The sequence below is a fragment of the Clostridium oceanicum genome (genome assembly GCF_039521385.1).
In the GTDB taxonomy this organism is placed as follows: domain Bacteria; phylum Bacillota; class Clostridia; order Clostridiales; family Clostridiaceae; genus Clostridium_F; species Clostridium_F oceanicum.
This window is the reverse complement of the sequence record NZ_BAAACG010000008.1, coordinates 576,716-634,386: the sequence shown is the minus strand read 5'-3', so window position 1 is coordinate 634,386 and position 57,671 is coordinate 576,716. Positions and strand designations below refer to the sequence as shown.

The following is a 57,671-nucleotide window of genomic DNA, read 5'->3' as shown; positions in this document are numbered from 1 at the left end:
AGAAAGTTTGCATGTATATTTAAATAAGTTAAATAAAAGGTTTTTAATCTATAAACTATTGTGTTGACATATAATGTTATAGATATTATAATTTTAAGATAAAGTGTATAATTAAATATAAATATAAACTGTGAAGAGAAAAAGTAAGTATAATAAATATTTTATAGCGAGTGGATTACGGTGAAAGTTCCATAAATAAATTATACCGAAAAACATCTTGGAGTTTCTAGTTGAAAAATAGAGTAAGCTAAGAGGTTTTCAAAGCCTTAATTTGATTGTAGAGTTTTAAGTTATATTAAAATATTATTTAGTATTTGTTATTTAATATTTGATACTTAAAAAGGCCATTAGGCAATTGGGGTGGCACCGCGGAATATAATAACCTTTCGTCCCTACTTATTTAGGGAGGTAAGGTTTTTTGTTATATAATAAAATACTCATAGGAGGATTTAGAATGGATAAACTAACAATTAAGTCTTTGTACAGAAAAACAGAAGAATATTCTGGAAAAGAAGTAGTTATAAGTGGTTGGGTAAGAACAGTAAGAGCATCTAAGGCTTTTGGATTTGTAGAAATTAATGATGGAAGCTTTTTTAAAAACCTTCAAGTTGTAATTGAAGATTCTTTAGAAAATTTTAAAGAAGTTTCTAAAATGGCTATAAGTACAACTATAAAAGTGGAAGGAATTTTAGAGATTACACCAAATTCAAAGCAACCTTTTGAAATAAAAGCTAAAAAAGTAGTTATAGAAGGTAAATCAAATTCTGATTATCCACTTCAAAAGAAAAGACATACTCTTGAATATTTAAGAAGTATAGCTCATTTAAGACCAAGAAGTAATACATTTTCAGCAGTATTTAGAGTACGTTCTTTAGCTGCATATGCTGTACATAAATTTTTTCAAGATAGAGGATTTGTTTATGTTAATACTCCAATAATAACAGGTAGTGATTGTGAAGGTGCAGGAGAGATGTTTCAACTTACTACTATGGATTTAAACAATATTCCTAAAACTAATGAAGGAAAAGTAGATTTTTCAAAAGATTTCTTTGGAAGACCTACAAATCTTACTGTAAGTGGACAGCTATCAGCAGAAACATATGCTTTAGCTTTTAGAGATGTGTATACTTTTGGACCTACATTTAGAGCAGAAAATTCAAATACAGGAAGACACGCATCAGAATTTTGGATGATAGAACCTGAAATGGCATTTGCAGATCTTACAGATTATTTAGATGTTGCAGAAGATATGGTTAAATACATAATTAATTATGTTATGGAAAATGCTCCAGAAGAAATGGAATTTTTCAATAGATTCATAGACAAAGGATTATTTGATAGATTAAATAATGTAGTAAACTCAGATTTCAAGAGAATATCTTATACAGAAGCTGTAGAAGTACTACAAAAATCTGGTGCTAAATTTGATTATGATGTTGAATGGGGAATAGATCTTCAAACAGAGCATGAAAGATATTTAACAGAAAAAATATACAAGAAACCAGTTTTTGTAACTGATTATCCAAAAGATATAAAAGCATTTTATATGAGAATGAACGAAGATGGAAAAACTGTAGCAGCAGCAGATTTACTTGTTCCAGGCGTTGGAGAAATAATAGGTGGAAGCCAAAGAGAAGAAAGATTAGATGTTTTAGAGAAAAGAATGGAAGAATTAAACTTAAACAAAGAAGATTACTGGTGGTATTTAGAACTTAGAAAATATGGAGAAACTAAACACTCAGGATTTGGACTTGGATTTGAAAGAATATTAATGTACATGACAGGAATGGCTAATATAAGAGATGTGATACCATTCCCAAGAACACCAGGTTCAGCTGAATTTTAAAATATAATTTTAAAAAATTTAAAGTAACAGAGTAGGTAGTTATGCGTTAAGGATTAGGAGACGGGAAGTTGCTTCTAATGGAAAAGCTTATGCTTGCGACGTAACACCGCATTCCGCTGTTGCATTAAGGGCTATTTATATAGATTATTAAAAGATTTCCCTCTTAGTGTAACTTAGAGGGAAGTCTTATTTTTATGGGGGTAAAAAAATGTCAAGAAAAATTGGATTAAAAGCGTTAGTTGTAACTAGTTTGTTTGTAGCTTTAGCAGTTGTTTTAAGGTTTTTTAGTATTATGGTTCCAATAGGCGGTGCTGGAGCTATGAGGGTTAGTTTAGATGGGATTCCGATGAAAATGCCATCTATAATATTTGGACCTTTTATAGGAGGAATCTCTGGTGCAATGACAGATTTATTAGCTTATATAGTTAAGCCTATGGGTGGATATATACCACTTTTAACTGTAACTAGTGTGTTAGGATGTATTTTTACAGGATTCATATGGAATAAAATAGGTGATATATCTGTACATAAAGTAGAAAAATTATATTTTATTTTTTCTATATCATTAGGGGGAATAGGTTTTATAAGTCATTTATTCTTAAAAGTGTTTACTAATACATATATTTATCAATTATTAAGTATGCTAGGTAAAAAAGCTTTATTTGTGGCAGTTGCTCTAGAAACTATATCTATCTTAAGTTTAATTATATTAAGTATAAATAAGATTTTAAAAAATAAGAATTTTAAAGGGCATATTTATGATAACTATATAAAAATGTTATTATCAGTTGGAATACCATCTTTGATAGTTACTACACTAAATACTTATATACTCATAATGTTTATACCTGCATTAGCAGGAAAGGGATTTATGATTTTTTGGATACCTAGAATAACTGAAGCTTTTATGATGATAGTGATTCAATCTTATATGATGTCTAGTATATTATGTTTATATAAAGAGTTTCAGTATAGATTTAATAACTGATATTTATGAAATTTAACTTATTATTTATTTTCATAGGCCTTATGTTATAATTTAAAGGTATTTGAATCTAACTTTTAAACTTATATCATTTATAAAAGAGGGGGGATATGAATGAGAAATATTATAGTTATTGGTCCAAAGGGAAAAATGGGAAGGCTTGTAGTTAAATCTTGTTATGAAAATAAAAATATTAATATTGTTGGTGCATTGGCTCCAAAAGAAAGAGAATATATAGGACAGGATATAGGACAAGTTTCTAACTTAGGAGTTCATATTAACGAAGTAGTTTCAGATGATTTAGAAAAAATAATACATAAATGTGATTGTATAATAGATTTTACCACTCCTAAAGTATCTATGGAAGTTTTTGAAGTGGCATTTAAGAATAAAAAATCAGTAGTTTGTGGTACTACAGGATTTTCACAAGATGAGATAAAAAGGATAAAAGAAATTTCAAAAGAAATACCAATTGTTTTAGCTGCTAATACTTCTATGGTAGTGAATTTAATGTATAACTTAGTTGAGATAGCATCAAAAGCTATAGGAAATATGTCTGATATAGAAATACTAGAAATGCATGATAAAAATAAAAAAGATGCTCCAAGTGGAACCTCTCTTGAAATAGGTAATATACTTGCAGAAAGTTTAAATAAAAAACTTAATGATATAGCTGTATTTGGAAGACATGGAGAAAAAGAAAGAGAAGAAGGAACTATAGGGTATCATTCTTTAAGGGCAGGAGATATTTCAAGTAGTCATACTGTTATGTTTGGACTTATGGGAGAAAGATTAGAAATAACACATCATGCGTATAACTTTCAATGTTTTGCTAATGGGGCTTCTATAGCTTCAGTATATTTAAAAGATAAAAAACCAGGAGTTTATAGCATGAAGGAAGTTATAGGTTTAAAATAAAATAATATTATTAAATAAAAATCCATCTACAATAAAAAGTAGATGGATTTTTATAAGAATAATCTATATATAATTTTATAAGGATAGATTATTATAATTTCTATTTAAATTATAAAAAAAATAGTGTTAAAAAAATAGTTAATTTATATAAATTGAAATGTAAACGTTACATTTTAACAAAAAAATTATTTGGAGTGAATTTTAATGATATTTATTAAAAATGCTAATATACATACAATGGCTGGCAAAAAGTATAAAAAAGGCTGTATACTAATTAACAATGATACAATAAATGAAGTTGGTGAAAATATAAAAATACCAAAAGATACTAAAGTTGATATTATAGATGCAAAAGGAGCTTTTGTGTTACCAGGTATGATAGATGCCCATTGTCATATAGGATTAAAAGAACAAGGAGAAGGGAAAGAAGGGATGGATTTAAATGAAACATCTAATCCAATAACACCATATATAAGAGCCATAGATGGAATAAATCCCTTTGATGAAGCTTTTAAAGCAGCTATAAAGACTGGAATTACTACAGTTATGACTGGACCTGGAAGTTCCAATCCAATAGGAGGACAATTTACTATAATGAAAACATATGGAAAGTGTGTAGATAATATGATAGTTAAAAAATGTGCTGCTATAAAGGCTTCTTTAGGAGAAAATCCTAAAAGAATATATGGTAATAAATCTAATATGCCTATAACTAGAATGGGTACAGCAGCTTTAATAAGGCAAACTTTATTTGAAACAAAGAATTATATTATGAAAAAAGAAAATTCAATTAAAGAGAAAAAAACCTTTGAAGAAAATTTTAAATTAGAACCACTTATTCCTCTTTTGAAAAGAGAAATACCGATGAAATTCCATGTTCATAGAGCAGATGATATAATTACGGCTATTAGAATTGCTAAAGAATTTAATATATTAATAACTTTAGATCATTGTACAGAAGGAAATAAGGTTTTAGAATATATAAAACAATATGATATTCCCATAATTTTAGGTCCTAACATTAGTTTTAGTGGAAAAGTTGAAACTAGAAATAAAAATCATGAAACCCCAAAAATATTAAAAGATAACAATATGGATTTTGCTATAATTACAGACCATCCAGTTATATCTATAGAATATTTACCTCTATGTGCTGGAATTGCTGTAAAGTATGGACTTGATAAAGAAGAAGCATTGAAATCAATAACTATTAATGCAGCTAAAATATTAGGGTTAGCAGATATTTTAGGAAGTATAGAAAGAGGAAAGAAAGCAGATATACTGATTTATAGTGGGAATCCTATAGATATAAGTTCTAAAAATTTATGTACTATATTAAATGGTGAAATAGTTTATAAATGTATTTAAATATACAATTATATAGATAAAAGAAATATTTCATTCATTTTAGTAGTGGCTTTTTAAGATGAGAATGTTTAAATTTTAACAAAGTACAGGAAGTGGTTAACGGATGGTGTGATTTTAGAATGAATTATTGAAATATTTTGAAAATTTTCAATTGATAAAAAATACTTCCAAAACATTGACATATGTGTAACAAAGTACCTTATTATGCAAAGCATATATCAGAAATTCGGAATTATATTGAATATGTGTATTCTATTGTTATTTAATTAAGGGATAAGACGAAAATTTCTGAATATATTAAATTTTGAATTTAGAGATAATGTGATATAATTACAATACCGAAATTGACATACATTTACAAAAATTGAGGGGGGCTAAAATGAAAAAATCATCAACGAAAGACTTTGTAGTTATCGGTTTTGCTTTGTTTGCAATGTTCTTTGGGGCAGGGAACATGATTTTTCCACCGTATATTGGAAGAGCGGTAGGAGATCAAAGTATTAAAGCATTGCTAGGTTTTTTACTTACAGGGGTAGGACTTCCACTAAGTGGAATTATAGCTTGTGCAAAAATTAATGGTACTTTTGCAGACATTTCAGGTAGAGTAGGGAAAATATTTTCAATCATTGTGACATCAGCTCTTATAATTGCAATAGGACCTATGTTAGCAGTTCCAAGAACAGCAGCAACTACTTTTGAACTTACAATACATCCATTATTTCCGTCAGTTAGTCCGGTTATTGTTTCAATAGTTTATTTTATAATAGCATTATCTTTTATATTAAGACCATCAGGTATAGTTGATAGCATAGGTAAGATACTAACACCTGGTCTTTTAATTATGTTATCTATAATTATTGTAAAGGGTTTAATAGATCCAATTGGAACAATTGAGACTACTAATTTTCAAGGAGCCTTTTCAAAATCTATTTTGGAAGGATATCAAACTATGGATGCCATGACATCTGTAATGTTTGCCACTATAATTATAGCTGCAGTAAGAGCTAAAGGATATACAAATAAAAAAGATATTATTAGCTTAACAACAAAGGCAGGAGTTATTGCAGCAGTTGGATTAGCTTTTGTTTATGGTGGACTTATGGTTTTAGGTAGTCAAACATCAGGTATGGCACTTGGAAACATTGGAAGATCAGAATTAGTTATAGAAATAGTAAAAAGAGATTTAGGACATATGGGAACTATTATACTTGGAATTGCAGTAGCTTTAGCATGTCTTACAACTGCAATAGGTATAATATCAACTGGTGCTAAATATTTTAGTGGAATTTGTAAAGATAAGATTTCATATAATAAATTTGCTATTTTAATAAGTGTAATAAGTGCAGCTTTAGCAACTGGGGGAGTTGAAAAAATAGTAGGACTTGCAGAACCAATACTTCAAGTTTTATATCCTATAATTATAGTTTTAATCTTGCTTACACTTATGGGCAGTCTAGTTAAAAATGATAAAATAGTTAAAGTTACAGTATATGTTACTTTAGCAATAAGTATTTTAGATACAGTAAATACGATTTCGGGACAAAGTATATCAGTTATAAAATCAATAATGGCAGCTATACCATTAAGTGATGTTGGTTTTTGCTGGATAGTACCATCAATGATTACATTTTTATTAACATCAGTATTTTACACTTATAAAGAAAAGAATTCACAAAATATTACAGAAGAAAATGCAATGTAATAAAAATTTTATAAAAAAGATGAAATGTATAAAAGTAAAATATGAATATATTGAATTATAATTGAATATACATGATATAAATAATTCAATATATAGAAAATATCATAAATTTTTAGTAAACGGTTTCAAAGGATAAGTTAGGTTTTAAGTGGATTAAAGTTAAGTTAGAGTTAAAAATATAAAGAAAATGTGAATAATTGAAATGTAATTCAATTCATTTTAGAGATAATATAGGAATTTCAGAAAATATAAAATTAAAAATTTTTACAAATTATGATATAATCATAAAAAGTGTTAAATATAAATAAGCTTATCATCTAAATTATCCCAAGAAACGACTTTAAAATTTGACTTTTTAGTTATTTTGATTTAATGTTTTTTAATACTTAAATTTTAATTATTTAGTATTTCAAATCATTGTTTTTTTCAGTATTTTATAAATTATAAATAAAAAGGAATTATAAATTTTATTTAATTTTTTAATAGCAATTATAAGTTTAATAAAGATTATTTGTTTACTGATTGAAAAGAATAGTGGTTATAACAATTTAATATATGAGAGTAATTTAAGGGGGAAAAATAATGGAAAAAAAATCATCAAAGGATTTTATCATCATTGGTTTTGCGCTATTTGCTATGTTCTTTGGTGCAGGTAATTTAATATTCCCGCCGTATCTTGGAAATATGGTTGGAACAAAGACGCCGGCATCAATGATAGGATTTCTAATTACAGGAGTTGGATTACCACTTAGTGGAATTATAGCCTGTGCAAAAATTAATGGTACTTTTACAGATATTTCAAACAGAGTAGGAAAGGTATTTTCTGTAATATCTACTACAGCTTTAATCATAGCAATAGGACCTATGTTAGCAGTTCCAAGAACAGCTGCAACAACATATGAATTAGCTGTACATCCTATTTTCCCATCTGTTAGTCCCGTTGTAGCTGTAATAATATATTTTGCTATTGCTTTAGCATTTATATTAAGACCTTCAGGAATTGTAGACAATATAGGAAAAATTTTAACTCCAGCACTTTTAGTCATGCTTGCTATAATTATAATAAAAGGTATAGTAAGTCCTATAGGACCTATAATAAATACTAACTTTGAAGGAGCTTTTTCAAAGGCATTATTAGAAGGATATCAAACAATGGATGCTATGGCATCAGTTATATTTGCATCTATAATTTTAGCTTCAGTAAGAGCTAAAGGGTATAAAAAGGATTCGGAAGTTATCGGTGTTACAATAAAATCTGGAATAGTTGCAATACTTGGTTTAGGGTTTGTATACGGTGGACTTATGGTTTTAGGTGCTCAAACATCTGGAATAATAACTAAAGATATTGGAAGATCTGCTTTAGTTGTTGAAATAGTAAATAGAGATTTAGGAAGTATGGGAACAATAATATTAGGTGTAGCTGTTGGACTTGCATGTTTAACAACAGCAATAGGTCTTATATCAACAGGAGCTCAATACTTTAGCAAGTTATCAAAGGGAAAGATTTCTTACAATGCTTTTGCAATAGTAATAAGTGTAATAAGTGCAGCCCTTGGAACTGGTGGAGTTGAAAAAATAGTAGTTCTTGCAGCTCCAATACTTCAAATATTATATCCTATAGTTATTGTATTGATAGCTATAACTTTAGCAGGAAAATTCGTTAAAAATAATAAGATAGTTAAAATAACTGTTTATGTTACTCTAATTATTAGTATATTAGATACTATAAATAGTTTAACTGGTGGAAGTGTAGCTGTTTTAAAATCAGCAATTGGTTTTATACCATTAGCTAGTGCAGGATTTTCATGGCTTGTACCAGCAGTTATAGCATTTATAATTTCTTCAATTGTATGTAGTAAACAAACTGAAGAAGAATTAGAAACAAACAGTATATAATAATTAGTTCTAGTTAACGTTATTGAATGTATGTAGAAATAGCTATAGTAATTAATACTATAGCTATTTTTTTATAATAATAGCGTTAAAGTTTATTTAAATAATTAATTAAATACACTTAATAATCTTTTATTAGTTTTTATATAAAATGTAGAATTAATAGGTGTTATATTATAATGCTGTATTATTCTTAAAAAATATATTAAATAACATTCAGTATTATAAAAGAAAACATTCATAAAGATTATAACTTATAGTTTAACTTTCATTATTCTGAAAATATAAAAGCGGGACTGAAAATGCTTAAATACTTGATATAATGGTAAAAATAAGGAATTTATAAAAATAAAAATAGTAGCAATTTATATTATTATTGAATAATAATGAAGTATAGAAAGTTAATTTTGGTATTTTATAGAAAATTCAGAAATAACTTCAGATTAATTTAACTTTGCTGTGATATAATTACATTATTATAAATATGTTCCTTAATAAAAGGAGGCGAATATATGGAAAAAAGGTCAGCATCTAAAGATTATGTTATTATTGGTTTTGCTTTGTTTGCAATGTTTTTTGGTGCAGGAAATTTAATATTTCCACCTTACCTTGGTAAAATGGCAGGTTCTAAAGTATTTCCTGCTATGTTAGGATTTTTGATTAGTGGAGTTGGATTACCTCTTGCTGGAATTATAGCCTGTGCAAAAATTAATGGTACTTTTACAGACATTGCAGGAAGGGTAGGAAAGAAATTTGCTATATTTGCAAATACTGCAATTATAATATGTATAGGGCCTATGTTAGCTGTTCCAAGAACTGCAGCAACTACCCATGAACTTGCTATACAACCTAATCTTCCAAATGTTAGTCCAGTAATTACAGTAGTAATATTTTTTGTTATCGCTTTGTCTTTTGTTTTAAGACCCTCTAGAATAGTTGATTATATAGGTAAATTCTTGACACCGGCATTATTAATATTATTATGTATAATTATAGTAAAAGGTATTATAAGTCCTTTAGGACCTATAATACACACTAATATAGAAGGGGCATTTTCAAAATCTTTATTAGAAGGATATCAAACTATGGATGGAATGGGATCAGCAGTTATGGCTACTATTGTAATAATGGATGTAAGATCTAGAGGGTATAAAAGTAATAAGGCAGTTGTGAAAGTTGCATCAAAAGCTGCAATAATTGCTGCTCTTGGTTTAGGTCTTGTATATGGAGGACTTATGTTTTTAGGAAGCCAAACAGCAGCTATACTACCAAAGGATATGCCTAGAACAGCATTGGTTATTGAAATAGTAAGAAGAGATTTAGGAAATATAGGACCAATAATATTAGGTATAGCTGTTGGCCTTGCATGTTTAACAACAGCAATAGCTCTAATAACAACTGCTGCTAACTATTTTTCAGATTTATCAGAAGGAAAGGTATCTTATAATGCTGTAGCAATCATAGTAACTGTAATTAGTGCTGTCTTTGGAACCTTCGGAGTTGAAAAGATAATACAAATAGCAGTACCAATACTTCAAATATTATATCCTATATCTATAATACTAGTAGTGATAACTTTAGCTGGAAAAGTTGTTAAAAGTAACAAAGTTGTTAGAGTTACAATATATGCAACATTAATTGTTAGTATATTGGATACTATTAATAGTATAAGTTCTGGAAGTATAGAATTTATAAAATCAATTATAGAATTTATGCCATTAGCAAGTTCAGGATTTTCATGGCTTGTTCCTTCCGTTATAGTATTTTTAATTTCATCGATTATATATCGCAAAGATGTAACAGAATTAGAAGTTGAAAATATATAGTATTTTATTATAAATATAATTAAAATATATAGTATATAGAAAAATAATAGCTATCTTTAAAGTAGCTATTATTTTTCTTATATTAAAGTTTATTTTTTAATACATCTTCAAAAGCAAAAGATCCTAAAGGACTTATTTTAAAACCAAGTATATTTTTCTTATAAGCTAGGCCTACTTTAGGGTGATACAAAGGTACCCAAGGTATATCATTTACTATTATCTTTTGAATTTCTTTATACATAGTATATCTTTTTTTAGGGTTTATTGTTTTTTTAGCTAAAGAAAGTTTTTCATTTATTAAAGGATTATTATATCTTGAAATATTTGATACATTCTTTATATTAAATAATGGTTCAAGAAAATTATCAGGATCTCCAGAATCAGCAAACCATCTACTTATAGCTATATCACATTTTTCAATATTTTTAATATCAAGATATTTGTTAGGAGAAACTTTTACAATTGAATATTTTATTCCTATATCTTTTAAATCTTCTAATATGTACTCTGTAATCTTATTAAATAAATTGCTTGAATCATCTTCTCTTACAAGTATACTTAAAGTATTATTAGAATTAAAATAGTCATTTTGTTTTAACAGTTCTTTAGCCTTAGCTTTATTATGTGAAAATCCTTTTAAACTAGGATCTTTTATCATACTAGGAGGAAAGGGTCCAATAGCTTCTACTCCGAGACCTCCTAATAGATTAGTTATTATTTTATTTTTATCAATTCCTAAACTTATAGCTTTTCTTATATTTTTATTTTTAGATGATATAGAATTAGAATTCATATTAAAACTTAAATAATAAGTAGCCATAATATCTTTTAAATTAATCAAAACAGATTCATCTTTTTTGATTTTTTCAAAACCCTCTTTACTATCTATAAGTATAAAATCTAAATTACTCTTAGAAAAATTTGAATAAGGATCTTTACTGTTATATTTTATATTAACTTTGTTTATGTAAGGTTCTCCATTAAAGTGTTCCTTGAAGGCTTCAAGAGTACATTCACTATTACTATTATTTTTTACTTTATAAGAGCCACAGCCTACAATGTTTCCTTTTAACATTTCTTTTTTGTTTATTATAGAACAAAAATCTAATCCTAGATTTAATAAAAAACCACTATATTCGTAATAAAGTTTAATAGATACTCTATATCTGTCTAATATTTTTATACCTTTAACTTCTTTAGAGATACCTTCTTTAAACTCTTTTGAACCATAAACAGAATCTAGTACCCATGAATTAGGGGAATCTATTTTAGGATCTAATATTCTTTCTAAAGAATATTTAACATCTTCTGAAGTTATTTCATTGCCATTGTGAAATTTACAGCCTTTTCTTAAATTAAACACCCAAGTTAGATTATCCCCTTCAACATACCAGCTCTTAGCTATTCCAGGAGATATTTCTCCATATGAATTAATTAATAATAAAGAAGAGTTAATATTTTTAAGTAGTAGTCCATTAAAAAAATCATAGGATATAGCAGGATCTAAATTATTTATTATATTACATAAAGCTGTATTTAAAGTAATAGAGTTTTCTTCTTTTGAAGATATAGTTAACTCACCTAATAATTCTTTGTTTACAGTTTGTAAAGTATTAAAAACCTCAGAAAGAGATTTTAAAGAAGTTTTTGTATATTGAACATTTAAAGAAGCAAGTTCATTTACAAACATGAGTTTTTCAGAGTTAGAATTCATTTCATCAGTAGAGGATAAAACATTTTCTAAGTGTTTTATTTGATTATTTGTAGCTTCATTAATTTCTTCTACAACATTAGTACTAGTTTCTACAGAGGTTATAATATCATTAAATACTCCAAGGGTTACATTAGATGTATTTGCCCCTTCTTTTACTTTCTCCATAGTAGTATCTATGGAATTTGTAGTTTTATAAAGACTTTTATTAATTTCTTCTATAGTTTCAGATATGTAGTTTATTGATTCTATACTTCTTTGAGAAAGTTTTTTGATTTCTTGAGCTACAACTGAAAAACCTCTTCCAGATTCTCCAGCTCTTGCAGCTTCAATTGAAGCATTTAAAGATAAAAGATTTGTACTATTAGAAATTTCTTTTATAATAGTTATTAAATCATTTATTTTTGAACATTTATTACCCAAGTCTCCTACTATTTCCTTAGAATCATACATTGATTTTTCTATTTCTTTCATTGAATTTATAGAATCTTTAACAGCTATATTACCTTTTTTTGCTATATTCATAGTTTTTTCAGAAATTTGTTTAGAGTTCTCTGTACTAGAAAATACTTCTTCTGCAACAGCTGAGTAATTATTAAGTTCGTTCATAACTTTTTTTATAGACAGCATTTGAACTCCTACATAATTTGAAATATTCTCTGTTATGCTTATTAAAGTTTCAGTTACAGAGTCTGTTTCTCCTATTTTTTTATCAATTTTAGTTACTATTTTTTCTTGATTGCTAGTTAGTAAGGTAAGTCTATTATTTTCTTTTTCATTATATATAGATCCTTTATCTTTAGAAATATTTTTATCATAAGATAAAGGATCCTTTGTATTGTATTTTTTATTTTTTGACTTAAGATTAAAATTAAACATTAAACTAGTAACCTCCTTCCCAGATAATATCCATATTTCTACATAGCTACTTAAATATCCTTTTTAATAAATAAAATCATGATGTTTTATGTTTTCTTATAGAGAAAAATATCAAAATATATTTAAATAAGAAGCTAAAATCCTAATAGAGTTAATTATTTTTTTGTTTTAATGGAGAGAAATAAAGGAGTTAGTAGGTAACATAAGGAGATTTTTATTCATAACATAAAACATGAGAAAATTTATAAGGAGAGTTATAAATTGAAAAAAATAACAACATTAAATGAAGTGAAAGTAGGATGCAAATGTAAAGTACTAGGTATAAAAAGTGAAGGATTATTAAAACAAAGGTTATTAGATTTAGGAGTAGTTCCTAGTACTATTATATCAGTTTTAAGAAAGAGTCCCTTTGGAGATCCTACAGCATATTTTATTAGAGAAACTTGTATTGCTTTAAGAAAAGAAGAAGCTAAAGATATAATAGTATCTTTATTATGATATGTTACAAATTATTTAATATATAAGTTGTGTTTAAATTAAAATTTATAAAAGAAAATTATGTTATGAAAAACTACTAGAGAGTATAAGATACTTTAGAAGGAGTGAAAAATATGGGACTAACATATGAATCTACGCAAAAATCTTCATTAAAAGATTTATTTAATGTAGAAAAACAAAATGAAGAAGATTTTGTTATAGCCCTTGCAGGAAATCCTAATACTGGGAAGAGTACAGTGTTTAATTCTTTGACTGGACTACATCAACATACCGGTAATTGGCCTGGTAAAACTGTAACTAATGCACAAGGTTTTTATAATTATAAAAATAAGGGGTTTGTAGTTGTAGATTTACCAGGAACCTATTCATTGCTAGCAAGTTCAGCAGAAGAGATAGTTGCTAGAGACTTTATTTGTTTTGGCAGGCCAGATGCTGTAGTTGTTGTATTGGATGCTACTTGTATGGAAAGAAATTTAAATTTACTTCTTCAAATACAAGAAATCACAAGTAAAGTTATTGTATGTTTAAATCTTATGGATGAAGCAAAACGAAAAAATATAAAAATTGATACAAATAAACTTTCAAAATATTTAGGTGTACCAGTAATACCAGCAGTTGCAAGAGAGAATAAAGGTATAAAAAAATTAAAGGATGATATTTTAAAAATGTGTTTAAATTATATAGATACAAAGCAAATAGAAATAAAATATAGCCAAGATATAGAGGATATATTATCAAATATAGTACCTAAATTAGAAAAAATATTTAAAAATAAGATTCCAAGCAGGTGGCTTGCTTTAAGAATGTTAGATGGTGATAAATCTATAATAGAATCTATAAGTAAATATCTACATTATGATTTAGTGAATATGATGGAAGAAAAAAATAAAATAAGTTAGAAGGTGAGGTGATTAGATGAATATTTCAAAAGATTATAATATGGAGGAAATTATCAGTGAAATATCTGTTTTTAGAAAAGATAGTAAAGAAAAAATAAGAGATAAAATAGTATCAGATATTTACAAAAATGCAGAAGATATTGCTTCTAATTGTGTAAACAAAGATTCAAAAAAAATATTATATCAACAAAAATTGGATAATATAGTAACATCAAAAATAACTGGTATACCAATAATGCTTTTAATGCTTTGTATGGTTTTATGGATTACTATACAAGGAGCTAATGTACCCTCTGAAGCTATTGGAAAATTTTTATTTTGGATAGAAGATAAGCTAACAGCGTTTTTTGTATATATGAATGCACCAAAATGGCTTCATGGAATACTAATACTTGGAATGTATAGAACCTTAGCTTGGGTTGTATCTGTAATGCTTCCACCGATGGCAATATTCTTTCCTATATTTACTTTACTTGAAGATGCAGGATATCTTCCAAGAATAGCTTTCAATTTAGATCATGCTTTTAAAAAAGCAGGAGCTCATGGAAAACAAGCATTAACTATGTGTATGGGATTTGGATGTAATGCTGCAGGGGTTATAGCATCTAGAATAATAGAGTCTCCAAGAGAAAGACTTATAGCTATAATAACTAATAACTTTGTTCCCTGTAACGGAAGATTTCCAACACTTATAGCTTTATCTATGATTTTTATGGGTATGAAGTTTTCTGCTAAAAATAGTTTAGGAGCGGCCCTTTTGATAGTACTTTTAATTTTGATTGGTATAGTAGTGACTTTATTAGTTTCAAAAGGTCTTTCAAAGACTTTATTAAAAGGTGTACCATCTTCATTTACCTTAGAATTACCACCTTATAGGAAACCTCAAATAGGAAGAGTAATATATACATCCATTATAGATAGAACTATATTTGTTCTTATGAGAGCTATAGTAATTGCAGTCCCAGCAGGAGCTATAACTTATATACTAGGTAATTTAACTATAGGGGATACTACAGTTTTAAATCATATGGCTATGTTTTTAAATCCTTTTGCTCAGGCTATAGGTCTTGATGGATATATTCTATTAGCCTTTATATTAGGTCTTCCAGCAAATGAAATTGTTTTACCTATATTGATGATGGCATATTTATCTAAAGGGTATATGATAGATTTTCAAAGTTTAGATCAATTAAGAGATATATTAATTAGTAATGGATGGACATATATAACTTTATTAAATACTATGTTGTTTTCACTTTTACATTTTCCTTGTGCAACCACCATATTAACTATAAAAAAAGAGACAGGAAGTAGAAAATGGACTTTAATATCAGTATTACTTCCTACGGTTATAGCAATAGGGGTATGTTTTATTACTAAACAATTTTCCAATTTGATACAAGTTATTGTATAATATTTTATGTGAAGCTCAGTGATATAGTATAATCATTGAGCTTTGTTATTAAAAAAATTAAGACCCTTGTTTTAGTAAAATTAATTTAAATTTTACTAAAACAAAGGTCTTGTTCCAAGATACTTGTATAAAACCGGGTTTATAAAAACCAGTATGTCGATTTTATAGACAAAGCTATTAAAACTTTGTGAACTACTCCCCTTTATTTTAAAGATAGAAGTTATATATTAATATAGTATTATAGATAAAATAAAGTGTTACTATTATATTTAAAATTTATTTGATTATTTCTAAAGTTTGGTTTTTTATATATTGTCTTTACCTTTCAAATTATTTAATTAATTTATATGAGATTTTAGGAGGATGTTATGAACATATATTTATTACGCCATGGTGAGACGAAGGAGAATAAGGAAAAAAAATATTATGGAAAGCTTGATTCTAGGCTAAATAGTATAGGAATAAATCAAGCTAAAAAAGCAGGTAAATATTTAAAAAACATAAAATTTAGTAAAGTATATATTAGTGAAAGAGAAAGATGCAAAGAGACATTAAAAATAGCCTTTGAAAATAAAGGTAATGAAGAATTTGAAATAATAAAAGATGCTAGAATAAATGAGTTAGATTTTGGAGAATTTGAAGGCAAAAGTTATAAGGAAATAAAAAAAAGTTTTCCTAAAGAATGCACTCAGTGGGAAGATGATTGGAAAGGATTTACCCCTCCTAAAGGAGAAAGTGCTGTTAATTTTTTTAATAGAGTTAAAAGCTTTATGAAAGATATAGAAAAATTAGATGAGGAAAACATACTTATAGTAACTCATGGTGGAGTTATAAAAATGATATACTGTTATATGTTAGATAGAAATTTAGATTTGTATTGGAAATTCTCAACAAAAAACGGAAGGGTAAGTTTAATAAAATATGAATATAGTAATTGGTTTATTGATTATATTTCTTAATAAGACTAAGTATTTTTCTAGAAATATTTTCTTTATTATTTAAGCTTGAAAATAAAAATTATAATGTTATAACAGTTGTTTGGAGATGTATTTATGAAGACTATTTTAAATGATTTTTTATTAATGATTCAGTTTTTTACAAGAATACCTGTGAATTTAGAACTAAAATGTGAAAAAAGCAATTTTAAAAGGGCAGCATTCTTTCTTCCTATAGTAGGTATTTTAATAGGAGGAATACAATTTTTAGTTTCAATTATTTTTAAAGGTTATATACCAATAAGAGTCAATGTAGTAATAGTTTTAAGTTTAGGAATAATTATAACAGGAGCTTTGCATTTAGATGGATTTGCTGATGTTTTTGATGGCTTTTTTTCATTAAAAGACAAACTTAAAATTATAGAAGTAATGAAGGATAGCAGGGTAGGTACATTTGGTGCAGCAGCAATAATTTTAAATTTATTTTTAAAATTAGAAGGATTAAGTTATTTATTTAAATACGATTTTTATTTTCCATTAATTTTAATACCTATGCTTGGTAAAAATAGCATTCTTTTTTTATGTCTTTCTAATAAAACAGCTAAGAAAAATGGTTCTGGTAATATATTTATAGGAAATATGAGTAAAATTTTAGTGATTTTAAGTACAGCAATTAGTATTATCATATGTACATATTTTATAGGAATTATAAAGGCAATATCTTTAATAGGTATAATATTAATAGCAATGTATTTTTACTATTTACTTTGTGTAAAAAAAATAGATGGATTTACAGGAGATACTTTAGGAGCAGCAAATGAAATAACAGAATTAGTAGTTATAATTGCTCTTTGTGTAATGGTAAAATTAGCGGTATAAACTAGTGACATTTTTACTATAAAAGTTAGAGATTTAAGTAACTTATAATTAATATATTATTACAGGAAAAATTAGATCAGTTGATCCAATATAACTATCAGGATGAAGAGGTGTTAGAGATGAGTATAGAAAAAATAAGAGATTTAACTTTAGTTAGTTTAGATTCTGAAAAAAGTTTAGTTATTTCTTGTGATAGTTCAGGAAGTATAGGAATGAAAGAAAAAGATGTATTAAAAATACCACCATTTTATGTAGGAAAATTTACAGCTAGGGTAGCAATTATGGAAGTTATGTGTGCAGGAGGAAATATTGTTACTTTAACTAATGTACTTTCTTGTGAAATGAAGCCTACTGGTGTAGAGATTATAAAAGGAATTAAAGAAGAATTAAAATCTGCTAAAATAGATGATATTAGTCTTACAGGAAGTACAGAGGAAAACTTTAAAACTTATTCTACAGGAGTAGGGGTTACCGTTATAGGAGTAGGCAAAAGAAATGAATTAAAAATTAATAATATAAAAGATAAAGAGGGGTGTATTATTATATCTATAGGAATTCCTAAAGTAGGAGATGAAATAGATATAAAAAATGATAAAGAGATAGTTTCTTATGATTCTATAAAATGGATTTTAGAAAATGATTTATCATATGAAATGGTTCCAGTAGGTTCTAAAGGAATTTTATATGAAGCCAAACTTTTATGTAAAAATAACAATAGTAGATTAAAAACAAATAAGGATGTAAGGGTTGATATATATAAGTCATCTGGACCATCTACTTGTATAATAGCAGCTGTAAAAAAGAAAGATTTAAAAAGTATAACTTCTCATATAGATTATATAAATATCATAGGAGAGTTAGAAAATTTAAGGAAATAAAAATATATTTAATTTAAGTATATTGAAATAAATAACTAATTATATTGTAGTTTTTCTATAATTACTTTTTTATTAGAATTTACTAATATTAAAGTTATTAATAAAATATAAGTTATTGTATTTTATTAAATAAAACTAGAGTTTTTAACTAGTTATTTATTTCTATAGGTCTAATATGTTTTTTAAATATAGAATAGTTTTATTTATATCATTAATATATATAATTTTAATAAGTGATTTTAAAGTGGAAATTCTATAGTAAATATTGTACCTTTGTTAATTTTACTTTCAACTTTAATACTTCCATTATGGGCTTCAACTAATTTTTTAGTTATGGTAAGTCCTATACCAGATCCACCAGTTTTTTTATTACGGGAAAAATCACTTCTATAAAATCTTTCAAATATATAAGGCAAATCTTTTGAGGGTATTCCACAACCGTTATCTTTTATTTTTAATATTATTTTATTACACTCTTTTTTTAGTGATATATTAACTTCTCCATTTATAGGTAAATATTTATATGAATTAGAAAAAAGATTATAGACTATTTGATTAAATTTATCTTTATCCATAAAAACTATAATGTTTGAATCTATATTTTTTAAAATTTTAAAACCTTTTTTATGATATAAAGCTTCAAAAGAATTTGTTATTTTTATAGTTTCTTTAGAAATATTAAAGTTAGATTTATTTAAATTAAGTTCTGATTCATCTAGACGAGAAAGATTTCTTAAATTTTCTACTAGATTAATTAAACGTTCAATTTCTTCATAAAAGCTTTCAAGATTTTCTTCAGTAGGTTTTATTATTCCATCTAACAGTCCTTCTATATGAGTTTTTAAAATTGTTAAAGGAGTTCTAAGTTCATGAGCTATATCAGAAGTCATTCTTTTTCTTATGTTTTCTTGTTTTTCTAAAGTGACAGCTAAATAATTTATAGAATTACGGAGTTCGTAAACTTCTTTGGTAGAGGTTTTTAAATTAGCTCTAGCCTTTAGGTTTCCATTTCTTATTTTATTTGCAGCATTAGTTATTTTCAAAAGGGGGGAAGTTAATCCTTTAGACATAATTATTCCGATGATTAATCCTATAACTAAAGCTATAAAAGCAGATATTAAAAAAGAATTATTAAGTGCAGATTTGAATTTTAAAGAACCTTCATTTAAATAGGAATTACTAAAAAACCCTATAGTTATAGTTCCTACTTTTTTATTACCTTTAGATATTGGATAGTCCTTTTCTATATATTCGTAATTAGAAGAATATTTGTTAATCATATGATTATGCATCATAGATTTCATATTAGAATTCATCATTCCGTCTTTATGTGAATCTGATTCAGAGGAAGAAAAGACTACTTTGTCTTTTATATTTTTTACTTCAATAAATATGTTTTCAGATTTAGAATATCTTTTAAGCTGAGATTTAGCATTACTATCATAGCAAGAAGATGAATCTGAATAATTTTCATCATATAAATCTATAGCCGATTTCTTTACTTTTTCTATTTCATTTTTACGTTGAGCAATTAAGTATGTATCAAATTTTTTAGATACCATGTAGTTAGAAATTAGATTAGTTATAAGAATTGATCCTAAAACAGTTATTAAAAAAGCTAAAGATAGTTTTTTTAATAAAGAGATTTTCAAATTAATTACCTCCAAATTTATAACCTACCCCATAGACTGTTAGTATATATTGAGGTTTTCTAGGGTTATCTTCTATTTTATGTCTTAAATTTTTTATATGAGAATCTATAGATCTATCAAATCCAGTATAATCTATACCAAAGGTTTTTTCTATTAATTGTTCTCTAGTAAAAACTTGGCCAGGATTTGTAAGAAAGGACAGAAGAATTTTAAATTCGTTATGTGTTAAGTTAACTTCAATATCTTTTTTTTTCACAACCATTTTGTTTATATCCACTTTTAAATCTCCCTCATTAAAAGTTAAATATTCAGCTAAAGTAGAGTTATTTCTATAACTTCTTCTTATAAGGACTTTAATTCTTGTAACTAGTTCTCTTATGCTAAAAGGTTTGGTTAAATAATCGTCAGCACCTATAGTTAAACCTTCTATTTTGTTATCTTCTTCTATTTTAGCCGTTAACATTATTATAGGTATATCAGATTTACTTCTTATTTTTTTACAAACATCTTCACCAGAAAGTTTAGGAAGCATCAAATCTAAGACAACTAAATGTATTTTTTTATTATTAAAAATTTCTAAAGCTTCTAAACCATTAAAAGCAGTAAATACATTGAAGTTATTTTTTAATAAGTAATCTTTTATTATACTTACTATTTTTTTTTCATCATCAACTATTAATATATTTTTCTTGTTTTCCAATTTTAAAGCTCCTTTAAATTTATTTTTAATGAATTTAAGTTTAAAAAAAAAGTAGAAATTGTTACTACTATCACTTATAATATATATCATTTATAATATATAATTCATAAAAATTATATGTTAACATATTTAAATAAGGTATATTTTTAAAATAGTATTAATCCCTCTTACTTTTATATTATATAGGAGTAAGAGGGATTGATTTAAATTTAATTTATATTATTTATTATTTTTTATAAAATCTTTTCTTCGTAAATATTCTTCTTCATCGATTTCACCATTTACATATTTATCATCTAAAGATTTTAATGAGAAATGATTGCTAAAGAAATATTTTTTAACTAATTTTGCAATAAAGAAAGCTATACCTATAAATATTAAGACTTTTATTATAAAAAAACCGAAAAACCATAGGTTTGACCCAGTTCCACCTGCAAAACTACTATAATTACCATATCCTCCACAAAACATTGTTTTTCCTCCTTTTGTTTTAGCTTTATCTTTGAGTTTATTATAAAAATAAATTGTGGAGAAATTATGAAGTTATAAAATTTAAATTTATAAGTACTAAAAATATAGAATATTTACTTCATTATAAAGAAAACTAAAAACTAGAAGTATAAAATAGAATTTAACTAGATTTAAAAAGAAATTTATTATATTATATATTATAAAGTTTTAAAATGAGGAGTTTTAAATATGATATTAATAAAAGAATTTGAATTTGATGCAGCACATAATTTAATTAATTACCATGGAAAATGCGAAAATCTTCATGGTCATACATATAAACTAGTAGTGAAACTTAAAGGTACTAGAGATAAGGAAGACATGATAATAGATTTTATTGAACTTAAAAATATAGTAAAAGAAAATGTAGTAAATGAATTAGACCACCATTATATAAATAATATTATAAAACAGCCTACAGCAGAAAATATAGCAGTTTGGATTTGGAATAAACTTTTTGATAAATTAAAAAGAGATAATTGTAAACTTTGTGAAATAGAAGTTTGGGAAACTAAAACTAGTGGAATTGTGTATCAAGGTGATTAGGAGGAATTATATAATGAAAGATGTACAAAAGGAAAAAGATTTAAGAAATATACCACTTAAAAATGTGGGGATAGAAGATTTGAAATGGCCTATAGTTGTTTCAGATAAAAAAAATGGAAATCAACATACAATAGCAGATATATCAGTATCTGTAGATTTACCACACCATACTAGAGGAACTCATATGAGTAGATTTGTTGAATGTCTTCAAGGACTTGATGTTATTAATTATAAAAATTTAGAAATTATATTGGATGAATTAAAAGAGAAACTTGAAGCTGAAACCTCTAATTTAAATATGAAATTTACTTATTTTATAAATAAAAAAGCACCAGTTAGTGAAATTGAAGCACCTATTAGTATGGAATGTAGTATAAAGGCTAAAAAATCAGAAAATTTAGATTTGAAATTAAAAGTTAAGGTACCTGTTCATACCTTGTGTCCTTGTTCTAAAGAAATTAGTGAAAATGGTGCTCATAATCAGAGAGCTATAATAACTATGGAAGTAGATGCTAATAAAAAAATATGGATAGAAGATTTAGTTTATATTGCAGAAAAAAGTTCTAGTGTTCCTATATATTCACTGCTTAAAAGAGTAGATGAAAAATGGGTAACTGAAAAAGCATATGAAAATCCAAGATTTGTTGAAGATGTTGCTAGAGAAGTGGCAGTAAGGCTTGAAAAAAACGATATGATAAATTGGTATAAAGTTCAAGTCAAAAGTATAGAAAGTATACATAATCATAATGCTTTCGCTACTGTAGAGAAAGGATGGTAATTTTGATTATAGGGTTGTCAAATAATAATTTATTATCAGAGCTTAATAATATAGGGGTTCATCCTTTAAGCATAAATATATTTTTAAATAAGAGTAGTATTGTTCCTATAAAAATATTTAATGTAAAATCACCTGCTTGTAATATAATAAAGCAAGAAATGTTAAGTTTAGGTGGTGATTGTGCAGTAAATAAATATTGTATAAATTGCAAAATAGATAAGTCAGATATAATACTTTTAGGAACTTATAAACAGTATAGTAGATTAATAAATAAATTAGCTATTATGGACTTCTTTGGTATAAAAGAAGTTTCAAAAGAAATAAAAAATTACATAGATAAAAAAGAAATAAAAACAGTTTTAAAAGATGGAAGATCTATTGATTATAAGACCATGAAAGTAATGGGGATAATAAATTGTACTCCAGATTCATTTTATGAAGGATCTAGAAAAAACACTGTAGAAGAGGCTTTGAAAACTGCTGAAAGAATGATTAAAGAGGGAGCTGAAATTTTAGATATTGGAGGAGAATCTACAAGACCAGGATCAGATCCAGTATCTTTAGAAGAAGAAATTAGTAGAGTAGTTCCTGTTATAGAAGCAATAAAAAATAAGTTTAAAGATATTATAATATCAATAGATACATATAGAGCTAAGACAGCAAAAATGGCTATAGAAGCTGGAGCGGATATTGTAAATGATATAAGTGGAATGACTTTCGATTCTAATATGGTGAAAGTTATAAAAGAATATAATGTGCCAGTTATAATAATGCATATAAAAGGTACACCTAAAAATATGCAAGCTAATCCAGAGTATGAAGATTTAATGAAAGAAGTTTCTTTATATTTTAAAGAAAGAATAGATTATGCTAAGGAAAATGGTATAGGGGAAGATAAAATAATACTAGATCCTGGTATAGGATTTGGAAAGACTATGGAGCATAATTTAACATTAATGAATAGAATAGAAGAGATTAAAAGCTTTAATATGCCTATACTTTTAGCAGCATCTAGAAAGTCAACTATAGGAAAAGTTTTAGGAGGACTTAAAACAGAAGATAGATTAGAAGGCACTATAGCAATATCTTGTTTGGCAGTAGAAAAAGGACTTCAAATGGTTAGAGTACATGATGTAAAAGAAAATGTTAGAGCGATTAAAATGCTGGAGGCGATTAAATGCATGTAGCTTATATTGCTTTTGGTACAAATATGGGAGATAAAAGAAGATATATAAGAGAGGCTTTAAAAAAGATAAAAGATAAAGGTATTAATATAATAAAAGTTTCTAGTATATACGAAACTGAGCCCTATGGAGTGTTAGAACAAGATAATTTTTTAAATGGTGTAGTTCAAGTGGAAACGGATTTATCTCCTGAAATGCTCTTAGAAAGTCTTATGAGTATAGAAAAAGAACTAGATAGAGTAAGAATAAAAAAATGGGGACCTAGAACTATAGATTTAGATATTATTTTTTATGAGGATTTTATAATAAATAAAGAAAATTTAGTAGTTCCACATAAAGATATGGAGAATAGAGATTTTGTTTTAAAACCTTTATGTGAATTAGATGAAAATTTTATTCATCCTACTTTAAAAAAATCTGTAAAAAAGTTGTACGAAGATTTACAGAATAAAAAGTTATAAAAAATATTTTTTGAAATTTATACTTAAATATATGACAAAAATCTTTAAATATAAGGGGGATTATGGTGAAAAAGATTATAAGACTTATTTTATTTTCCTTTGCTTTTATGTTTTTGTTTACTTTTAAGGTAAAGGCTGATGATGATATTATAATAAAAAATTGGAAAGTAAATTGTAGTGTACTTCAAAATGGAAGTTTATATATAGATGAAGATATTACTTTTGGATTTGATGATGATTTTAATGGAGTATATAGAAATATAAGTAAAAAAGGTATGGATAACATAAAAGATATTAAAATATCAGAGAAGGCTTATGGGAAAGACAAAAGATTTGAAAAAGTTTTAGAAGGAAAGAAAGGTCAGGATGGAGTATATGACATTAATGATTCTAAAGATAGTTTAGACATAAAAATATATTCTCCTTCTAGAGAAGATACTCAAAAAACTTTTAATATAAGATATACATTAAAAAATGTTTGTACTAAGTATAATGATATAGGAGAATTATTTTATAATTTAGTAGGTAAGGAAAATAAAACTAAGATAGATAACTTTGAAGCTAATATAAAGTTCCCCTATGCTTTTGATAAAGATGAGGTTAAAATATTTGCCCATGGACCTTTAAATGGTAAAATAAAGTTTTTAAATAGTGATACAGTAAATTTAAAAGCAAAGGATGTTTCCCAAAATAAATTTATAGCTGCAAGAATTTTATTTCCTAAGGAATATATAAAAGATTCTTATAAAGTTATAAATAAAGATGCTTATAAGAATATAATGAATGAAGAATTAAAATATAAAAAAGATACTGAAAACAAGATAAAAAGAAATGCAAAGCTAAAAGAAATAAGTAAATATGTATCTATAGTTATTATAGGTATTGCAGTTTTACTTATAATAATTATAGTTTTAAATTTAAAAACAAAGAAAAAGTTTAATGCTAAATATAGTATTTATCCAGATGAATGTACTCCAGCTGTATTAAGTTTAGTATATGGCTTAAATTTAACTTCTAGTGCTATAATAGCTACAATATTAGATTTAGATAGAAAAGGTTACTTTAAAATTAAAGAAAATGAGGATCTAAATTATAAAAATAAAAAAAGAAAAGATAAAGTATATACTATAGAAAAGTTAAAAGAGGCAGATGAAGTATTATTAAAGCATGAAAAGTTTTTTATAAATTGGCTTATTAATAAAATAGGAAATGGATTTAAAGTTACAACAGAAGAAATAAAAAAATATAGTAAATCTAATAGAACAGACTTTAATCATAGTTATAAAAAATGGAAAATACTAATACAACAGGAAGTTAAAAATAAAAAGTATTTTGATTTAGAAACTAAAAATAAATTTAAACCAGTTTTATTTTATAGCTTTCTTAGTGTGATTTTAACAATAGTAACTTTAATTTTTAATCCAACATATGGAGTACTAGCTTTTTTTACTAGCATATTATTAGTTATATTCTCTGCCTGTATTATGTACAAAAAAACATATTATGGTAAAGATCAAATGGATAAATGGAAAAAATTTAAGAAAACTATAGATAAAGAGGAAATAGTAGATATTGATAAAAGCTATTCTATAGATAAATATTTAGTTTATGCTATAGTGTTAGGCTTAACAAGCAAGACTGTTAAAAAATTAAAAAAATATATGGGCTTAAATGGTTATAATGATAAGAGATATTATGGTAGTTATGCATATTGGTATATTCATTCCTATGGTTCTAATAACAAAAACAGTTTTGCTAAAAGTATAGATTCTTCCTTTGTATCTGTAACACCATCATCTGGAGGAGGGGGAGGTTTTTCTTCTGGAGGTGCAGGTAGTTCTGGTGGCGGAGGCGCTGGAGGATTTTAAAATGTTTTTAAACTTATTTATATGTATATTACAGAATATATTTTATGGTTATTATATGTAAAAAAGTAAATAATAAATATTATAGTGCTATTTATTATTTATAGTTGATTTTTAATAGGTATAATTATGATAATAAAGGTTAAAAAATGAATAATTTTTTAACCTTTATAAAAACACTTGCACCTTACCTAACGTAATGGGATAAAATAATTTATGTAGAGGTGATAAAGTGAATAAACTTAAAAAAGATTTATTTACTATAGGTCAATTTGCAAAAAAAGCAGGAGTTACACTAAGAACATTAAGATATTATGATAAGATAGGACTTCTTAAACCAAGTGATCATAATGAATTAGGCCATAGGCTTTACACGTTAGAAGATTTTGGGAAATTGCAAAAGATATTAACCCTTAAATTTATAGGACTTTCTTTAGAAGATATAGACAATATAATTAAGTATGATTTTGATGATAAAGACTTAAAGAAATCCTTAGAAATTCAAAAGGATATAATAAAAGAGAAAGTAAAGCATATGAAAAGTGTAATAAAAGCTATAGAAGAAGCAGAAAACATGTTAGATTATAAAAATCAAATGAATTGGGATAAATTTTTAAATATAATTAATGTAATAAATTCAGATAAAAGCTGGATAGATCAATATGAAAATGCTTCAAATTTAAGAGCTAGAATAAAGATACATGAAAATTTTAGTACAAATAAAGAAGGATGGATGAATTGGTTCTTTAACAATTTACATATACCAAAAGAATGCAATATCTTAGAACTTGGATGTGGAGATGGAAGCCTTTGGGTGAAAAATTATAAAAAAATTCCAGATAAATGGAACATAACTTTAACTGATTTTTCAGAAGGAATGTTAAAGGATGCTAAAAGAAATCTAGGTAAAGATAGTGCTAGATTTAAATTTAAAATAGTAGATGCTCAAAATATTTCTTTTGAAGATTTTAAATTTGATGTAGTGATTGCAAATCATATGCTATATCACGTTAAAGATATAAAAAAAGCTTTAAAAGAAATAAAAAGAGTTTTAAAACCAAAAGGATATTTTTTTGCTTCTACAATAGGGAAAAACCATATGAAAGAAATGAGAAATATTATATCTAAATTTTCTAAGGATGGACTTACTTCTAAAAGCTGGAATAATACAGAAGGTTTCCAATTAGAAAATGGATTTAAAAAGGTTTCCAATTTATTTAAAGAAGTTCAGCTTAAAAGATATAATGATAATTTATTTGTTACAGATTCAGTAGCTATAATGGATTATATATTTTCTATGCCAGGAAATAATAGAAAAAAAGTATCAATCTCAAATTTAAGAGATATAAAAAACTATTTAGATTATGAAATTGAAAATAACAAAGGAATTTATATAACAAAAGATACTGGATTTTTTAAAGGAAGAAAGTAATAAATGTATTAGTAAATATAATAACCTGTTTAAATTTTAAATTAAAATCTTATTTGATTGAGATTTTTAAATTATTAAGCTTATACCTTATATGATTAAAATTTATCTATATTAATTTATTATTATAGAGATAAATTTATATCATATATTAAAAAATATATAAAGACCCTAATATTAATTTAATTTTGAATTGAAAGGATGAAAATAATGAAAAAAATACCTTTTTCACCACCGGATATAACTCAAGCAGAAATAGATGCAGTAGTAGAAGTTTTAAAATCTGGGTGGATAACATCTGGACCTAAGACTAAAGAATTTGAGGAGAAAATAGCAGATTTTTGTGAAACTGAAAAAGCTCTAACTCTTTCAAGTGCAACAGCAGGATTAGAACTTGTATTAAAAGCTTTTGACATAAAAGAAGGAGATGAAATAATAACAACTCCATACACTTATACAGCTACTTCAAGTGTTTCTTTACATAGAGGCATAAAACCTAAATATGTAGACGTAAAAAAAGATACTTTTTTAATAGATATAGATAAATTAAAAGAAGCAATTACACCAAAAACTAAAGCAATATATACTGTGGATTTTGCAGGAGTACCAGTTGACTATGATGCTGTACGTAAAGTTTTAAAAGACTTAAATCGTGAAGATATAATATTTGTATCAGATTCTGCTCATTCTTTTGGAGCAAAATACAAAGGAAGAAGAGTAGGAAGTCAAGCAGATTTTCATATATTCTCATTTCATGCAGTAAAAAATCTTACAACTGCTGAAGGTGGAGCTATAACTTTTAATGATAACAATTTTAAAGGAAGAGAAGATTTATATAAAAGTTTAAAATTAGAAACTTTACATGGTCAATCTAAAGATGCTTTATCAAAAATGAAAGCAGGAGCATGGAGATATGATGTAGTTACAGATGGAAACAAGTGTAATATGACAGATATAATGTCTGCAATGGGACTTGTTCAATTAGAGAGATATGAAGGAATGCTAAAAAAACGTGAAGAAATATTTGATACTTATACAGAAGCATTAAAAGAAAAAGATTGGGCTATAATACCATTTAAAAAAGAAGAAAATACAGAAACTTCATATCATTTATATCCACTTCGTATAAAAGGATTTACTGAAGATCAAAGAAATAAAGTTATTGAAATTTTAGCAGAAAAAGAGATTGCAACTAATGTTCATTTTATTCCATTACCACTTTTAAGTGTTTATAAAAATTTAGGATATAAAATAGAAGATTATCCAAATGCATATGCAGAGTATTCTAATGAAATATCTGTACCAGTATATTCTAAGTTATCCGTGGAAGATGCTAAATATGTAGTTTCAGAACTTATAAAAGCTGTAGAAAGTGTGATAAAATAATATAAGTATTAACAAACACTACTTATAGTTGATTACCTAGAATTATTTGGTTATAAAATAATATAAAATGTATAATGGAGGTTAATTAGATGAAAGTTGATTTTTATACATCTAAAAGAGAATATGCTGAAAAGCAAGCAGAAATTGATAAAGCCATATTAGAAGTAGCTAGAGGTGGAAAATTTATATTAGGACCTGAAGTTACTAAATTAGAAGAAGAAGTGAAAAAATATACAGGAGCTAAACATGCTATAGGAGTTGCTTCAGGAACAGATGCATTAGTTTTAACTTCTCATGTTTTAGGATTTGAAGATGGTGCAGAAGTTATAACTTCACCTTTTACTTTTTTAGCATCAACTTCATGTATAGCAAAACATAGAGCTAAACCAGTATTTGTAGATATTGATGAAAAAACATTTAATATAGATGCAAATAAAATTGAAGAAAAAATAACTGATAAAACTAAAGGAATACTTCCTATACATCTTTTTTCACAAATGGCAGACATGGATAAGATAATGGAAATAGCTAATAAACATGATTTAAGAGTTTTAGAAGATGCAGCAGAAGCTTTTGGAATGAAGTATAAAGGAAAAGGAGATACTTATAGACATTCAGGATCTATTGGAGATTTTGGAATATTTTCTTTCTTTCCAACAAAAACATTAGGAGCTTATGGTGATGCTGGTATGGTTATAACTAATGATGACGATCTAGCTAAAAAAGCTAAAATGTTTAGAGTACATGGTGCTTCTAGAAAATATCATTATGATTATATAGGATATAATTCAAGACTTGATACAATGCAAGCTGCTGTACTTTTAGTTAAATTAAAGTATATAGATGAAGCAATAGCTAAAAGAGCACAAGTTGCTAAATGGTACAAAGAAAGATTAGAAGATTGTAGAAATATAAGAATACCAGAAATAGTAGAAGATCAAAAACAAGTTTATTACGTATTTAATATATTAGCAGAAAAAAGAGATGAGCTTGCAGCTTATTTAAAAGAAAATGGTGTTGGAAACAGTATATACTATCCAGTTCCATTACATTTACAAAAATGTTTTAGTTATTTAGGACATAAAAAAGGTGATTTCCCAGTAGCAGAAAAGGTTGCAAACGAAATAATAGCTCTTCCTATTTATCCTGAAATAAAGGAAGAAGAAGTAGATTATGTATGTGAAACAATAAAGAAATTTTATACAAAATAATATAGTATAATTTATTTAAATTTATATGATAAAGGTATTCTAAAAATTAGGATGCCTTTTGAATTTTGTAATATATGAAAAAAATAAAAGTCACTAATTTATAAATTAGTGACTTTTATTTTTAAAGTTAGATGAAATTTAAAGAATATTATTCTTAACTTGTTTTAAATTCAATGCTTCAGATGGAATTTAAAGAATATTTTGAAATAAACTTAAATTGACATTGATTTAAAGTGATACATCATATTATATATTTTAATATATATACATATTAACAACAAGTAAATTTCACCTTTATTTTGTTAAAATTAAGTTAAATATGATGAGGAGTATTATTAATCTATGCTAAAGCAGCTTTTTGTTTTCTTCTTCTATTAAAATATTTCTTTAAACCTATTGAAATAAATGCTGTTACTACTGAACCAATTGCCATAGCAAGTAAAGCAAGTGCTGGTTTATTAATTGCTCCAAGAAGTACAACTATAGGACCTCCATGAGCAACACTATCTCTTATTCCAAATAAGAAACCTAATATACAAGCTACAGCACTACCTATCATGTTTGCAGGTATTATTGCTAATGGATCACTAGCTGCAAAGGGTATGGCACCTTCTGATATACCAACAAGACCCATGGCTAAAGCAGCCTTACCATTTGCTCTTTCTTCTTTAGTAAATAATTTAGTTTTTGAACCAATTAAAGTTGCAAGGCCCATTCCAAGAGGTGCAACTGGGATAGCACAAGCTTGAGCTCCCATAAATTGAGTTTGACCATTTGCTATAAGTCCAACACTAAACATAAATGCAACTTTTCCAAAAGGTCCACCCATATCAAAACCTTGCATTAAACCTATAACAAGACCTAATACTACTAAACTTCCAGAAGATAAAGATTGAAGTAAAGTAACCAATGATGCCATTAAAGATGATATTGGAGCACCAATTACAAATATAAATAAAAATGCTATGATTAAAGAACCTAATATAGGAATAATCATTATAGGAACTAAAGGTTGTAAAGCTTTTGGGAATTTCCAGGATTTAATCCATTTTACAATGTAACCAACTATAAATCCTGCTATAATTGCTCCTATAAATCCAGTTCCAGCTTTTGCACCATAAAATGAACCTTCATTTGCAATCCAACCACCTATCATACCAGGAGCTAATGCTGGTCTATCACCTATTGCATAAGCTATATAACCTGCTAGTATTGGAATCATAAGTTTAAAACCAACAGCACCTACTTCTAAAATTTTATTCCAGTAACTTCCTTCAGGAATTTGAAGACCAGCAGGAGTAGGCTTACCACCTATGGCTAATGATAGAGCAATTAAAATACCACCTATAACAACAAAAGGTATCATAAAGGATACACCATTCATTAGGTATTTATATAATCCTACTTTTTCTTTAGAAGAGTTACTTAAGTTTTCATTTCTATTTCCTTTAGATGAGTATACAGGAACGTCATCTTTAAGAGATCTTTCTATTAAGGATTTAGGACTATCTATAGCTTCTTTAGTACCAGTAATTATAACTTTTTTGCCGCTGAATCTGTCTAAATCAACTTGTTTATCACAAGCTACAATTATAGCATCAGCTTTTTTTATTTCTTCTTCTGTTGGAATGTTTTCTACACCTACAGAGCCATTAGTTTCAACTTTTATTCCTATACCCATTTCTTTAGCAGTTTTCTTTAGTGAACTTTCAGCTAAATATGTATGAGCTACACCAACAGGACATCCAGTAACACCTATTAAAAATTTACCTGTGCTACTAGGTATAGTTGACTCTTCCTCTTTTGAGTTATCATTCATAAGATCAAAGATTTCCTTTTCATTTTTAGCATTTAATAATCCTTTTTTAAAATCTTCATCTAGAAGTTTTGAAGTTAGTTTTGATAAAGTTTTTATATGAAGATCATTTGCGTTTTCAGGAGTTGCTATTAAAAAGAATATTTTAGTAGGTTTTCCATCCATTGCTCCGTAATCCATTCCTTCTTTGCTTATACCAATAGCTACAGATGGTTTTATTACTGAACTAGATTTTGCGTGGGGAATAGCTATACCATCTTCAAGTGCAGTAGATAATTCTTCTTCTCTTTTAAGTACATCTTTGATAAAAGAATCTTTATTGTTTATTCTTTTATCTTTAAATAATAATTCAGATAATTCTTTTATAATTCCTTCTTTGTTTTTAGATTTTAGGGACATATTAACTAAGTCTTTTGAAAAAAAGTTAGATAACGACAATTATTACACCTCCAAAACGTTTTCTTAAATAGATAATATCATAGCATTGTAAATTTGTAAATACAAATTTGTAATACTTAATTAGTTGTGATAAATTATAATATAGATAAAGTTATTTTAATTTTAATTTAACTATTTTAGTAACTATACAATTATATCTTTCCCATAAAAACTATTTTAATGATTTATCCATTGATAATTTTATATAAAACAAGTACCATAGTTCTTAGTAGCAAATATATATGGAAATATGGAGGTATAAAATTGAAGTATATTGACGTTTATAATGACATAAAAAGAAAAATAGAAGATAAAGTGTACCATCCTTGGACTACTCTTCAAGGAGAAGAATTTTTATGTGAAATGTATGGAATAAGTAGAACAACTATAAGAAAAGCCATATCAAAACTAAGACAAGAAGGATATATACATTCAAGACAAGGATCAGGTATATTTGTAAATCCACCAGAGTTTTATGAAGAAAAGAATTTAAAGACTTTATCAGAGAGAATGGAGAAAAAACAAAATATAGAAAATAATATATTAAAATTTAAAATAATTAAGGCAGGGAAAAAACTTGCTGATTTATTTAATATAGCTATAGAATCAGAACTTTATTATTATAAAAGATTAAGATCTATAGAAGATGAACCTAAAGTTTTAGAAGAGACTTATATGCCTAAATATTTATTTAAAGATTTTTCAGAAGAAAAAGCAAAGAGCTCTGTTCTTAAGTATATTGAAAAAGATTGTAAACATGTTATAAGTCATGATGTGAAAAATATAACTGCCATTAATATAACTAAAGAATTATCTGATTTATTGCAAATAAAAGAAGGAATTGCCACTCTTCAAATCGAACATAAAGTTTATCTTATTAAATCTGTTCTTGCCCAATATACAAAAGAAATACAAGTTAAAAACAATATAAAATTTGTATCAGTTAGATAATAACTATTAGAAAAAGTTTTATTTTATTTTTAATAAAAAGATTTAATAAATAAAAATTTTATAGTATTAGGAGGAATAAGATGATTAGAATTGGAATAATAGGAACAAATTTTATAACTGATCAATTTATAGAAGGATGTAAATTAGTAAAGGATATTAAAATAAGTGCAGTTTATTCTAGAACACTAAAAAAAGCAGAAGAATTTTCTAAAAAATATTCAATAGAAAATAGATTTACTAATTTAGAAGATATGGCTAAAAGTAATATTATAGACGCAGTATACATAGCAAGCCCTAATTCTCTTCATAAAAAGCAATCCTTATTATTTTTAAATAATAAAAAGCATGTGTTATGCGAAAAACCTAGTTGTTCTAATGTAAAAGAATTAAAGGAAATAATTGAGGTTTCTAAAAAAAATAAAGTTCTATTTATGGAAGCTATGAAATCTAGTTTTATGCCTAATTTTAAAACTATAAAAGAGAATTTATATAAAATAGGTAAAGTTAGAAGATATTTTGCAAGCTATTGTAAATATTCTTCTAGATATGACTTATATAAAGAAGGTAAAAACCCTAATACATTTAATCCTAAATTTTCAAATGGAAGTCTTATGGATCTAGGAGTTTATTGTATATACCCTGTAATAAACTTATTTGGAATTCCAAATAAGATAGATGCTAATGCCTTTAAATTAGAGTCAGGGGTAGATGGACAAGGAAGTGTTTCTTTAAGTTATGATTCAATGGATGCTATAATAATGCATTCAAAAATAGCTAATTCTTATATGTTAAATGAAATAGAAGGAGAAAAAGGAACTATAGTTATAGATCAAATAAGTACTCCAGAAAATGTGAAAATAATATATAAAGATGGAAAAAAAGAAGATATAACTAGAAAACAAATTAAAGAAAATATGTGTTATGAAATAGAAGAATTTGTGAATTTGATAAAAGAAGGGAAAATAGAATCTACCATAAATTCACATGAGTTATCATTTAATGTTATGAAAGTTTTAGAAACATCAAGAAAACAATTTGGATTGTTATATGATGCAGATAAAGAATAATAAAGAGTGATTTTATAAATATTATTTTTAAAAAATTAATTTATTATAAAAATAAGTTATATATTTAATATAATTATTAATCTAAAATTAAAAAAGCTATAATTTAAAATAACTAGGATGATTAATTGTTTATCATCCTAGTTATTTTTATTTTATATTAACAATGTATATTTATTTAAATTGTTTATCATTTTTTAAAGTAGTATATAATTTTTTTATATTATTTGAACATAATAAATTCATGTTTTCTCTTATTTTTTCTATTGATAAATTCCACCATTTGATTTCTAAAAGCATTTCTATTTCTTTATCAGAGAATCTTTTCCTTATAGGTTTAGCAGGGTTTCCTCCTACTATAGTATAAGGGTCTACATCTTTAGTAACTAAAGCTCTAGTTCCAATAATTGCTCCATCACCAACTTTAACTCCAGGCATTATTATAGCTTCAGTTCCTATCCATACATCATTTCCTATTATAGTATCAGAAGCTTTTTGAAATCCATCTATAGTATCTTTGCCAAATTCACCATTAGAATTCATATAGAAAAAAGGGTAAGAAGTTATAAAGTCATGTCTATGACCTTGGTTTCCTGCCATAATAAAAGAAGCACCAGAACCTATAGAACAAAATTTGCCTATTTTTAATTTATCTACATCATCTCTATCAGGAGATAAATATCTTACACAGTAATCTTCAAAATGTTTACCGTGGTAAAAACCAGAATAGTAAGAGTAATCTCCTACTTCTATATTTTTATTAGTTATGTGATCTTTTATTATATATCCTTTAGTCCAATTTTCAAATATGTTATTCATTATTTTATTGCCTCCTATGCAAAATAAATATTTATTATTTATTTTTGTTTATATATTTTATTTTATCCAAAGCATAGAAGGCATATTAAATTGTCATTACATTAGTAGACATAGGTTTAGATTCACTCCTTACTGTAATTTCATTTGATAGTAAATAAATTAAAATACTTAAAATATATTATAGTTTTTATATTTAAATAAAGCAAATAGTATATATTTAAAATTATTCATAATTTTAGTCTTGACTCTCCATTAAACGGAGGGTTTATTATATAATTGTAAATTAAATATGCGCGCATAGAGGTGGTTCAATGTTTAGAATAGGAGAATTTTCTAAACTTAATAAAATATCAATAAAAACATTAAGACATTATGATGAGATAGGATTATTTAAACCTGCCAAGGTAGATTATTTTACAGGTTATAGATACTATTCTTCAACTCAAATTAAAAAATTAAATAAAATAGTAGCATTAAAAAGTATGGGATTTTCATTAAAAGATATTAAAAAGATTGTAAATGATAAATTAAGTATTGAAATAATTACTCAAATGCTTGTTAAAAAGCAAGAAGAAATTAAAAGTAATATAAAAAAAGAAAATGACAAGTTTAGTAAGGTTAAATTCTTATTAGAAAGAATTAAAAGAGAGGATGATAAATATATGTTAAATTATGATGTTGTTATAAAAAAAGGAGAAAGTTTAAAAGTTGCATCAATAAGACGTACTATACTAAATTATAGTGCACAACATGATTTATGGGTAGAATTAATGGGATATTTAAATGAAAGTGAAATTAAAAAAGGCAAAATTTCTATGGCTATTAATTATGATAAAGACTATAAAGAGAAAGATGTAGATGTTGAAATTTGCCAAAGTATAATAGGAGATTTAAAAGAAAGTGAAAATATTAAAACTAGAAATATAAAATCAATAGATAAAATGGCATGCACTATACACAAAGGTAAGTATGAGGATTTATGCTATGCATATGAAGCTCTTCAGAAATGGATTGAAGCTAATAATTATAAAATTTCTGGAAATCATAGAGAGATATATATTAAAGGAGAGCGTTTTACAAAAAATCCAGAAGAGTATATAACAGAGGTACAAATTCCAGTTGAAAAAAATAATTAATTTAGAATGTATAAAAATTCAGATTAATTAAATTTTCAAAATATTAAGGATAAACCAATAAACTTATCCACAATGTGGATAAGTTTATTGGTTTGCTGTTTATAACAAACCATTTTTGTATTTTGTTCTTTGGGATAGATTTAAATTATAATATAAATATAGAAATAATACCAGTAAAAAAATTGAAATTTATAATTATTTTTTAGATACTAAAAATGTGGTAATAAGATTATAATTACTTTAATTTTTTATATAAAGTTTTTATGGTATAGAAATAAATCTAAATAAATGTTGTAAAGAATTTTCTGAAACATAATAGTTTCAATTTAGATTGAAGCTATGATTGTTAGTAGATTTTAATGAAAATATAGACTATAAAAAGTTAAAGGGCTCATAGTTACTATTCCTTAGTTATTTATATAAATATAATTATGTGTTATAAATAATTTGTTATAATTATAAATAAGTTAAAAAATAGTTTTTACTAATATATTTATAATTAATTATAGAATGAAGGATTTAGTTAATGGATTTAAAAGGAGAATTTGAAATGAGTGATAATAATTTTGGAAAAGTAGTTTTAATAACTGGTGGAGTTAGAAGTGGTAAAAGTGAATTTGCAGAAGAACTTTTAAATGATAAAGAAGATGTTTTATATATAGCAACAGCTAAAACATTAGATAAAGAAATGGAAGATAGAGTGTATATCCATAAAAAAAGAAGAAAAAATTCATGGAAAACTTATGAAGGATATAAAGACTTAAATTATAAATTAAAAGAGTATGATGAAAAATATATACTTTTAGATTGTGTCACTAATATGATAACTAATTTAATGTTTGATGAAAAAATAGATTATGATAAAGCTAAATTTGAAGAGTTAGAAGATATACTTAAAAATATAAAAAATGAATTTTATAATCTTATAAAAAAGGTAAGAGACTCAGGGAAAACAATAGTATTTGTTACTAATGAAGTAGGGTATGGAGTAGTTCCAGAATACAAACTTGGAAGAATCTTTAGAGATTTTTCTGGTAATATAAATAAATACATAGCATCATTAAGTGATGAAGTATTTTTAGTATCTTGTGGTATACCTTTAAAATTAAAATAAAAAATTATGTGAGGAGGATAAAAATTGGAAAATAAAAATGAGAAAGTAACTTTATGGACTTGTCAAAGAAATATTGTTCTTAATACTATTAAAGAAAAAGGAATATATCATGTTAAGAAAGAGTTTATTGAAAAAAAATATAGAGAAGTAGCAAAGATTTTTTTAGAACCCTATGGATGGTTTATAAATAAAGCAGAAAAGATATTACCTAAACCTAAAGGAGCTGAATATCCTATTTGGTTATCAGAGGATCCTAAGTATGTAGGATGTTATGAGGATTCTGTTATATTAAAAATTGAGGTGGATTCAGATAAAGTTATATTATTTGATAGAGAAAAATGGAATCGTATACTTAATCTTTCTTATGTACCTAAGGATAATAAGGATTTAGAAGAATATAAAAATAAATTAAAAGAGCAAGGTATATATGATGAAACAGAAGTATATATGAAAAATTTTTATCCATTTTTGAAAAGCAAAGTTAAAAAAAGCTGGGATAGATTATTTGATGATAAGATAGTTTTATCTCAATCTAGACAAGCAGCATTATGGGAAATACAAAAAGATTGGGTAGTAGAAGTTATTAATCCTAGATAGATAATAATTAAATAAATATTAATTTAGCAATTATTTTAAAGGGCTTAATATTAGAATTATGAAATCAATAAAATATTTGTAAAATTTTTAGAAAATTTCAACAATAACTATTATAGGAGGCATAATTATGATATATTGCCAAAATGTTAAAAATAATAAAATTAAGCTATGGACAAGACAACATAAAAATGTATTAAAAGAGATAGAAGAAAAAGGAGAATATATAGTAAAGAAAGATTATATTAAAGAAAAGAATGATACTATAGCTGATTATTATATTAAGTTATATGATTGGTATAGTTCAAAAGCAGATAAAATAGTTTCTAGACCAGAAGGGGTATCCTATCCTATATGGCTTTCAACTTCAAAAGAATTAAGTCTTCAACCTGTAGAAGGTACAGTTATTTTAGAGTTAGAAGTAGATATTAGAAATGTAGTATTAACTAATTTTGAAAAGTGGGGATATGTAGTAAACTATTGGTATGTACCTATAAATAAAGAAGACGAGATAAAACATAAAGAAGAATTAAAAAAATATAATATATATGATGAATCAGCTTTAATAATGAGTTCAAAAGGAAATTTTTATCCTTTGTTAAAAAATAAAATTATAAATAGTTGGGAAAGAATTTTTGAGGTGAATGATAAAAATCCAGGTATGACTCAAGCAACCATTTGGCAGATAAAAAAAGAATGGATTGTGGACATTTTATATAAGTAAAGGTTTTATTAATATTTTTGAAATATGTATATATAATGAGGTTTTATATAGGAAATAGGGGGTATTTGCAATTTTATTACTGTAAATAGCCTTTTTTTTGTTGGACATATTTTTTAGTAAGTATATAATGTATGAATGATAAAGATTCTTAATTAGAATAATAAATTGTAGTCACATATTTGACAGGAGTGGTAGTTTTGAATAATAAATCAAAAGCAGTATTTCTTATGCTATTATCAGCACTAGGATTTGCTTTTATGGCAGCAATGGTAAAGTTAGCAGGAGATATACCTTTAGCTGAAAAAGTTTTTTTTAGAAACTTAGTAAGTTTTATAGTGGTTTTTGTAGCAAGTAGAAATAGTGGAGAGAGTCTTATATGTAAGAAAGAAAATTTTAAATATGTATTAGCAAGATCATTACTAGGATTAACAGGTGTTTTCTTATATTTTTATTCTATAAATAATTTATATTTAGCAGATTCTTCTATGATTAACAAGCTTTCACCTATTTTTATAATTATATTTGCAGCTATATTTCTTAAAGAAAAACTTAATGCTGTTAAAATAATTTCTATGGTAGTTGCTTTTATTGGAGTTTTATTAGTAATAAAACCTCAGTGGGATTTGAGTATATTACCAGCGGCATCAGGCCTTTTGTCAGCAGCTTTTGCTGGAGGAGCTTACACAATGGTAAGATATTTGAAAGATAAAGAAAAACCTGCAACTATAGTTTTTTATTTTTCTCTTATATCAGTAGTTGGAACATTTCCTTTAGTTCTTTTAAATTTTAGTAAACCAACATTAAATCAGTTAATATATCTTATACTTATTGGTATATTTGCAGCTATAGCACAAATAGCGTTAACATATTCATATAAATATGCACCTGCTTCAGAAGTTGCTGTATATAATTATACTAATATAATTTTTTCTGCTATTTTAGGATTTATAATATGGCAAGAAACACCAGACGCCTTAAGTATTGTTGGTGGAATAATTATAATTTTAGTAGCATTAGTAGTATATTTATATAATAAAAAAAATGATAATTAGTAAATATAATTTAAAAACTTATAAAACAAATAGTATTATTTGTTTTATAAGTTTTGTTTTTGTACAAAAATTACTAATTATAAGTAAGTTTAAAAGAAATATTTAAATTCTTTTATATGGATATTTTAGAAAATCAATTAAAGTTATTTATCTCTATTTATTGATACAAGTTTATAATCTTTAGATAAAATGCCTTTATATAGTTTACTTAATATGTCTCCACCTTTAATAGAAAATAATATACCATTAGCACCATAGCCTAAGCAATACCATATATTTTTATTTTCAGGGTCAGGACCTATGTATGGAAGGTTATCTTTTGTTGTACCGAAAGCTCCATTGTATTTAAAGTCTATAGAATAGTTGAATTGAGGAAATAATTTATTAAACTTTTCTACTAAGGCATCATATTTTTTTTCAGCCATTTTATTTTCTAAAAGTTCAGGAATAAAACGAGTATCTTCACCGCCTATTATAATTCTATTATCTACTGTTGTTCTAAGATATGTATAAGGATCCTCACCATCTCTAATTAAACAATGATTATGCCATCCAGTTATTTCTTTTAAAGGTGAAGTTACTATATTATAAGTAGTATATATATCACAATACTTTTTATTTGTAAAAGTGTTTATGTCATATCCTGTTGCAACGATGACTTTTTCGCAGGTTATAGTGTTATCATTTTTAGTTTTTAAAATCACACTATTATTTGAATGGACAAAATCTACAATTTCAGTATCTTCATATATTTTACAGCCCATCTTTTGAATTTTTTCTATAAGTGCTCTTGTGAATTTTACTGGATCTATTTCAGAACCTCCTGATTTAGAATAAACTCCTGCCTTTATATCAAAAGAAAAATCATAGTTTGTAGAATTTTCATCTATAAAATCAACATCAAATCCATTTTCTATTCTTTTTTCATAATCATATTTTAGCTTATCAATTTTTTTAGGATCAGTTGTATATAAAAGACAATCTTTAATTTTATAATCGCATTCTATGTTAAGTTCATTTATGATATCTTTTAACATATGAAGAGCATCATCACCAAATTTATATCCTTCCATTATTTTGTTTAAACTATAATCTTTTTCAAGATCTATAATAAAATCATCTAGTTCATATTGAAGAAGGGAAGTAGTGATTGAAGTAGAACCTTGAGATATTTTATTTTTTTCAACTAAAATTGTTTCTATATTTTCTTTTGCAAAGAAATATGCACAAAGAGCACCGGTAATTCCACCGCCAACTATAACTATTTTTGAACTTATATTATTATTTAATTTTTCATAATTTGTATCAATATCATTTCTATCTAAAAAATATGAATTTCCTCTTACTAATTTCATATATATCCTCCTAAGGTAATTTTATAATAATAGTTTTATAATAATATTATTCCAAGAATCACATGATATATGTAATGTTAAAAATAATTCTTAATAAGTCATAGAAAATAATCAAATAGAGGATTTTAGTTTTTATAAAATTATGATTTTATAAAAGTTAATAGGATTTTGAATTTATTTAAATGAGGTGTTTATTTAGATAAGCCTATATAATTAAATTGACATAAAAGAGTATTTAATATAACATTAGTAGTTGTAAAACTTAATAAATTTTAGGTGCCTTTTTAACTGAAGGGTAAAAGGGAATGCAGTTTAAATCTGCAGCAGCCCCCGCTACTGTATTTAAGGACAAGCTCTTATTTAAAACCACTATAAACGGGAAGGTTAAGAGTAAGGAAGAATTATAAGTCAGGAAACCTGCCTAATTTGTATAATTGTAAAGCTTTCGGAGGGAAAGAATTTTATAACAATTTTAGTCCATTTTTATGGTGCTTTTTTGTGATGAAAGATAAGCAATATACTTTTGTATATTGCTTTTTAAATTGCTTATTTAAGGGAGAAATAATGGTTAAAGAAAAAAATTTTAAATTAGTAATCAGTTTATGTATAGTTATTCTTGTTTTGGTATTCTTAGTATCTTTAGCACTTGGAAAAGCTAATATTTTAAGTTTAAAACAAGATATAGGTAAGATTATATTAATTAATGTTAGACTTCCAAGAGTTATATTAGCTATGGTAGTTGGAATGGGGCTTTCAATTAGTGGAGTAGTTCTTCAAAGTCTTTTAAATAATCCATTAGCAGATTCTTATACTCTTGGAATTTCTTCTGGAGCAGCTCTTGGAGCTTGCATTGCAATATACATAAATATAGCAACATCTAAAGATATACCTATTCAGTTTATGGCAGTAATCTTTTCAATGCTTGTTTTCATAACTGTTTTAAAGATAGCTAAAGCAAAAGGAATTATAACTACTTCAAGTTTAGTTCTTGCAGGAATAATTGTTAGTTCTACCTGTCAAGCTGGAGTTAGTTTTATAAAAAGTATTTCTGATGAAGATTCAGTTTCAATAATTTATTGGCTAATGGGTAATTTAAGTTCTAAAAGCTTGAAACAAGCTTTTATTTTAACTGTTTTTGTGATGATTGGATTTTTCTTTTGCGTAAAATATTCTAGTGAACTTAATATTATGACTTTAGGAAGAAAAGAAGCTATTCTTTTAGGTGTTGACTATGATAGGGTATATAAAATATTCCTTGTGGTATGTTCTATAATTACTGCCCTTTGTGTTTCACTTTGTGGAATTATAGGATTTGTAGGATTGGTAGTTCCACATATAGCAAGACTTCTTTTAGGAGCTGACAATAAAAAAGTTATTCCAGCTAGTGCTCTTATGGGAGCAATATTACTTTTAGTTGCAGATACTGTAACAAGAAGTATGCTTAAAAATGAATTGCCAGTAGGGGTACTTACAACCCTTATAGGAGGACCATTTTTTTGTTACATATTTATTAATAGAAAAAATACAATGGAAAATTAGTAGGAGTTTTTTTATGGGGATACTTGAAATAAGAAATTTAAAGGCTTTTGTAGGTAAAAAAGAAATACTTAAAAATATAAATATTTCTTTTGAAAGAGGAAAGTTTTATGGAATAATAGGGCCTAATGGTACCGGTAAAAGCACTTTGTTTTCAGCTATAACTGGTATTATAAAAGATATAAAGGGAGATATATTCATAAAAGGAGATAATATTAAATACTATAGTATTGATGATTTATCAAGAGAAATATCTCTTATGTCACAAGAGTTTCAGATTAAATTTCCTTATACTATAGAAGAAATAGTAGCTATGGGTAGGTTCCCGTTTTGTGGTAGAAATTTAAAATCTAAAGATATAGATATAATTAATAGATCTTTAGAAGATACAGAACTTATAAAAATAAAAAAGAAAAAAATAACAGAGCTTAGCGGGGGAGAAACTCAAAGAGTATTTTTTGCTAAAACTATATGTAAAAATACAGATATAATTTTAATAGATGAAGGCTTTAGTAATGCAGATATTTATTATAAAATCAAGTTTTTAAAACTTATTAAAGAAAAAGCAAAAGAAGAAAACAAGACAATAATATTTATAATGCATGATTTACAGATAGCTAGAAAATATTGTGATGAATTAGTTATTTTAAATAAAGGATCCGTTTATAATTTTGGGAAAAGTAGTGAAGTTTTAAATAAGACTGCATTAAAAGATGTGTTTAATATTAAAGGGGAATTTATAAAAGATTCTTTAGAGGTTTATTAAAATATTACTGATATAGAAGGGAAGATAATAATGAGAAAGAAGTTACTAGTAGTTTTGAGTTTGATGTTTATACTTGTTTTTTCAGCTTGTGCTAAAACAACAACAACATCTACTAATGGAAAGGAAGAATCAATAAAAATTCAGGATGATTTAGGAAAAACAATAGAGTTAAAAGAACCAGCTAAAAAAATAATTTCACTTTATTCTGCACATACTGAAAATTTATTTTCACTCCAATTAGATAAAGAAATAATAGGAGTTAGTAAATCAGACAAATATCCTAAAGAAGTTTCAAAGAAAAAAGTTTATGATTATAAGGAAGATCCAGAAAATATAATAAAGGCTCAACCAGATGTTGTATTATTAAGAACTACTACTGCAAAAGCCCATAAAGATTTTGTGAAATCTTTAGAAAATGCTGGAATAAAAGTTATAAGTCTTTATCCTAAAAAACTAGAAGATTTTGATAAATACATAAAAACATTAGGAAAAATAACAGGAAAAGAAAAAGTAGCAGAAGAAAAATTAAATAGGTATCATAAAAATTTAAATGCTATAAAAACTAAAAGTAGTCAAATAAAAGATAAAAGAAAAGTATATTTTGAAAGTACTACTAATGATTTAAGAACAGTTACAAAGGATAGTTTTGCAGGTAAAGCTATAGAATATGCTGGTGGAATAAATGTAGCAAAAGATGCTACTAGTTTAAAGAAAAGTAGTATAGCAAGTTATGGAACTGAAAAAATACTTTCTAAAGCATCAGAAATCGAAGTATATGTAGCTCAAAAAGGAGTTATGAACCGTACAGTTTCTGTAGACAAAATAAAGAAAAGAGCTGGCTTTGATAAAATAAATGCTATTAAAAATGATAGAGTTTATATAATAAATGAAAAATTAATATCTTCTCCTACATTTAGATATGTAGAAGGAGTAAAGCAACTACAAAAATTTATGTATGACAAGCCAACTAAATAAGATACGTGCTAATATTTAAATAAGATATAATTAAATATTATATAAAATAAAACCTGAAATTAGAAATTTCTCTTTTCAGGTTTATTTATTGTTAAGGAAATTGTAATTTTACAAATATATGTTTTTGTTCATTTAAGAAGATAAATTAGGTTTTTATATTAATAGTTGATTTTATATTTATTAAATAAATATTATTTAATAAATATTATTATATTGACATAAGTAAATATTTCATATAATATAAAAAAGAAAATTGAATACGTAATTAGGTGCCTTCTTAGGGAAGGGTAAAAGGGAATGCAGTTGGAATCTGCAGCAGCCCCCGCTACTGTATTTAAAGACAAGCTCTTATTTAAGCCACTGGAAACGGGAAGGTTAAGAGTGAGGAAGAATTATAAGTCAGGAAACCTGCCTATATTAAGAAAATTAGACTTTCGGAGGGAAAGATATATTTAATATTTAATTATTTTATTTTATGATTGAGTTTATCTTAAATTTTAGTATTATACATATTTAATATATTAAAATAGTTTAAATTAACTATTTAATCTATAAGAATATTTTATTTATATCCTTAAATGATTTAGTATATTAATATTTTATTGTGTAAAATATTAAATTAGTTCGTTTAATCATAATATTAAAATATATAAGGAATTTGAACAAATAAGTTTGATATTAAGTATGGTGGTAAACTTCAAAGGTTACCACCTTTTTGTTATTTATTAAATTATAAATCTTTTTATAAATATTAAAAGATGGATTAAGATTTTTTAGTAAAGTGAAGCATCCCTTTGTTTCTATATAAATAATAAGCAAAAGATTACGGATATATTTTCCTAAATATAATGACTTTAATTGTTATAATAGTTATGATATTAGTAGAATAATAAAAATATAAAATATCAGTATATTAGTTGACTTTTTATTTAGATATTACTTATATAAATGATATAAAAAGGAGCATTTTTAATATGGCAAAAATAATGATACAAGGAACAGCTTCTTCAGTAGGAAAAAGTGTATTAGTTGCGGCGTTATGTAGAATATTTAAGCAAGACGGATATAAAGTTTGTCCCTTTAAATCACAGAATATGTCTTTAAATTCTTATATAACTTTAGATGGAAAAGAAATGGGAAGAGCTCAAGTAAGTCAAGCTTATGCAGCAGGATTAGAGCCACAAGTTTATATGAATCCTATACTTTTAAAACCATCCTCAGATAGAAAATGCCAAGTTATTCTTAATGGAAAAGTATACGGAAATAGATCAGCAATGGAATATGAAAATTTGAAAATTAAGTTTAAAGATATGCTTAAAAAGCAATTTGAGGAGCTTGAAAATAAATTCGATATTGTTGTTATGGAAGGGGCAGGAAGTCCTGCAGAGATAAATTTAAGAAAAAATGACATAGTTAATATGGGAATGGCAGAGCTTATAGATGCACCAGTACTTTTAGCAGGAGATATAGACAAAGGTGGAGTATTTGCCTCTCTTGCTGGAACTATGCTTCTTTTAAAAGATGATGAAAAGAAGAGAGTAAAAGGCACTATAATAAATAAATTTAGAGGAGACATAGAAATATTAAAACCAGGTATAGATATGATAGAAGATATAATAAAAATTCCTTGTTTTGGAGTAGTACCTTATAGAAAATTAGATTTAGAAGATGAAGATGGAGCTATAGAATTTAATAAAGAAGTTTACGACAAAATTGATATAGCTATAATAAAACTTCCCCACATATCAAACTTTACAGATATAGATGCTTTAAGAAATGAAGAAGATGTATCTATAAGATTCATAGAAAATATAAAAGAATTTAAAAATCCAGATTTATTAATAATACCAGGAAGTAAAAATACAATTGAAGATTTAATGTATTTAAGGAAATCAGGACTTTATAAAGCTATAAAAGATTATAGTAAAACTGGAAAAGTAATAGGTATTTGTGGCGGGTATCAAATGCTTGGAAAAACAATAAAAGATCCCTTTAAAGTTGAAACAGATAAGGGTGAAATAGAAGGACTTGGACTTTTAGATATTGAAACTACTTTTGAAAAAGAAAAAGTTACAACTAGAGTTAAAGCTTTAGAAAATGTAGAGAATGAAATAAAAGAAAACTATGTTTATGGATATGAAATACATATGGGAATAAGCAGTTATGGAAAAGAATCTAAACCTTTATTTAAGATAATAGAAGAAAATGGTGAAAAAGTTCAGATATTAGATGGAGCTATAAATGAAAAAGAAAACATAATGGGTACTTACATACATGGTGTATTTGATGCAGTATATTTTAGAGAAAAAATAATTAATCTTTTAAGAGAGAAAAAAGGAATAGATAAAAAGAAATCTAAAATATTCGAACACTTAAGAGAAAAAGAACTTGATAAATTAGCAGATATAGTAAGAAAAAGTTTAGACATAGATAAAATATATTCAATCATGGGTATGAAAGGACCTGAAAAATAACATTATATAGAAGATTTAATTAGAGGAGAATTACATGCTACAGTATTATATATTTCAAAATTTTATAGATATAATTATAGCAGTTTTTATAGATTTTTTAATAGGAGATCCCTATGGATTTCCTCATCCTATTATATATATAGGTAAACTTATAAGTTTTTTAGAAAAAAGATTTAGAAAGATATCTAAATCTAATAACTCTTTAAAATATTTTGGAGGAGCTATTGTACTTATAGTAGCTTTTGTAAGTTTTATGGTACCTTTTATTATACTTAAATTTTTAAGGATAAATTTTTACCTGTATCATGGAGTTAATATAATTATAATTTGGACAACTCTTTCAGCTAAATGTTTAGCAAAAGAAGCTTTAAAAGTTTATTATGCTTTAAAAGAAAATGATATAGAAAAAGCTAGATTAAAGCTTTCATATATAGTAGGTAGAGATACTACAAGTTTAAGAGAAGATGAAATAATAAGAGCAGATGTAGAAACTGTAGCTGAGAATACTTCAGATGGAATAATAGCACCGCTTTTTTATGCAATACTTGGAGGAGCACCTCTTGCTATGATGTATAAAGGTATTAATACTATGGATTCAATGCTTGGATATTTAACAGCTAAATATAAGTATATAGGATTTTTTCCAGCTAAAGTTGACGATGTTTTTAATTTTATTCCAGCTAGAATAACAGGAATACTTATGTGTTTAGTTTCTCCTATAACCTCTGGTAATATTTTTACAAGTTTTAAAATTATGATAAGAGATAGGAAAAATCATAAAAGTCCAAATTGTGCTTATCCAGAATCTGCAACTGCAGGAGCACTTAATATAGAGCTAGGTGGAACTAATGTATATTTTGGAGAAGTAATAGAAAAACCCACTATGGGTGATAGAAAAAAGGAATTAAATAAAATACATATAAAAGAAAGTATAAAAGTTCTTTATGCATCAGAAATTTTAATGCTTATATTTTATGGATTGTCAGTATTTGGATGCTATAGATTAATGAACTAAAAATAATAAAATAAAAGGTGATTTATATGCACGGTGGAGATATATATACAGAAGGAATATTAAAAGGAAAAAATCTTATAGATTTTAGTTCTAACATAAATCCTTTAGGAGTTCCAGAGAGTTTAAAAGAAAATATAAATGAAGTATTAGAAAATGTAAAAGTATATCCAGATATTAAGTATAGAAGTTTAAAAAACAATATAATAAATTATTTAGATAGTTTTTATAAATATTTTGGATTTAATAAAAAAGATGATCTAATAAAATTTGAAAATGAGGATATAGTTCTAGGAAATGGTGCTATAGAAATAATAGATTTATCTATAAGTTTGTTTAATAGTATAACTATTGTAGTTCCCTCTTTTGTAGAATATAAAGATTGTTCTAAAAAATGGGGATTAAATATAAATTATTCTAAATTAAATGGGGATATGACTTATAATTATGAAAATATAAAAGAAAGTTTAAAAAATAGTGATGCTCTTATAATAGCTAATCCTAATAATCCTAGTGGTAATGTTATAGATAAGGATAAGTTTAAAGCTGTATTAGAATTTGCTGAGAAAAATAATAAAACTATTATTATAGACGAAGCATTTGTAGAGTTTACAGGAAAGAAAAATATAAGTTTATTAAACTTATGTAGTAAATATAAATGCATTATTATAATTAGAGCTTTAACTAAGTTTTTTGCACTTCCAGGAGTAAGATTTGGATATGGAATAACTAAAAACAAAAATTTAATAAAGAAAATAAAAGAAAAGCAAAATCCATGGAATATAAACTCTCTTGCAGAAGTTGCAGTTAACTATGTGTTAAAAGATGAAAAATATATAAATAAATCTATAGAATATATAGAAAAAGAAAGAGAATTTATACTTAAAAACTTAAGAGAAATAAATATATTTGAAAAAGTATATAAAACTAATAGTAATTTTGTGCTATGTAAGCTTAAAAATTTAAAATCAGGTTATATAAAAGATGTTTTACTAAAGTCAGGAATAGTTATAAGGGAATGTTTTGATTTTGAAACTTTAGATGAAAATTATATTAGATTTGCTATAAAGAGTAGAGAAAATAATAATAAACTAATAAGTTTATTAAAAAATATATAACTGAAAATTAACTGTACAGATTAGTTTATATAATAAAAATATTATTGAAATAAAGTGTATAAAGGCCTAATATATTTTATTTTTTAAATTTTAAATGTAAATATAGGGGGAAATAAAATGAAGAAAAAGTATCTACCATTTTTAGTAATAGCTTTAGTTTTTACATTGACTCAGAATGTACATGCAATGCATATAGCAGAAGGATTTTTAGCACCAAAATGGTGTTTAGTTTATTTTGTAATTAGTATACCTTTTATAGTAGTAGGATTAAAACAAATTAGAAAAAAGACTTCCAAAAACAAAGATTTAAAAATGTTACTTGCAGTAGTAGCAGCATATTGTTTTATATTGTCAGCTATGAAAATACCATCAGTTACAGGTAGTTGTTCTCATCCAACAGGGACAGGACTTTCAGCAATAATTTTTGGACCTTTTGTATCTTCAGTAGTAGGTTTTATTGTACTTGTATTTCAAGCAGTGTTTTTAGCTCATGGTGGAATAACAACTCTTGGAGCAAATACATTTTCAATGGGAATTATGGGAGCTATAGTTTCTTATGTTATATTTAAAGGATTAAAAAATAAAAATAAAAAAGTAGCAGTATTTTTAGCAGCTATGATTGGAGATTTAACAACATATATTGTTACATCTATTCAACTTGGACTTGCATTTCCAGCAAATGATGGTGGAGTATTAATGTCTTCTTTTAAATTTTTAGGTGTGTTTTCAATAACACAAATACCACTTGCAATAGTAGAAGGTTTAATAACAATAATGATATTTGAATTTATAGAAAAACACTCTAAAGAAGAACTTAAAAGTTTAGGGGAGGTATAGAATATGAAAAAACAAAATATTATAATTAGTTTAATATGTGTAATAGTGATAACAGGATGTTTAGTTATTGGAAGTATTAAAGGTGGAGAATTTTCAGGTACAGATGACCAGGCAGAATCTGCAATAAGTGAGCTAAATAAAGATTATGAGCCTTGGTTTAGTCATATATGGGAACCACCATCTGGGGAAATAGAAAGCTTATTGTTTTCTCTTCAAGCAGCCCTTGGAGCAGGAGTTATAGGTTATTACATAGGAAGAAAAAGAAATGTTAAAGCTAATAAGTCTACTTGCAAAACAAAGTAAATTAGCTAGTATACATCCTTTAGAAAAAATGATTTTGAGTATAAGTCCTATAATTATTATAGGATTTACTCAAAATTATAATATTATTATTTTAAACATATTAGTTTTTATAATTCTTCATTTGCTAGCTTCTAATAATAAAAAAATTTTTACAAAAATAACTTTAGAAGTTACAGGATTTGCATTAATATCTTCAATAACTTTTGTATTTGATTATGGATTTTATTATGTATCTATTATTTTACTTAAAAGTGTAAGTGCAGGACTTTGTTTGTCATATTTTTCTTTAACAACTCCAATAGACGATGTTTTATATTTCTTTTCTAAGATAGATTTTCTAAAAGATATGTGCGATATTTCTAAAAGCATGGAAAGATTTTTAGTTTTAATTAATGATGAATATATTATTTTATATAATTCTATAAAATCTAGAGGTGGTTTTGAAAGTTTTTCATTAAAAGTAAAAAATACTGGTAAAATGGCAGGATTAATTTTCGTGAATACTATGAATAGGTGGAAAGTTATAAGAGAGGCATTACATAGTAGAGGATATAGAGGATATACTCCTTATTTAGATAAAAATTTCGATTTTTCTTTAAAAAGAGCTATTTTAGTAATAATATATATAGTGATGTTAGTATTACTAGTTTATTTAAATATATTTTTCTTTTAGATGTAGGAAAATAGGTTTTTCAGTTTTTTTAGTGTGTATTTTAAAAAATTAATTTATAAGTCTATAGTGTTATTTAATTTTATGATTTATGATAAAAATAATTTTAGAGGTGGATTGAAATGAAAGGTTACTATAATTTAATTGCTCTAAAATCTGATAAAATCAATATTTTAGTTGTAGGTGGAGGAAAAGCAGCTTTTATAAAAGTTTCTTCTTTTTTAAAAAGAGGATGTAAAGTAACAGTTTTGTCTCCCTCTATTTCGCCTAAATTACTAGAATTTAAAGATAAGATTAAAATAATAAAAGAAAAATATAAAAAAGATTATATATTAGATAAACACTTAGTAGTAATAGCAACAGATAACGAAAGTTTAAATAGTAAAATAAGAAAAGATTGTGATGATTTATATAAAATATACATAGATTCTTCAGAGAAAGAAAAAACTTTAGGATTTAATACTTGTCAAAGGGAAAGTGAAAATATGATATTTTCACTAAATACTAAAAAGGTATGTCCTAAAGCTACATCATATATAGCTAATAAAATAGAAAATAAATTATATATGTATGATGAATATGTAAATTATCTAACTAGATTGAGAGAATTTTTAATTGATAGTATCTACAAAAATGAAATTATGAATTTTACATGCAGTGATGATTTTTACTATTTTTACAAAAAGGGTTATGGAGATAAAGTATTAGAAATGTTTTACTATGAATTTAGAAAAATACATAATAAATCACACACAGATTAAAAATGGTTTACGGAGGTATATTTTGAACTTTAAAATAGCGACAAGAAAAAGCAAATTAGCACAAGTACAAACTAATATTGTTATAGATTTATTAAGAAAGAAATATAAAATAAACTGTGAAAAACTCCTTATAAAGACTTTAGGAGATAAGATATTAAATATGTCTTTGGATAAGATTGGTGGTAAGGGGTTATTTGTAAAAGATATAGAAAAAGCTATGGTAGCGGGAGAAGCTGAAGCTTCAGTTCATAGTATGAAAGATGTTCCTTGCGATATGCCAGAAGGTTTTGAAATAGTAGCTATGCCAGAGAGAGAAGATCCTAGAGATGTATTTATTTCTTTAGATGGTGTACACTTTAAAGATTTAAAGAATTATGCAAAGATAGGTACTAGTAGTAAAAGAAGGGCAGCTCAGTTGAAAATTTTAAGACCGGATATTGAAATAGTTCCTATAAGAGGAAATGTTCAAACTAGAATATCTAAAATAGAAACAGAAAATTTAGATGGAATTGTTTTAGCAGCAGCAGGACTAAAAAGAATTAAGTTAGAAAGATATATAACAGATTATTTTGATGTTAATCAAATGATTCCAGCTATTGGACAAGGAGCTTTGGGAATAGAAGTTTTAACTAACAGTGAAAATAAAAGTTTATTTAAAGCTTTAGATTGTTATGAAACTAGGATATGTGTAGAAGCTGAAAGAGCTTTTATGAGAAAACTTCAAGGTGATTGTCATTCAACTATAGGAGCTTATGCTTATTTAGAAGAAGACAATATAAATATGATTGGAATATTTGAAGTTGAAGGTAAGATAATAAAAAAAGAAATAAAAGGTCCAAAAGAAGATTATAAAATGTTAGGTATAAATTTAGCTTTAAATATTTTAAAAGACTAATCTAATATAGGAGAAATGTAATGGGTAAAGTTTATTTAATTGGTGCAGGTCCTGGTGATGAAGAACTAATAACATTAAAGGGAGTAAGAGCTTTAAAAAAATGTACAGCAGTTTTATATGATAGATTAGCAAACAGAGAACTGCTTAAATATCTAAAGGAAGATTGTAAGGTTTATTTTTGTGGAAAAATTCCAGGATGTCACTATAAGAATCAAGATGAAATAAATAATATGATAGTTAAATTAGCTAAAGAAGGCCATACAGTTGGAAGATTAAAAGGGGGAGACCCTTATGTATTTGGTAGAGGTGGAGAAGAAGTTTTAAAACTTTTAGAAAACAATATAAATTTTGAGGTAGTGCCAGGAATAACATCTTCTATAGCAGTTTTAAATTATGCAGGGATACCAGTTACGCATAGAGATTTAGCTAGAAGCTTTCATGTTTTTACAGGGAAGACTTGTAGAGATTTTAAAAGAGATTGGAAGTCTATAGCAAGTATTGGAGGAACATTAATATTTTTAATGGGAGTTTCAAATTTAGAAAATATATCAGATAATCTTTTGAAATATGGTATGGATAGAGAAACTAAAGTTTCTGTAATAATGAAAGGGACTACATCAGAGCAAAAAAAAGTAGTTGGAAATTTAGAAAATATAATTACAAAAGTTAAAGATGAAAAAATTTCATCTCCAGCAATTATTGTTGTAGGAGAAGTGGTTTCATTTCATGATAAATTTGATTGGCTTTCAAAGAAGCCTTTATCAGGAAAAAATATATGTATAACTCGTACAAAAGAGCAGGCTAAAGGTTTTAAAAAGAAGCTACTAGAACTTGGTGCAGAAGTTACAGAAATAAACTCTATAAAAATAAAAAAAACTCCTGAGAATTTAGATAAAAATATAAATAATCTAGAAGAGTATAATTATATATTATTTACAAGTGTTAATGCAGTAGAGATATTTTTTGAGTATATAAAAGAGAAAAAATATGATATTAGAAATATAAAAGCTAAGATAGGTGTTATAGGACCTAAAACCTCTGAAGCTGTAATGATGAGAGGAATAATTCCAGCTGTAGAGTCAGAGCATTTTGTAGCAGAAAGTCTATTTGAATCTATGAAAAAAGTTATAAAAAATAAAGATAAAATACTTATTCCAAGATCAAAACAAGCAAGACCATTTTTGCCAGATGCTTTAAGAGAAGAAGGTTGTATAGTAGATGAAATACATTTATACGAGGTTTTATGTGGAAAACTTCAAGATAAGAGTAGATTTGAAAAAGTAGATACAGTGATATTTACAAGTCCATCAACTGTTAGAAATATGATTTCTATGGTAGGACTTGAAAGAATAAAAAACAAAGAGATTATAGCAATAGGACCTATAACAGAAAAAGAATTGAATAAAAACAATATAGAATGCAAAGTAGCAAAAAAATATTCTATAGAAGGAATCATAGATTTGTTATTGGTGAAAAATTAATCTGCAATTTTATTTGTAAGGAAAATGGAGAGGTTGATAAAAAATGTTTACAAGACACAGAAGACTTAGAAAAGATTCAAGTATAAGAAGCATGGTAAGAGAAACTACTATAATGCCACAGGATTTTATATATCCTATATTTGTAGTAGAGGGAGAAAATATAAAAGAAGAGATAAGTTCACTTGAAGGTAATTATCATTATTCTATAGATAGATTAGAAGAGCTTGTAGAAGAAGTTAATAAAGCTAAAGTAAAAGGAATAATGGTATTTGGAGTACCAGATCATAAAGATGAATGTGCATCTGCTGCCTTTGATGAAAATGGAATAGTTCAAAGAGCTATAAAAAGAATAAAAGAATTAGATGAAAACTTATTTGTTATAGGTGATGTATGTATGTGTCAATATACAAGCCATGGCCATTGTGGAATAATAAAAGGGAATAAAGTAGATAATGATTCAACTTTAGAATATTTAGGAAAGATAGCACTTTCTTATGCAAAAAGTGGAGTAGATATGATAGCACCATCAGATATGATGGATGGCAGAGTTTTACATATAAGAAACGTACTTGATGAAAATGATTATAAAGATGTTTCAATAATGAGTTATAGTGCAAAATATTGTTCAGCATTTTATGGACCATTTAGAGAAGCAGCTCACTCTGCACCTAAATTTGGCGATAGAAAAACTTATCAAATGGACCCTTGTAACAGTAGAGAAGCTATGCTTGAAATAGAAGATGATATAAATGAAGGAGCAGATATAGTTATGGTAAAACCTGCTCTTCCATATTTAGATGTAATTAAAATGACAAGTGATAGGTTTGATTTTCCTATAGCTGCTTATAATGTAAGTGGAGAATATGCTATGGTAAAAGCTGCAGCTAAGCTTGGACTTATAGATGAAAAGAAAGTTGCTTTAGAAATGTTAACTTCTATAAAAAGAGCTGGAGCTGATATTATAATAACTTATTATGCTCTAGAAGCAAGTAAGTGGATAATTGAGGAAATTAATAAATAATAATTAATAAATAAAAAATAACAAATAAAGCATATAGGATTTTTTAGTGAAGTAAACAGCTTTTGAAGAAATAGATTCTGTATGCTTTGTTTTGAATTTTAGATAATATTTAGTATGTAATCTAAATTTAAGGAGGGATTTTTTTGAAAAGCATAATAATTTCTTCTAACAAAAGTGGCGGAGGAAAAACCACAGTGACACTTGGACTTATGAAGGCTTTAATGAAAAAAGGATATAAAATACAAGGATATAAAGTTGGACCAGATTACATAGATACTGCTTTTCATTCACATATAACTAAAAATCCTTCAAGAAATTTGGACTTGTATTTAATGAATGAAGATGGAGTTAAAGAATCTTTCAGTAGAGGACAAGGGGGTTTAGGAATAATCGAAGGGGTTATGGGATTATATGATGGAAAAGGAATTGATACTAGTTATTCAACAGCCCATGTATCAAAACTTTTAAATGTACCTGTAGTATTAGTTTTAAGTCCTAAAGCTCAGAGTGCAACTTTATGTGCAGAGATTAAAGGAATAATTGAATACGAAAATATTAATATAGCAGGAGTTATTTTTAATAATGTAAGTGAAGGGTATTATAAACTTTTGAAAATATTAGTAGAAGAAAATTGCTCATTACCTGTATTTGGGTACGTTCCCAAAGATGAAAGAATAAAAATAGGCAGTAGACATTTAGGATTAGTACAACAAAGTGAAATAGAAGACTTAGATAAAAAAATAGATATATGTAGTGAACTTATTTTAAGTTATGTAGATTTACAATTATTAGTAGAAAAATTTCAGAATGCAAATGAAATAAAAACAAATGATAAAAAGTTTAGTTTAAATGATGAAAAACTAAATATAGCTGTAGCTTATGATAAGGCTTTTAGTTTTTATTATAGAGAAAATATTGAGATTTTAAAAAGTTTAGGTAGAGTACAATATATAAGTCCTTTAAAAGATAAAAAACTTCCAGAAAATATAGATTTTCTATATTTAGGTGGAGGATATCCAGAAGTTTTTATAAAAGAGCTTACTAAAAATAAATCTATGATGGAAAGCATAAAAAAATCTTTAGATAATGGTCTTCATTGTTACGCAGAATGTGGTGGACTTATGTATTTAACAGAAGGTATAGAAGATTTAGAAGGAAACTTTTATGAAACTGTAGGATTTTTTAAAGGAAAATCTTATATGACTAAAAGACTTCAAAATTTTGGATATACCACTGTTTATGTAGAAGAAGAAAATAATATCCTTTCTAAAGGATTAAAAATAAATTGTCATGAATTTCATAAATCTTATGTAGATTTAGATGAAAAAACTATTTATAGATTAAAAAAAGATAGATACGATGGTATAGTGAAAGAGTGGAATGGCGGATATATAAAAAATAATACATTAGGAGCTTATGCTCATCTTCATTTCTTAGGAAATATGGAATTTGTAAAGAATTTAATTAGTAGAAAATAAGGTGAAATTAAAAATTAACATATAACAAATAACAATTGAAAAAAATCATAAATAAGCAATTAAAATAAAATTAGTATTATATGGTGATGTGGAAATGTTTGATTTAATATAAAAATCAATTTCATACTTTTTAATTGAATATAAATCAAACAGTTATTATTTATAAATTAAGAATAAGTTTATTTGAAATGTTATAAAAGAGGTGAAACTATGAAAGATTACATAAAAAAACCTATGGATATAGAAAAAGGAAGTTTTGAAATAATAGGTGAGGAGATGGGACCTCACAATTTTAATGAGGAAGAATTAAAAATAGTAAAAAGAGTTATACATACAACAGCAGATTTTGAATATAAAAATTTAATTCAAATAAAAAAAGGAGCCATAGATACTGCAAAAGAACTTTTAAAAAAGGGAGTAACTATATATACAGATACTAATATGGCTTTATCTGGAATAAATAAAACTGCTCTTAAAAAGTTAAATTGCAAAGTGGAATGTTTTGTATCACGAGAAGATATAAAAAAAGAAGCTAAAGAAAAAGGAATAACAAGATCTATGGCAGCTGTAGAAAAAGCTTGCGAAGAAAATATAGAATTTTTTGTGTTTGGTAACGCTCCTACAGCTTTATATAAACTTATGGAACTCATGAAAGAAAAAAAAGCAAATCCTAAATTTATAATAGGAGTGCCTGTAGGTTTTGTAGGTGCGGCAGATTCTAAAAAAAGATTAGAAGAAGATATAGATATTCCATTTATAACTATAAGAGGAAGAAAAGGTGGAAGTAATGTAGCAGCATCTATAGTCAATGCTTTAATGTATATGTTAGTTAAAAGATAGAAAGTTATAATATATGTTCATCTATAAAAGTGGAGGCTATTATGAAACAATTTTTTAAAATTATGATAATAACTCTAATTTCTTTATT

General features: G+C 25.8%; 51 protein-coding genes, 3 riboswitches and 1 other annotated feature (1 of these 55 cut by a window edge). Of the genes, 44 read left to right on the top strand and 7 right to left on the bottom strand.

Features of this window, described 5'->3' with window-relative positions; translation table 11 throughout:
• Positions 1–121: 121 nt before the first annotated feature.
• Positions 122–397 (top strand) — a binding site (T-box leader).
• Positions 398–454: 57 nt separating this feature from the next.
• The 7 genes from asnS to brnQ (ABDZ71_RS09000) all read left to right on the top strand — a co-directional run bounded on the left by asnS (position 455) and on the right by brnQ (ABDZ71_RS09000) (position 10,538).
• On the top strand, positions 455–1,846 hold the full coding sequence (gene asnS / locus ABDZ71_RS09030) for an asparagine--tRNA ligase (protein WP_343760922.1): 1,392 nt from the start codon (positions 455–457) through the stop codon (positions 1,844–1,846).
• Between the two features lie 25 nt (positions 1,847–1,871).
• Positions 1,872–1,967, top strand: a riboswitch (THF riboswitch).
• An 87-nt stretch (positions 1,968–2,054) separates the two neighbouring features.
• A complete protein-coding gene (locus ABDZ71_RS09025) occupies positions 2,055–2,834 on the top strand; it encodes an ECF transporter S component (RefSeq protein ID WP_343760921.1) in 780 nt (259 codons plus the stop codon).
• A 111-nt stretch (positions 2,835–2,945) separates the two neighbouring features.
• Positions 2,946–3,749, top strand: coding sequence for a 4-hydroxy-tetrahydrodipicolinate reductase (gene dapB / locus ABDZ71_RS09020; protein WP_343760919.1), 804 nt, complete (start codon positions 2,946–2,948; stop codon positions 3,747–3,749).
• A gap of 204 nt (positions 3,750–3,953) precedes the next feature.
• Positions 3,954–5,117 (top strand): amidohydrolase, encoded by a 1,164-nt coding sequence (locus tag ABDZ71_RS09015; protein ID WP_343760917.1) that lies wholly within the window; start codon positions 3,954–3,956, stop codon positions 5,115–5,117.
• Between the two features lie 379 nt (positions 5,118–5,496).
• Positions 5,497–6,819, top strand: coding sequence for a branched-chain amino acid transport system II carrier protein (gene brnQ / locus ABDZ71_RS09010; protein ID WP_343760915.1), 1,323 nt, complete (start codon positions 5,497–5,499; stop codon positions 6,817–6,819).
• Between the two features lie 582 nt (positions 6,820–7,401).
• Positions 7,402–8,715, top strand: a complete 1,314-nt coding sequence (brnQ, locus tag ABDZ71_RS09005; protein ID WP_343760914.1) for a branched-chain amino acid transport system II carrier protein — start codon at positions 7,402–7,404, stop codon at positions 8,713–8,715.
• A gap of 509 nt (positions 8,716–9,224) precedes the next feature.
• Entirely contained in the window at positions 9,225–10,538 is a 1,314-nt protein-coding gene (gene brnQ / locus ABDZ71_RS09000; RefSeq protein WP_343760912.1) for a branched-chain amino acid transport system II carrier protein, read from the top strand.
• An 82-nt stretch (positions 10,539–10,620) separates the two neighbouring features.
• Here the strand turns inward: brnQ (ABDZ71_RS09000) and ABDZ71_RS08995 are convergent, their stop codons facing one another.
• Positions 10,621–13,128, bottom strand: a complete 2,508-nt coding sequence (locus ABDZ71_RS08995) for an ABC transporter substrate-binding protein (RefSeq protein ID WP_343760910.1) — start codon at positions 13,126–13,128, stop codon at positions 10,621–10,623.
• 261 nt (positions 13,129–13,389) lie between these two features.
• On the opposite strand from ABDZ71_RS08995, the gene ABDZ71_RS08990 reads away from it, so the two are divergent.
• The 6 genes from ABDZ71_RS08990 (at position 13,390) to ABDZ71_RS08965 (ending at position 18,631) form a co-directional block, all read left to right on the top strand.
• Entirely contained in the window at positions 13,390–13,626 is a 237-nt protein-coding gene (locus ABDZ71_RS08990; protein ID WP_343760908.1) for a FeoA family protein, read from the top strand.
• 113 nt (positions 13,627–13,739) lie between these two features.
• Entirely contained in the window at positions 13,740–14,525 is a 786-nt protein-coding gene (locus tag ABDZ71_RS08985; RefSeq protein WP_343760906.1) for a FeoB small GTPase domain-containing protein, read from the top strand.
• Between the two features lie 16 nt (positions 14,526–14,541).
• Positions 14,542–15,939 carry a nucleoside recognition domain-containing protein gene (locus ABDZ71_RS08980; RefSeq protein ID WP_343760904.1) on the top strand — a complete coding sequence of 466 codons (1,398 nt, stop codon included), beginning with the start codon at positions 14,542–14,544 and terminating at the stop codon, positions 15,937–15,939.
• Positions 15,940–16,307: 368 nt separating this feature from the next.
• A complete protein-coding gene (gene cobC / locus ABDZ71_RS08975) occupies positions 16,308–16,898 on the top strand; it encodes an alpha-ribazole phosphatase (RefSeq protein ID WP_343760903.1) in 591 nt (196 codons plus the stop codon).
• A 93-nt stretch (positions 16,899–16,991) separates the two neighbouring features.
• Entirely contained in the window at positions 16,992–17,753 is a 762-nt protein-coding gene (cobS, locus tag ABDZ71_RS08970; protein WP_343760901.1) for an adenosylcobinamide-GDP ribazoletransferase, read from the top strand.
• 119 nt (positions 17,754–17,872) lie between these two features.
• The gene (locus ABDZ71_RS08965) at positions 17,873–18,631 is read left to right on the top strand and encodes an AIR synthase related protein (RefSeq protein ID WP_343760900.1); all 759 of its coding nucleotides are present in this window, start codon (positions 17,873–17,875) and stop codon (positions 18,629–18,631) included.
• A 239-nt stretch (positions 18,632–18,870) separates the two neighbouring features.
• Here ABDZ71_RS08965 and ABDZ71_RS08960 read toward each other — a convergent pair whose 3' ends face one another.
• The 3 genes from ABDZ71_RS08960 to ABDZ71_RS08950 all read right to left on the bottom strand — a co-directional run bounded on the left by ABDZ71_RS08960 (position 18,871) and on the right by ABDZ71_RS08950 (position 21,454).
• Positions 18,871–20,283, bottom strand: coding sequence for a HAMP domain-containing sensor histidine kinase (locus ABDZ71_RS08960; protein ID WP_343760899.1), 1,413 nt, complete (start codon positions 20,281–20,283; stop codon positions 18,871–18,873).
• Between the two features lies 1 nt (position 20,284).
• Positions 20,285–20,983 carry a response regulator transcription factor gene (locus ABDZ71_RS08955; protein ID WP_343760897.1) on the bottom strand — a complete coding sequence of 233 codons (699 nt, stop codon included), beginning with the start codon at positions 20,981–20,983 and terminating at the stop codon, positions 20,285–20,287.
• Positions 20,984–21,202: 219 nt separating this feature from the next.
• Entirely contained in the window at positions 21,203–21,454 is a 252-nt protein-coding gene (locus ABDZ71_RS08950; protein ID WP_343760896.1) for an SHOCT domain-containing protein, read from the bottom strand.
• Between the two features lie 228 nt (positions 21,455–21,682).
• Between ABDZ71_RS08950 and queD the strand changes: the two genes are divergently transcribed.
• From queD to ABDZ71_RS08910, 8 genes are all read left to right on the top strand, one after another.
• On the top strand, positions 21,683–22,039 hold the full coding sequence (gene queD, locus ABDZ71_RS08945) for a 6-carboxytetrahydropterin synthase QueD (RefSeq protein ID WP_343760895.1): 357 nt from the start codon (positions 21,683–21,685) through the stop codon (positions 22,037–22,039).
• 13 nt (positions 22,040–22,052) lie between these two features.
• Positions 22,053–22,817: a GTP cyclohydrolase FolE2 gene (gene folE2, locus ABDZ71_RS08940; RefSeq protein WP_343760893.1), complete on the top strand. Its 765-nt coding sequence runs from the start codon at positions 22,053–22,055 to the stop codon at positions 22,815–22,817.
• Positions 22,811–24,004 (top strand): dihydropteroate synthase, encoded by a 1,194-nt coding sequence (folP, locus tag ABDZ71_RS08935; RefSeq protein ID WP_343760891.1) that lies wholly within the window; start codon positions 22,811–22,813, stop codon positions 24,002–24,004. The genes folE2 and folP overlap by 7 nt, the downstream gene beginning before the upstream one ends.
• On the top strand, positions 23,995–24,462 hold the full coding sequence (gene folK / locus ABDZ71_RS08930) for a 2-amino-4-hydroxy-6-hydroxymethyldihydropteridine diphosphokinase (RefSeq protein ID WP_343760890.1): 468 nt from the start codon (positions 23,995–23,997) through the stop codon (positions 24,460–24,462). Before folP ends, folK begins: the two co-directional genes overlap by 10 nt.
• Before the next feature lie 65 nt (positions 24,463–24,527).
• On the top strand, positions 24,528–26,330 hold the full coding sequence (locus tag ABDZ71_RS08925; RefSeq protein ID WP_343760889.1) for a DUF2207 domain-containing protein: 1,803 nt from the start codon (positions 24,528–24,530) through the stop codon (positions 26,328–26,330).
• Positions 26,331–26,559: 229 nt separating this feature from the next.
• Entirely contained in the window at positions 26,560–27,759 is a 1,200-nt protein-coding gene (locus ABDZ71_RS08920; protein ID WP_343760887.1) for a MerR family transcriptional regulator, read from the top strand.
• Positions 27,760–27,966: 207 nt separating this feature from the next.
• Positions 27,967–29,142 carry a DegT/DnrJ/EryC1/StrS family aminotransferase gene (locus ABDZ71_RS08915; protein ID WP_343760885.1) on the top strand — a complete coding sequence of 392 codons (1,176 nt, stop codon included), beginning with the start codon at positions 27,967–27,969 and terminating at the stop codon, positions 29,140–29,142.
• Positions 29,143–29,231: 89 nt separating this feature from the next.
• On the top strand, positions 29,232–30,353 hold the full coding sequence (locus ABDZ71_RS08910) for a DegT/DnrJ/EryC1/StrS family aminotransferase (RefSeq protein WP_343760884.1): 1,122 nt from the start codon (positions 29,232–29,234) through the stop codon (positions 30,351–30,353).
• A gap of 340 nt (positions 30,354–30,693) precedes the next feature.
• Here the strand turns inward: ABDZ71_RS08910 and ABDZ71_RS08905 are convergent, their stop codons facing one another.
• The gene (locus ABDZ71_RS08905) at positions 30,694–32,607 is read right to left on the bottom strand and encodes a PTS fructose transporter subunit IIABC (RefSeq protein ID WP_343760882.1); all 1,914 of its coding nucleotides are present in this window, start codon (positions 32,605–32,607) and stop codon (positions 30,694–30,696) included.
• Positions 32,608–32,871: 264 nt separating this feature from the next.
• Here ABDZ71_RS08905 and ABDZ71_RS08900 point away from each other — a divergent pair, with 264 nt between their 5' ends.
• Both ABDZ71_RS08900 and ABDZ71_RS08895 read left to right on the top strand, forming a co-directional pair.
• Positions 32,872–33,558: a GntR family transcriptional regulator gene (locus ABDZ71_RS08900; RefSeq protein WP_343760881.1), complete on the top strand. Its 687-nt coding sequence runs from the start codon at positions 32,872–32,874 to the stop codon at positions 33,556–33,558.
• An 80-nt stretch (positions 33,559–33,638) separates the two neighbouring features.
• Positions 33,639–34,625 (top strand): Gfo/Idh/MocA family protein, encoded by a 987-nt coding sequence (locus ABDZ71_RS08895; RefSeq protein ID WP_343760879.1) that lies wholly within the window; start codon positions 33,639–33,641, stop codon positions 34,623–34,625.
• 171 nt (positions 34,626–34,796) lie between these two features.
• On the opposite strand, the gene ABDZ71_RS08890 is transcribed toward ABDZ71_RS08895, so the two are convergent.
• Positions 34,797–35,441 (bottom strand): CatB-related O-acetyltransferase, encoded by a 645-nt coding sequence (locus ABDZ71_RS08890; protein WP_343760878.1) that lies wholly within the window; start codon positions 35,439–35,441, stop codon positions 34,797–34,799.
• 311 nt (positions 35,442–35,752) lie between these two features.
• On the opposite strand from ABDZ71_RS08890, the gene ABDZ71_RS08885 reads away from it, so the two are divergent.
• The 5 genes from ABDZ71_RS08885 (at position 35,753) to ABDZ71_RS08865 (ending at position 40,061) form a co-directional block, all read left to right on the top strand.
• Complete coding sequence (locus tag ABDZ71_RS08885; protein ID WP_343760876.1) at positions 35,753–36,577, top strand: MerR family transcriptional regulator; 825 nt, start codon at positions 35,753–35,755, stop codon at positions 36,575–36,577.
• Between the two features lie 550 nt (positions 36,578–37,127).
• On the top strand, positions 37,128–37,691 hold the full coding sequence (gene cobU / locus ABDZ71_RS08880; RefSeq protein ID WP_343760875.1) for a bifunctional adenosylcobinamide kinase/adenosylcobinamide-phosphate guanylyltransferase: 564 nt from the start codon (positions 37,128–37,130) through the stop codon (positions 37,689–37,691).
• Positions 37,692–37,715: 24 nt separating this feature from the next.
• Entirely contained in the window at positions 37,716–38,288 is a 573-nt protein-coding gene (locus ABDZ71_RS08875; RefSeq protein ID WP_343760873.1) for a DUF3841 domain-containing protein, read from the top strand.
• A 127-nt stretch (positions 38,289–38,415) separates the two neighbouring features.
• Positions 38,416–39,009 (top strand): DUF3841 domain-containing protein, encoded by a 594-nt coding sequence (locus tag ABDZ71_RS08870; RefSeq protein WP_343760871.1) that lies wholly within the window; start codon positions 38,416–38,418, stop codon positions 39,007–39,009.
• A gap of 197 nt (positions 39,010–39,206) precedes the next feature.
• Positions 39,207–40,061 (top strand): DMT family transporter, encoded by an 855-nt coding sequence (locus ABDZ71_RS08865; protein WP_343760869.1) that lies wholly within the window; start codon positions 39,207–39,209, stop codon positions 40,059–40,061.
• Positions 40,062–40,204: 143 nt separating this feature from the next.
• Here ABDZ71_RS08865 and ABDZ71_RS08860 read toward each other — a convergent pair whose 3' ends face one another.
• Complete coding sequence (locus ABDZ71_RS08860; protein ID WP_343760867.1) at positions 40,205–41,416, bottom strand: NAD(P)/FAD-dependent oxidoreductase; 1,212 nt, start codon at positions 41,414–41,416, stop codon at positions 40,205–40,207.
• Between the two features lie 257 nt (positions 41,417–41,673).
• Positions 41,674–41,855, top strand: a riboswitch (cobalamin riboswitch).
• A gap of 125 nt (positions 41,856–41,980) precedes the next feature.
• On the opposite strand from ABDZ71_RS08860, the gene ABDZ71_RS08855 reads away from it, so the two are divergent.
• The 16 genes from ABDZ71_RS08855 to ABDZ71_RS08780 form a co-directional block, all read left to right on the top strand.
• Positions 41,981–42,955: a FecCD family ABC transporter permease gene (locus ABDZ71_RS08855; protein ID WP_343760865.1), complete on the top strand. Its 975-nt coding sequence runs from the start codon at positions 41,981–41,983 to the stop codon at positions 42,953–42,955.
• A 13-nt stretch (positions 42,956–42,968) separates the two neighbouring features.
• On the top strand, positions 42,969–43,718 hold the full coding sequence (locus tag ABDZ71_RS08850; protein ID WP_343760863.1) for an ABC transporter ATP-binding protein: 750 nt from the start codon (positions 42,969–42,971) through the stop codon (positions 43,716–43,718).
• A gap of 30 nt (positions 43,719–43,748) precedes the next feature.
• Positions 43,749–44,693, top strand: a complete 945-nt coding sequence (locus ABDZ71_RS08845; protein ID WP_343760861.1) for an ABC transporter substrate-binding protein — start codon at positions 43,749–43,751, stop codon at positions 44,691–44,693.
• 250 nt (positions 44,694–44,943) lie between these two features.
• Positions 44,944–45,123, top strand: a riboswitch (cobalamin riboswitch).
• A 544-nt stretch (positions 45,124–45,667) separates the two neighbouring features.
• The gene (locus ABDZ71_RS08840; RefSeq protein ID WP_343760859.1) at positions 45,668–47,167 is read left to right on the top strand and encodes a cobyric acid synthase; all 1,500 of its coding nucleotides are present in this window, start codon (positions 45,668–45,670) and stop codon (positions 47,165–47,167) included.
• Positions 47,168–47,201: 34 nt separating this feature from the next.
• The gene (gene cbiB, locus ABDZ71_RS08835) at positions 47,202–48,182 is read left to right on the top strand and encodes an adenosylcobinamide-phosphate synthase CbiB (protein WP_343760857.1); all 981 of its coding nucleotides are present in this window, start codon (positions 47,202–47,204) and stop codon (positions 48,180–48,182) included.
• Positions 48,183–48,208: 26 nt separating this feature from the next.
• Positions 48,209–49,297, top strand: coding sequence for a pyridoxal phosphate-dependent aminotransferase (locus ABDZ71_RS08830; protein WP_343760855.1), 1,089 nt, complete (start codon positions 48,209–48,211; stop codon positions 49,295–49,297).
• Positions 49,298–49,414: 117 nt separating this feature from the next.
• On the top strand, positions 49,415–50,134 hold the full coding sequence (locus ABDZ71_RS08825; protein WP_343760853.1) for an energy-coupling factor ABC transporter permease: 720 nt from the start codon (positions 49,415–49,417) through the stop codon (positions 50,132–50,134).
• 3 nt (positions 50,135–50,137) lie between these two features.
• Positions 50,138–50,437: an energy-coupling factor ABC transporter substrate-binding protein gene (locus tag ABDZ71_RS08820; protein ID WP_343760851.1), complete on the top strand. Its 300-nt coding sequence runs from the start codon at positions 50,138–50,140 to the stop codon at positions 50,435–50,437.
• On the top strand, positions 50,400–51,110 hold the full coding sequence (locus tag ABDZ71_RS08815; RefSeq protein ID WP_343760849.1) for a CbiQ family ECF transporter T component: 711 nt from the start codon (positions 50,400–50,402) through the stop codon (positions 51,108–51,110). Before ABDZ71_RS08820 ends, ABDZ71_RS08815 begins: the two co-directional genes overlap by 38 nt.
• 119 nt (positions 51,111–51,229) lie before the next feature.
• Positions 51,230–51,868: an NAD(P)-dependent oxidoreductase gene (locus ABDZ71_RS08810; RefSeq protein ID WP_343760847.1), complete on the top strand. Its 639-nt coding sequence runs from the start codon at positions 51,230–51,232 to the stop codon at positions 51,866–51,868.
• A gap of 22 nt (positions 51,869–51,890) precedes the next feature.
• A complete protein-coding gene (hemC, locus tag ABDZ71_RS08805; RefSeq protein ID WP_343760845.1) occupies positions 51,891–52,763 on the top strand; it encodes a hydroxymethylbilane synthase in 873 nt (290 codons plus the stop codon).
• Positions 52,764–52,783: 20 nt separating this feature from the next.
• Positions 52,784–54,244, top strand: a complete 1,461-nt coding sequence (cobA, locus tag ABDZ71_RS08800) for a uroporphyrinogen-III C-methyltransferase (protein ID WP_343760843.1) — start codon at positions 52,784–52,786, stop codon at positions 54,242–54,244.
• A 43-nt stretch (positions 54,245–54,287) separates the two neighbouring features.
• Positions 54,288–55,265, top strand: coding sequence for a porphobilinogen synthase (gene hemB, locus ABDZ71_RS08795; RefSeq protein WP_343760841.1), 978 nt, complete (start codon positions 54,288–54,290; stop codon positions 55,263–55,265).
• Between the two features lie 143 nt (positions 55,266–55,408).
• The gene (locus ABDZ71_RS08790) at positions 55,409–56,743 is read left to right on the top strand and encodes a cobyrinic acid a,c-diamide synthase CobB (RefSeq protein WP_343760839.1); all 1,335 of its coding nucleotides are present in this window, start codon (positions 55,409–55,411) and stop codon (positions 56,741–56,743) included.
• A gap of 210 nt (positions 56,744–56,953) precedes the next feature.
• Positions 56,954–57,583 carry a precorrin-8X methylmutase gene (locus ABDZ71_RS08785; RefSeq protein WP_343760837.1) on the top strand — a complete coding sequence of 210 codons (630 nt, stop codon included), beginning with the start codon at positions 56,954–56,956 and terminating at the stop codon, positions 57,581–57,583.
• Between the two features lie 41 nt (positions 57,584–57,624).
• A protein-coding gene (locus ABDZ71_RS08780) for a DUF3997 domain-containing protein (protein ID WP_343760836.1) crosses the window boundary here: on the top strand, positions 57,625–57,671 show its beginning. Its footprint extends 400 nt past the window's final position; 47 of the gene's 447 nt are visible here — the first part of the coding sequence; it begins with the start codon at positions 57,625–57,627; its stop codon lies beyond the right edge, outside the window.

Excerpts from the sequence above, each read along its gene's own strand:
- asnS (WP_343760922.1), top strand. The coding sequence starts at position 455 with ATGGATAAACTAACAATTAAGTCTTTGTACAGAAAAACAGAAGAATAT.
- ABDZ71_RS09025 (WP_343760921.1), top strand. The coding sequence starts at position 2,055 with ATGTCAAGAAAAATTGGATTAAAAGCGTTAGTTGTAACTAGTTTGTTT.
- dapB (WP_343760919.1), top strand. The coding sequence starts at position 2,946 with ATGAGAAATATTATAGTTATTGGTCCAAAGGGAAAAATGGGAAGGCTT.
- ABDZ71_RS09015 (WP_343760917.1), top strand. The coding sequence starts at position 3,954 with ATGATATTTATTAAAAATGCTAATATACATACAATGGCTGGCAAAAAG.
- brnQ (WP_343760915.1), top strand. The coding sequence starts at position 5,497 with ATGAAAAAATCATCAACGAAAGACTTTGTAGTTATCGGTTTTGCTTTG.
- brnQ (WP_343760914.1), top strand. The coding sequence starts at position 7,402 with ATGGAAAAAAAATCATCAAAGGATTTTATCATCATTGGTTTTGCGCTA.
- brnQ (WP_343760912.1), top strand. The coding sequence starts at position 9,225 with ATGGAAAAAAGGTCAGCATCTAAAGATTATGTTATTATTGGTTTTGCT.
- ABDZ71_RS08995 (WP_343760910.1), bottom strand. The coding sequence starts at position 13,128 with ATGTTTAATTTTAATCTTAAGTCAAAAAATAAAAAATACAATACAAAG.
- ABDZ71_RS08985 (WP_343760906.1), top strand. The coding sequence starts at position 13,740 with ATGGGACTAACATATGAATCTACGCAAAAATCTTCATTAAAAGATTTA.
- ABDZ71_RS08980 (WP_343760904.1), top strand. The coding sequence starts at position 14,542 with ATGAATATTTCAAAAGATTATAATATGGAGGAAATTATCAGTGAAATA.
- cobC (WP_343760903.1), top strand. The coding sequence starts at position 16,308 with ATGAACATATATTTATTACGCCATGGTGAGACGAAGGAGAATAAGGAA.
- cobS (WP_343760901.1), top strand. The coding sequence starts at position 16,992 with ATGAAGACTATTTTAAATGATTTTTTATTAATGATTCAGTTTTTTACA.
- ABDZ71_RS08965 (WP_343760900.1), top strand. The coding sequence starts at position 17,873 with ATGAGTATAGAAAAAATAAGAGATTTAACTTTAGTTAGTTTAGATTCT.
- ABDZ71_RS08950 (WP_343760896.1), bottom strand. The coding sequence starts at position 21,454 with ATGTTTTGTGGAGGATATGGTAATTATAGTAGTTTTGCAGGTGGAACT.
- queD (WP_343760895.1), top strand. The coding sequence starts at position 21,683 with ATGATATTAATAAAAGAATTTGAATTTGATGCAGCACATAATTTAATT.
- folE2 (WP_343760893.1), top strand. The coding sequence starts at position 22,053 with ATGAAAGATGTACAAAAGGAAAAAGATTTAAGAAATATACCACTTAAA.
- folP (WP_343760891.1), top strand. The coding sequence starts at position 22,811 with ATGGTAATTTTGATTATAGGGTTGTCAAATAATAATTTATTATCAGAG.
- folK (WP_343760890.1), top strand. The coding sequence starts at position 23,995 with ATGCATGTAGCTTATATTGCTTTTGGTACAAATATGGGAGATAAAAGA.
- ABDZ71_RS08915 (WP_343760885.1), top strand. The coding sequence starts at position 27,967 with ATGAAAAAAATACCTTTTTCACCACCGGATATAACTCAAGCAGAAATA.
- ABDZ71_RS08910 (WP_343760884.1), top strand. The coding sequence starts at position 29,232 with ATGAAAGTTGATTTTTATACATCTAAAAGAGAATATGCTGAAAAGCAA.
- ABDZ71_RS08895 (WP_343760879.1), top strand. The coding sequence starts at position 33,639 with ATGATTAGAATTGGAATAATAGGAACAAATTTTATAACTGATCAATTT.
- ABDZ71_RS08890 (WP_343760878.1), bottom strand. The coding sequence starts at position 35,441 with ATGAATAACATATTTGAAAATTGGACTAAAGGATATATAATAAAAGAT.
- ABDZ71_RS08885 (WP_343760876.1), top strand. The coding sequence starts at position 35,753 with ATGTTTAGAATAGGAGAATTTTCTAAACTTAATAAAATATCAATAAAA.
- cobU (WP_343760875.1), top strand. The coding sequence starts at position 37,128 with ATGAGTGATAATAATTTTGGAAAAGTAGTTTTAATAACTGGTGGAGTT.
- ABDZ71_RS08870 (WP_343760871.1), top strand. The coding sequence starts at position 38,416 with ATGATATATTGCCAAAATGTTAAAAATAATAAAATTAAGCTATGGACA.
- ABDZ71_RS08860 (WP_343760867.1), bottom strand. The coding sequence starts at position 41,416 with ATGAAATTAGTAAGAGGAAATTCATATTTTTTAGATAGAAATGATATT.
- ABDZ71_RS08855 (WP_343760865.1), top strand. The coding sequence starts at position 41,981 with ATGGTTAAAGAAAAAAATTTTAAATTAGTAATCAGTTTATGTATAGTT.
- ABDZ71_RS08850 (WP_343760863.1), top strand. The coding sequence starts at position 42,969 with ATGGGGATACTTGAAATAAGAAATTTAAAGGCTTTTGTAGGTAAAAAA.
- ABDZ71_RS08845 (WP_343760861.1), top strand. The coding sequence starts at position 43,749 with ATGAGAAAGAAGTTACTAGTAGTTTTGAGTTTGATGTTTATACTTGTT.
- ABDZ71_RS08840 (WP_343760859.1), top strand. The coding sequence starts at position 45,668 with ATGGCAAAAATAATGATACAAGGAACAGCTTCTTCAGTAGGAAAAAGT.
- cbiB (WP_343760857.1), top strand. The coding sequence starts at position 47,202 with ATGCTACAGTATTATATATTTCAAAATTTTATAGATATAATTATAGCA.
- ABDZ71_RS08830 (WP_343760855.1), top strand. The coding sequence starts at position 48,209 with ATGCACGGTGGAGATATATATACAGAAGGAATATTAAAAGGAAAAAAT.
- ABDZ71_RS08825 (WP_343760853.1), top strand. The coding sequence starts at position 49,415 with ATGAAGAAAAAGTATCTACCATTTTTAGTAATAGCTTTAGTTTTTACA.
- ABDZ71_RS08820 (WP_343760851.1), top strand. The coding sequence starts at position 50,138 with ATGAAAAAACAAAATATTATAATTAGTTTAATATGTGTAATAGTGATA.
- ABDZ71_RS08815 (WP_343760849.1), top strand. The coding sequence starts at position 50,400 with ATGTTAAAGCTAATAAGTCTACTTGCAAAACAAAGTAAATTAGCTAGT.
- ABDZ71_RS08810 (WP_343760847.1), top strand. The coding sequence starts at position 51,230 with ATGAAAGGTTACTATAATTTAATTGCTCTAAAATCTGATAAAATCAAT.
- cobA (WP_343760843.1), top strand. The coding sequence starts at position 52,784 with ATGGGTAAAGTTTATTTAATTGGTGCAGGTCCTGGTGATGAAGAACTA.
- hemB (WP_343760841.1), top strand. The coding sequence starts at position 54,288 with ATGTTTACAAGACACAGAAGACTTAGAAAAGATTCAAGTATAAGAAGC.
- ABDZ71_RS08785 (WP_343760837.1), top strand. The coding sequence starts at position 56,954 with ATGAAAGATTACATAAAAAAACCTATGGATATAGAAAAAGGAAGTTTT.